At 45.2% G+C, this 57671-nt stretch carries 49 protein-coding genes and 2 pseudogenes (2 of these 51 cut by a window edge); 23 read left to right on the top strand and 28 right to left on the bottom strand.

Annotated features, from left to right (window positions below):
* Both RIE73_RS10265 and RIE73_RS10270 read right to left on the bottom strand, forming a co-directional pair.
* Positions 1-2798, bottom strand: partial view of a WD40 domain-containing protein gene (locus RIE73_RS10265; protein ID WP_446401094.1) — the 5' portion only. Its footprint begins 1087 nt before the window's first position; only the first 2798 of its 3885 coding nucleotides appear in the window; it begins with the start codon at positions 2796-2798; its stop codon lies beyond the left edge, outside the window.
* Positions 2799-3071: 273 nt separating this feature from the next.
* Positions 3072-3650 (bottom strand): HNH endonuclease, encoded by a 579-nt coding sequence (locus RIE73_RS10270; protein ID WP_446401095.1) that lies wholly within the window; start codon positions 3648-3650, stop codon positions 3072-3074.
* A gap of 136 nt (positions 3651-3786) precedes the next feature.
* On the opposite strand from RIE73_RS10270, the gene RIE73_RS10275 reads away from it, so the two are divergent.
* A complete protein-coding gene (locus RIE73_RS10275) occupies positions 3787-4671 on the top strand; it encodes a DNA cytosine methyltransferase (protein WP_446401096.1) in 885 nt (294 codons plus the stop codon).
* Positions 4672-5040: 369 nt separating this feature from the next.
* Here the strand turns inward: RIE73_RS10275 and RIE73_RS10280 are convergent, their stop codons facing one another.
* Both RIE73_RS10280 and RIE73_RS10285 read right to left on the bottom strand, forming a co-directional pair.
* Positions 5041-5346 (bottom strand): AAA-like domain-containing protein, encoded by a 306-nt coding sequence (locus RIE73_RS10280; protein ID WP_446401097.1) that lies wholly within the window; start codon positions 5344-5346, stop codon positions 5041-5043.
* Between the two features lie 444 nt (positions 5347-5790).
* Positions 5791-6924, bottom strand: coding sequence for a glycosyltransferase family 4 protein (locus tag RIE73_RS10285; protein WP_446401098.1), 1134 nt, complete (start codon positions 6922-6924; stop codon positions 5791-5793).
* A 14-nt stretch (positions 6925-6938) separates the two neighbouring features.
* Here RIE73_RS10285 and RIE73_RS10290 point away from each other — a divergent pair, with 14 nt between their 5' ends.
* The gene (locus RIE73_RS10290; RefSeq protein ID WP_446401099.1) at positions 6939-7145 is read left to right on the top strand and encodes a hypothetical protein; all 207 of its coding nucleotides are present in this window, start codon (positions 6939-6941) and stop codon (positions 7143-7145) included.
* Positions 7146-7248: 103 nt separating this feature from the next.
* Here the strand turns inward: RIE73_RS10290 and RIE73_RS10295 are convergent, their stop codons facing one another.
* Positions 7249-7554 (bottom strand): hypothetical protein, encoded by a 306-nt coding sequence (locus tag RIE73_RS10295; protein WP_446401100.1) that lies wholly within the window; start codon positions 7552-7554, stop codon positions 7249-7251.
* A 212-nt stretch (positions 7555-7766) separates the two neighbouring features.
* Positions 7767-8918, bottom strand: coding sequence for a UDP-sulfoquinovose synthase (locus tag RIE73_RS10300; RefSeq protein ID WP_446387134.1), 1152 nt, complete (start codon positions 8916-8918; stop codon positions 7767-7769).
* Between the two features lie 108 nt (positions 8919-9026).
* Between RIE73_RS10300 and RIE73_RS10305 the strand changes: the two genes are divergently transcribed.
* Both RIE73_RS10305 and RIE73_RS10310 read left to right on the top strand, forming a co-directional pair.
* Complete coding sequence (locus tag RIE73_RS10305; RefSeq protein ID WP_446401101.1) at positions 9027-9485, top strand: GNAT family N-acetyltransferase; 459 nt, start codon at positions 9027-9029, stop codon at positions 9483-9485.
* A 288-nt stretch (positions 9486-9773) separates the two neighbouring features.
* A complete protein-coding gene (locus tag RIE73_RS10310) occupies positions 9774-10334 on the top strand; it encodes a PEP-CTERM sorting domain-containing protein (protein WP_446401102.1) in 561 nt (186 codons plus the stop codon).
* A gap of 139 nt (positions 10335-10473) precedes the next feature.
* On the opposite strand, the gene RIE73_RS10315 is transcribed toward RIE73_RS10310, so the two are convergent.
* Genes RIE73_RS10315 through RIE73_RS10325 form a run of 3 tightly spaced genes read right to left on the bottom strand, consistent with a single transcriptional unit; the run spans position 10474 to position 11965 of the window.
* Complete coding sequence (locus RIE73_RS10315) at positions 10474-11352, bottom strand: SDR family oxidoreductase (protein ID WP_446401103.1); 879 nt, start codon at positions 11350-11352, stop codon at positions 10474-10476.
* 59 nt (positions 11353-11411) lie between these two features.
* Positions 11412-11582, bottom strand: coding sequence for a glycine zipper family protein (locus RIE73_RS10320; RefSeq protein WP_446401104.1), 171 nt, complete (start codon positions 11580-11582; stop codon positions 11412-11414).
* A 32-nt stretch (positions 11583-11614) separates the two neighbouring features.
* On the bottom strand, positions 11615-11965 hold the full coding sequence (locus RIE73_RS10325; RefSeq protein WP_446401105.1) for a hypothetical protein: 351 nt from the start codon (positions 11963-11965) through the stop codon (positions 11615-11617).
* 355 nt (positions 11966-12320) lie between these two features.
* Here RIE73_RS10325 and RIE73_RS10330 point away from each other — a divergent pair, with 355 nt between their 5' ends.
* Entirely contained in the window at positions 12321-12836 is a 516-nt protein-coding gene (locus tag RIE73_RS10330) for a GUN4 domain-containing protein (RefSeq protein ID WP_446401106.1), read from the top strand.
* 24 nt (positions 12837-12860) lie between these two features.
* Here RIE73_RS10330 and RIE73_RS10335 read toward each other — a convergent pair whose 3' ends face one another.
* From RIE73_RS10335 to RIE73_RS10345, 3 genes are all read right to left on the bottom strand, one after another.
* The gene (locus tag RIE73_RS10335; protein ID WP_446401107.1) at positions 12861-13130 is read right to left on the bottom strand and encodes a TIGR02450 family Trp-rich protein; all 270 of its coding nucleotides are present in this window, start codon (positions 13128-13130) and stop codon (positions 12861-12863) included.
* Between the two features lie 188 nt (positions 13131-13318).
* Positions 13319-13921, bottom strand: a complete 603-nt coding sequence (locus tag RIE73_RS10340; RefSeq protein ID WP_446401108.1) for a rhomboid family intramembrane serine protease — start codon at positions 13919-13921, stop codon at positions 13319-13321.
* Positions 13922-14098: 177 nt separating this feature from the next.
* Positions 14099-16036 (bottom strand): S9 family peptidase, encoded by a 1938-nt coding sequence (locus RIE73_RS10345; protein WP_446401109.1) that lies wholly within the window; start codon positions 16034-16036, stop codon positions 14099-14101.
* Between the two features lie 671 nt (positions 16037-16707).
* Between RIE73_RS10345 and RIE73_RS10350 the strand changes: the two genes are divergently transcribed.
* The 8 genes from RIE73_RS10350 (at position 16708) to surE (ending at position 27422) form a co-directional block, all read left to right on the top strand.
* Complete coding sequence (locus RIE73_RS10350) at positions 16708-17436, top strand: PEP-CTERM sorting domain-containing protein (protein WP_446401110.1); 729 nt, start codon at positions 16708-16710, stop codon at positions 17434-17436.
* A gap of 462 nt (positions 17437-17898) precedes the next feature.
* Positions 17899-18222: a hypothetical protein gene (locus RIE73_RS10355; RefSeq protein WP_446401111.1), complete on the top strand. Its 324-nt coding sequence runs from the start codon at positions 17899-17901 to the stop codon at positions 18220-18222.
* Between the two features lie 557 nt (positions 18223-18779).
* Positions 18780-20447, top strand: a complete 1668-nt coding sequence (locus tag RIE73_RS10360; protein WP_446401112.1) for an IS1182 family transposase — start codon at positions 18780-18782, stop codon at positions 20445-20447.
* Positions 20448-21413: 966 nt separating this feature from the next.
* The gene (locus RIE73_RS10365; RefSeq protein WP_446401113.1) at positions 21414-22148 is read left to right on the top strand and encodes a PEP-CTERM sorting domain-containing protein; all 735 of its coding nucleotides are present in this window, start codon (positions 21414-21416) and stop codon (positions 22146-22148) included.
* Between the two features lie 794 nt (positions 22149-22942).
* The gene (locus RIE73_RS10370; protein ID WP_446395335.1) at positions 22943-23674 is read left to right on the top strand and encodes a PEP-CTERM sorting domain-containing protein; all 732 of its coding nucleotides are present in this window, start codon (positions 22943-22945) and stop codon (positions 23672-23674) included.
* Between the two features lie 550 nt (positions 23675-24224).
* Complete coding sequence (locus RIE73_RS10375) at positions 24225-25946, top strand: rhomboid family intramembrane serine protease (protein ID WP_446401114.1); 1722 nt, start codon at positions 24225-24227, stop codon at positions 25944-25946.
* A gap of 437 nt (positions 25947-26383) precedes the next feature.
* A complete protein-coding gene (locus tag RIE73_RS10380; protein WP_446381999.1) occupies positions 26384-26608 on the top strand; it encodes a helix-turn-helix domain-containing protein in 225 nt (74 codons plus the stop codon).
* Between the two features lie 25 nt (positions 26609-26633).
* On the top strand, positions 26634-27422 hold the full coding sequence (gene surE / locus RIE73_RS10385) for a 5'/3'-nucleotidase SurE (RefSeq protein WP_446401115.1): 789 nt from the start codon (positions 26634-26636) through the stop codon (positions 27420-27422).
* A gap of 278 nt (positions 27423-27700) precedes the next feature.
* Here surE and RIE73_RS10390 read toward each other — a convergent pair whose 3' ends face one another.
* From RIE73_RS10390 to RIE73_RS10425, 8 genes and pseudogenes are all read right to left on the bottom strand, one after another.
* Positions 27701-27928 carry an indolepyruvate ferredoxin oxidoreductase subunit alpha gene (locus RIE73_RS10390; RefSeq protein WP_446342090.1) on the bottom strand — a complete coding sequence of 76 codons (228 nt, stop codon included), beginning with the start codon at positions 27926-27928 and terminating at the stop codon, positions 27701-27703.
* Between the two features lie 136 nt (positions 27929-28064).
* Positions 28065-28358, bottom strand: coding sequence for a PIN domain-containing protein (locus RIE73_RS10395; RefSeq protein ID WP_446401116.1), 294 nt, complete (start codon positions 28356-28358; stop codon positions 28065-28067).
* Between the two features lie 28 nt (positions 28359-28386).
* Positions 28387-28566, bottom strand: coding sequence for a hypothetical protein (locus RIE73_RS10400; protein WP_446401117.1), 180 nt, complete (start codon positions 28564-28566; stop codon positions 28387-28389).
* A gap of 239 nt (positions 28567-28805) precedes the next feature.
* Positions 28806-30092: an NAD(P)/FAD-dependent oxidoreductase gene (locus RIE73_RS10405; RefSeq protein WP_446401118.1), complete on the bottom strand. Its 1287-nt coding sequence runs from the start codon at positions 30090-30092 to the stop codon at positions 28806-28808.
* A 430-nt stretch (positions 30093-30522) separates the two neighbouring features.
* Positions 30523-31053, bottom strand: coding sequence for a hypothetical protein (locus RIE73_RS10410; protein WP_446401119.1), 531 nt, complete (start codon positions 31051-31053; stop codon positions 30523-30525).
* 403 nt (positions 31054-31456) lie between these two features.
* Positions 31457-33631, bottom strand: a complete 2175-nt coding sequence (locus tag RIE73_RS10415; protein WP_446401120.1) for a right-handed parallel beta-helix repeat-containing protein — start codon at positions 33629-33631, stop codon at positions 31457-31459.
* Between the two features lie 125 nt (positions 33632-33756).
* Positions 33757-35967, bottom strand: a pseudogene (gene glgP, locus RIE73_RS10420) (alpha-glucan family phosphorylase).
* 355 nt (positions 35968-36322) lie between these two features.
* On the bottom strand, positions 36323-37696 hold the full coding sequence (locus RIE73_RS10425) for an aldehyde dehydrogenase (RefSeq protein WP_446401121.1): 1374 nt from the start codon (positions 37694-37696) through the stop codon (positions 36323-36325).
* Between the two features lie 127 nt (positions 37697-37823).
* On the opposite strand from RIE73_RS10425, the gene RIE73_RS10430 reads away from it, so the two are divergent.
* Positions 37824-38219: a hypothetical protein gene (locus RIE73_RS10430; RefSeq protein WP_446401122.1), complete on the top strand. Its 396-nt coding sequence runs from the start codon at positions 37824-37826 to the stop codon at positions 38217-38219.
* A gap of 247 nt (positions 38220-38466) precedes the next feature.
* Here RIE73_RS10430 and RIE73_RS10435 read toward each other — a convergent pair whose 3' ends face one another.
* Positions 38467-41949: a beta strand repeat-containing protein gene (locus RIE73_RS10435; protein ID WP_446401123.1), complete on the bottom strand. Its 3483-nt coding sequence runs from the start codon at positions 41947-41949 to the stop codon at positions 38467-38469.
* A gap of 217 nt (positions 41950-42166) precedes the next feature.
* Between RIE73_RS10435 and RIE73_RS10440 the strand changes: the two genes are divergently transcribed.
* Both RIE73_RS10440 and coaE read left to right on the top strand, forming a co-directional pair.
* The gene (locus RIE73_RS10440; protein ID WP_446401124.1) at positions 42167-43168 is read left to right on the top strand and encodes a transposase; all 1002 of its coding nucleotides are present in this window, start codon (positions 42167-42169) and stop codon (positions 43166-43168) included.
* Between the two features lie 219 nt (positions 43169-43387).
* Positions 43388-43990, top strand: a complete 603-nt coding sequence (gene coaE, locus RIE73_RS10445) for a dephospho-CoA kinase (protein ID WP_446401159.1) — start codon at positions 43388-43390, stop codon at positions 43988-43990.
* Between the two features lie 41 nt (positions 43991-44031).
* On the opposite strand, the gene RIE73_RS10450 is transcribed toward coaE, so the two are convergent.
* The 5 genes from RIE73_RS10450 to def all read right to left on the bottom strand — a co-directional run bounded on the left by RIE73_RS10450 (position 44032) and on the right by def (position 47950).
* Complete coding sequence (locus tag RIE73_RS10450; RefSeq protein WP_446401125.1) at positions 44032-44835, bottom strand: helix-turn-helix domain-containing protein; 804 nt, start codon at positions 44833-44835, stop codon at positions 44032-44034.
* A gap of 127 nt (positions 44836-44962) precedes the next feature.
* The gene (locus RIE73_RS10455) at positions 44963-46357 is read right to left on the bottom strand and encodes a TldD/PmbA family protein (RefSeq protein WP_446401126.1); all 1395 of its coding nucleotides are present in this window, start codon (positions 46355-46357) and stop codon (positions 44963-44965) included.
* A gap of 107 nt (positions 46358-46464) precedes the next feature.
* A complete protein-coding gene (locus RIE73_RS10460; RefSeq protein ID WP_446401160.1) occupies positions 46465-46779 on the bottom strand; it encodes an HNH endonuclease in 315 nt (104 codons plus the stop codon).
* A gap of 105 nt (positions 46780-46884) precedes the next feature.
* The gene (locus tag RIE73_RS10465) at positions 46885-47277 is read right to left on the bottom strand and encodes a hypothetical protein (RefSeq protein WP_446401127.1); all 393 of its coding nucleotides are present in this window, start codon (positions 47275-47277) and stop codon (positions 46885-46887) included.
* 145 nt (positions 47278-47422) lie between these two features.
* Positions 47423-47950, bottom strand: a complete 528-nt coding sequence (gene def, locus RIE73_RS10470; RefSeq protein ID WP_446401128.1) for a peptide deformylase — start codon at positions 47948-47950, stop codon at positions 47423-47425.
* A 157-nt stretch (positions 47951-48107) separates the two neighbouring features.
* Between def and dnaA the strand changes: the two genes are divergently transcribed.
* The gene (gene dnaA / locus RIE73_RS10475) at positions 48108-49493 is read left to right on the top strand and encodes a chromosomal replication initiator protein DnaA (RefSeq protein ID WP_446401161.1); all 1386 of its coding nucleotides are present in this window, start codon (positions 48108-48110) and stop codon (positions 49491-49493) included.
* A 417-nt stretch (positions 49494-49910) separates the two neighbouring features.
* On the opposite strand, the gene RIE73_RS10480 is transcribed toward dnaA, so the two are convergent.
* Complete coding sequence (locus RIE73_RS10480; protein ID WP_446401129.1) at positions 49911-50039, bottom strand: hypothetical protein; 129 nt, start codon at positions 50037-50039, stop codon at positions 49911-49913.
* Positions 50040-50053: 14 nt separating this feature from the next.
* On the opposite strand from RIE73_RS10480, the gene dnaN reads away from it, so the two are divergent.
* The 5 genes and pseudogenes from dnaN to RIE73_RS10505 all read left to right on the top strand — a co-directional run bounded on the left by dnaN (position 50054) and on the right by RIE73_RS10505 (position 56757).
* Positions 50054-51262, top strand: a complete 1209-nt coding sequence (dnaN, locus tag RIE73_RS10485; protein WP_446401130.1) for a DNA polymerase III subunit beta — start codon at positions 50054-50056, stop codon at positions 51260-51262.
* A 790-nt stretch (positions 51263-52052) separates the two neighbouring features.
* Positions 52053-53843, top strand: a complete 1791-nt coding sequence (locus RIE73_RS10490) for a CHASE2 domain-containing protein (RefSeq protein WP_446401131.1) — start codon at positions 52053-52055, stop codon at positions 53841-53843.
* A gap of 70 nt (positions 53844-53913) precedes the next feature.
* Positions 53914-54105, top strand: a pseudogene (locus RIE73_RS10495) (hypothetical protein); the annotation flags it as partial.
* A gap of 262 nt (positions 54106-54367) precedes the next feature.
* A complete protein-coding gene (locus tag RIE73_RS10500) occupies positions 54368-55819 on the top strand; it encodes a BCD family MFS transporter (RefSeq protein WP_446401132.1) in 1452 nt (483 codons plus the stop codon).
* A gap of 131 nt (positions 55820-55950) precedes the next feature.
* Positions 55951-56757, top strand: a complete 807-nt coding sequence (locus tag RIE73_RS10505) for an inositol monophosphatase family protein (RefSeq protein ID WP_446401133.1) — start codon at positions 55951-55953, stop codon at positions 56755-56757.
* Here the strand turns inward: RIE73_RS10505 and RIE73_RS10510 are convergent.
* On the bottom strand, positions 56719-56883 hold the full coding sequence (locus tag RIE73_RS10510; RefSeq protein WP_446401134.1) for a hypothetical protein: 165 nt from the start codon (positions 56881-56883) through the stop codon (positions 56719-56721). The genes RIE73_RS10505 and RIE73_RS10510 overlap by 39 nt on opposite strands.
* Positions 56884-57274: 391 nt before the next feature.
* On the opposite strand from RIE73_RS10510, the gene RIE73_RS10515 reads away from it, so the two are divergent.
* A protein-coding gene (locus RIE73_RS10515; protein WP_446401135.1) for a 3'(2'),5'-bisphosphate nucleotidase crosses the window boundary here: on the top strand, positions 57275-57671 show its beginning. 590 nt of this gene lie beyond the right edge of the window; the window shows 397 of its 987 coding nt (coding positions 1-397); its start codon is at positions 57275-57277; its stop codon lies beyond the right edge, outside the window.

A 57671-nucleotide genomic window follows, 5' to 3' on the forward strand; every position in this document is an offset into this window, starting at 1 on the left:
GCCTGAATGGTTTGCAGCAGAGTATCCTCTGCTGACCAAAGTTTGATCGTGTCATCCCAACTGGCGGAGGCGAGAGTTTGCCCATCGGGACTAAAGGCTAAACTGATCACGGTACTCTCATGTCCTGTGAGAGTTTGTACCAATGTCCCGTCACGCTGCCAAATCTGAATCCTGTTATACCAGGTTCCGGCTGCTAACCGTTGACCATCAGGACTGAAAACCAGACTGACAATGCGATTGAATTCTGAGGACTGATCTCGGTGATTAACACCTTTAAGGGTTTTGAGTCGGGTTCCGTCAAGATTCCACAGCTTGATTGTATTATCGAAACCGCTAGACGCCAACATCTGCCCATCGGGGCTAAACGTCACCGACCATACTGCATCCTCATGCCCGATAAAGGTGTTTAGCAGTGTACCATCTAACCGCCACAGCTTGACAGTGCCATCTTCACTCCCTGAGGCAATATGTTGACCATTTGGACTAATGGCAATCGACCGGACTAAATCCTGATGTGCCTGAATTGTCCGTAATACTGTACCCTCTAAATTCCACAGCTTAATTGTCTGATCCCAACTGGCAGAAACGAGTTGTTGACCATCAGGAGTAAACTCAACAGCAGTGACGATATCTTTATGTCCCCTCCAACTCCTTAGAAGCTTACCATCTCGACGCCAGAGTTTAATCATTTTATCTTGACCCCCAGTGGCAATCAGTTGACCATCTGGACTGATGGCAACAGTTTGGGCAGCATTTTTATGGGCTAACAGTTGATTGGATTGGTCGGCTTGAAAGACACTGCGGCGCAGAATTTGCTCAGTTTGAGAGTGTAACTCTGGAGTCACAACGGCTAGATTTTGCGATCGCCGCCATGCTTTAATTGCGGTGAATAATGCCTCTAAGTGATTATCTGAGGCAAATAAGGCTTCAGCAGAAATTGTTAGCGCTTGCACCTCTCTCACCGCCAGTTGACGCTTCTGAAACCGGGTGAATAATCCCAACCCACTGGCTACCACAAATGCCACAGTCACTGTAGCTAATAAACTCCGTTGCAGTTGGGTGGTTTTATGTTCTTGCAGCAGTCGCGCTTCTACTTCTTTAAGTCGTTTTGCCTCCTCAATGCGCTTAATTTCCTCTAAGTCGGTACTGGTGCCAAACCATTTTACAACTTCCCCATCAGGACTCCGCAGGGGAGTGGCGCGTTGCAAAAACCAACGGTAGTTCCCTTGACCATCTCTCAGGCGAAGTTCCACCTGATAGGGGTCTCCGGTTTGAAAACAGTGTTGCCAAGCGGTTTGCGATCGCGCTATATCTTCGGGATGACAAAAGACAAATCGTTCTTGGCTTGTTGCTTGCGCTAAGGTACAGTTTAAATAATCCAATCCCCGTTGATTAATATAGGATAATTTACCATCGGCTTCAATAATCCACACAATTTGTGGTATGGCATCGGCGATCGTTCTAAAATATTGTTCTCGCTCTTTTTGTACCTGTAAGACTTGTTCAATCTCTTGGCGTTCTGCATCTTGACTCGCTGCCAAAAATTGATAATCTACATCACTTAAACGCTTTCCCTGAGACCACAGTAGGGCATCTTGTAGCGCTTGTCCCCGCAACAGTCGGGAAGTATCCTGTTGATGGCTAGCTATCCACGCCTCAATTGCTTGAGAGTAGGGACGTAATTGACTCAGTTGTGCTTGTACCCAGTTGAGATTAAAGACAGCTTGATAAATAGCATTATTAATCCGTAAATAGCCTTGCTGCTTAACCACCAACCCCGAAAGCAACAGTTCAATCTGTTCCCGACTGTCATCACTGGGAATAGAAATACCTTGAAGTAATTGCTGATAAATCCCCAAAAGTCGGGTCGTTAATTGGGGGTTGACCAGGACGCGATCGCGAATCGTTCGCAGATGTTCCGGTTCATCATTTGCTTCCCAATCCATTAACAGGCGTTCTAACACCAATTTATCGATAATTTCCCCTTCTTCACCCGCCTCAATAATGTTAGAAGATTTAACCACCAACTGACAGAGTTTTTGGGTGAGAAACGGTTGTCCTCCCGTCCAGTCTAAAATTCGCTGGAGTACCTCCATGGGGTGTTTAGCTTTTGGATTCAAGCCTTGAGCTAAAGGCTCCACCTCGGCTATCTTAAATCCGCGCAAATCAATGGCTTTGCCAATATTAAACGGCGTGCGTTTTTTATCCGCAATCAAATCCGAAGGCGTCGCCACCCCAAACAAAGCAAACGTGAGTCGCTGATATTTAGCATTCTCTGACCGTTGATTATAAAAATATCGAATTAAAGCAAAGAAATCATCTGTAGGAAACTTTAAACCCAGAACTGTATCAATTTCATCAATACAGATCAGAATATTTCCTTGGGGAATCCGAGCCAATAAAACCGTATCAATAAATCGACTGAATAGTTGAATTAGGGATAAACCCTCATGCTCATCCCACCAAGTTTTCAGATTAAACTCTTGGATTTGGGAAAACTTATCGATTAATTCATATAAAAGTCCGCGATACCACTCCTTTGGCGTAATCGTCTCACTCCCCAGATTAGTTAAATCAATCGAAGCCGAATGAAACCCTCTAGCTTTAAGGCGATGAAGTGTTCGCAACCGCAAACTGGATTTCCCCATCTGTCGGGTATTAAACACATAGCAAAAGTTTCCCGCCAGCAGCGCTTCATACAATTGGTCATCAGCCGCTCGTTGAACGTAGGTGGGGTGGTTATATTTTAAACCCCCACCCACTTTGTAGTATTTAGTGAAACGAGTTAAATTGGTCATTGGTCATTGGTCATTGGTCATTGGTCATTTGTCATTTGTCATTCGTCGTTGTAGTGGCGTGTCACACCTTATTTGATGAATTAGAATTACGCCCGGAAACTGTAGGGGCGCAAAGACTTGCGCCCGATTCAATGGTCAAATCTATTCCACAATTTTAGTCGTCGTAGGGTGCGTTAGCGCAGCGTAACGCACCTTTACCCTTTACCTCTGGCAGATTGAGTGAAATAGAATAGTTTAGCGTCAGTTATTTTTTTCACATTTAACCTACCTGTTTTAAAAAAATTCATTGACAATCCAATTGAGCAAGTCGTGAGGGTCTGAGTTTGTCATAGCGGCATACTGTCTCAACTTCAAAATATTATCTGAAGATAAACGAAGTGGAGCAAACCGCTCAGGAAATGCCCAACTGCACTGCTCACACTCAAGCTGACATCCACGACATGATGTACTCTTAAAGTTGTTACATTCATCACACAGAGGTTGCCAATTATTCAATTCATTGCCACCCCCTCTAGTCCGGGGAATTTTATGATCCTGTTGAAATCTAACCTCAGGTTCAGAACGACCACAAACGGCACACTTATAATTGCATTGCTCCAGAATTTTCTGCCAATCTAAATTAGACAGCTTGATTCGCGGCACTCTTTTTTCACTTAAGGTTAAACTGACAAGTTGATAGGTTTTGTAATCTTTCACACAGCGCACTTGACGCTCAATTTCTGAAATATCGGATTGCTCTAGCTTGACTCCGTAATCGACATTTAAAGCCGCTGCTAATTCAACCTGATCTAGACCGCGTTGTAATCTGACTTGACGAATTCTCAAGCCGCTGATGTTTTGCTTTTTATCCACAGTTAACCGTTTTAAACCTAATGGTCGAGATATTATCGACTGTTAAACTGATTTGTAGACGAAAATCGTCTACAGTAGATTTTGATCCGTCAATCATCTATGATGGTCGTCACGATTAGGCTTTATCTCTAGTTTCATGCGTGTTGCTTCGTTCTTTGCAGGTATTGGCGGTTTTGATCTCGGCTTTGAAAGAGCAGGGATGCAGGTTGTGTTTCAATGTGAGATAGATCCGTTTTGTCAACAGATATTAAAACGCCATTGGCCCCACGTACCCCTTCATGACGACATCTCGACCCTCAATTCAACAACTATCCCTACCTCTGATTTATGGTGTGCAGGATGGCCCTGCCAAGACCTCAGCCACGCCAACACCGAGCGACAAGGACTCACAGGGGAAAGAAGCGGGTTATTTTTCCGGTTTATGGACTTGGTTAGAGAAGTTCAGCCAACGTGGTTGGTCATGGAAAATGTGCCGGGATTGCTCTCGGCGGAGCAAGGAACCGCTCTTGAGACAGTTACCGACACGTTGGAAGCGAATGGGTATTTGGGGGGATGGATATCGTGTAACGCTCTCCATGCGGGCTTACCCCACAACCGAGACCGAGTATTCTTTATCGCAAGTTTTAGATCAGAATGTGCCTATCACTTCTTTACTAACAGCCGCGAATTGTCTAGGGATACTGCGTCGCGAAAATCGAGCCAAGCGAAAACTCGATCCCATTTTCGTCAAGGCACTGTCACAAACGATCCGCTTGTGGTACAACGTCGCGGTGGCTTCGGGTACACCTTGGCAAAAAGCATCTGCCCCACGCTACGTGCCCAATCTGGACGACATCAAGGAGGTCATTCAGACCGACCCATACTCTGTGGCGAGAAACTTGACGTGGACAGAGTGGGAGCGGCTCATGGGGTTTCCTCCCGGATGGACTCTCGCCGAGGGAGACTCCTTGGCAACGCCGTTGTCCCCCCCATCAGCGAATGGCTCGGAAGACGAATTTTAGAAATTGTTCGTTGTTCGTAGTGAAGGAACCTTAGCCTAGTTTGTAGTAAAGGAACCTTAGCCTTATATTCAGTTAGATGATCAGAATTTCGTGACAGGTAAACTCAACAGAGTCCACCTACTTTTAACCTCAAAAAAATGGCGACCTGATCATCTGTAGGGGCGGGTTTTACGGATAACATACAAGCCCAAACAGGTAACTTATGTAAACCCGCCCTGTTTCTGGAATTGCCTGAAAGAGGAAGGATTGCTTGTTTGATTATAGAGCGACATGATCGAGTTGAGTCGGGGGAGAAATGGTGTGTCACAGCTAATTTTATGAATTAACCATTAGCCCCGAAACCGGGCGCATGGCACACGCCTTGGAAAAGGGCGCACGTCGGTGCGCCCCTACGAGGAACCTCGCCCAGCGCCAAAATACTGACGGTATAATTCACAACTCGGCGTCGCTTTATTATCCTTTAACTTAATCAACCCTAAACTATTTAACTTATAAGCCAAAAACGAATCCTTTAAAACCGTCTCATCCGCACCCATGACTTGCCTCACCGCATCAGCTAACTGAGGTGTTGTAATCAAACTAGCTAACCGTCGCAGATGACCATTATAAATCTCCGATGATGTCAGCGCCTCTTGTAAATCGTTATTAGGGCAAGGTACAGAGTTTGTGATTGAGTTACCTGTGTGATTTGTCATTCGTCATTCGTCTTATGTCTTATGTTTTATGTTTTATGTTTTATGTCATTCTCGTTTCTCTTCAGAAAAAAGCTAGATCATTTGCCATTGTATTTGGTAATTTTTTTGATTAAAGACAGATTATATTGAGTGGCTTTCACACAAAATCCAACATTTTACAACACCAAAATCGGTGATTCCGGGTTATGATATTATTAAGGATAGTTTAGGTGTATTGGCTTCTAAAGGTTTGGTATTTAAATCTTTAGGAGCTAGTTTATTAAAGAATAATAATATTTGGAGAGTAGAGACGTTCCGCCGGAACGTCTCTACCATAAGATGTGTCCTAACCGCTATGGCGATTGCTATATAAGAGGGCACGGCAATGCCGTGCCCCTACCACCCTCTGATTGCAAGTCGAGGTGTTGCCTATTCCCACCACAAGACTTATTCAGCAGCCCCTAATCAAGCCGCAGGTAAGAGCGATCGCGACAACACCACGCCCTGATAATACTGTTGTAACTGTCGGGTGGCGGCTGACCAACTCCAGCGTTCGGCTTCCGCCCTGGCGTTTTGGCGTAAGGTTTCCCGTTCGGTTTGTTCCTGAAACAGACGTTGAGTCGCTGCGATCGCGCCTTGTTCATCCCTGGGATCAAACAGGTAGCCGTTCACCCCATCGGTGACGATATCGGGAATTCCCCCAGAACGCGCCGCCACGACTGGACATCCCGCCGCCATCGCTTCGAGTAACACTAATCCCAAGGTTTCGGTACGGGAAGGGAAAATAAACGCATCCGCTGACGCAAACGCAGAACCTAAGGCTTCACCCGTCAGATACCCGACAAAATGGGTGGGGGTTCCAGCAAAATGTTTTTCCAAGGCGCTGCGATGGGGTCCATCCCCCACTAATGCCAAACGCGCACCGGGAATTGATTCGAGAACGGGTTTAATCCGGTCAATCTCCTTTTCCGCCGATAAACGCCCCACATACAGCAGCAACGGGTTTTCCGGGTGTCCTTGGGACAAGTGCGATCGCATTTCGGTTGACACTAAACTGGGACGGAATGTCTCCGTATCCACTCCCCGTTGCCATAAATCCAATCGTTCAATCCCGTGTTCTCTCAATTCCTCAACCATCGCCGTCGAGGTACATAAATTAAGTTGGGCTTGGTTATGATTTGCCTTAATTAATTCCCACATCACGGGTTCTAACATGCCTAACCCATAATGCTGAAGATACTGGGGTAAATGAGTATGATAGGAGGCAACTAAAGGAATTTGCATCACCTTCGCATAATAGAGTCCCCCTAACCCTAATACTGCCGGATTCACCACATGAATCAAATCCGGTTTAAATTCAGTTAATGCTAGACCAATCGCGGGTCGAGGTAATGCCAGTTTCAGTTCAGGATATAAGGGTAATGGAAACCCGGAAACACCATAAATTTTGGCACCTTTGTGTTCTGTAAGTCCCCCATCAGGACAAATAACGAGAACCTGGTCACCATTGCGTTGTAAATGGTCAACCGTGTGCCGTAGTCGCGTGACAATCCCATCAACTTTAGGCAAAAAGGTTTCAGTAAATAAGGCAATTCGCATAATCCTGTGACTGTGTGCGGAGTAGTATTGCAAACGGTAGAAGGCAGAAGGCAGGAGGCAGAAGGCAGGAGGCAGAAGGCAGGAGGCAGGAGGCAGAAGGCAGAAGGCAGAAGGCAGGAGGCAGAAGGCAGGAGGCAGGAGGCAGAAGGCAGGAAGGTGGTTACTGGTATAGGGTCTTCAGCACCATTTATCCTAACCTGAATGTCGCTGACTTAAGCTAGGTTCGTAGTAGGCACGAAGCGTGCCAGAAGCGCTCGCATCCCTGACTACAAACTCTCAAGTCAGTGCTATTCATCCTCACCTTGATGGCGACAGTTAGAACAACTAAGGATCTTCAGCATTTTTTGGTGGTAACGTACAGAGTCCATGAATCCCTATAGCTGCAATAATTCCCCCTAATAAAACGCCCACACCTTCAGCGAAACAATTGATTCGATGTCTATTTTCTGCGGCTTGGGCAATGGATAAATCCCGCATTGTTGAGGACGGAGATTGAGACAACTTCTGGTAATAAATATGGTGACGCTCTAGTTCTACCCATTCTGGCACAAGATAATAAGCACTGAGGGCAGAGGCAGCGAAACCCGGTAAGACTACAAACACGAGCAGAATTGCCGATTTGATCATCATGACAAGCTATCGGAACATAGCATGAGAGTGCGAAGAACTCTATAGTTTTTAGTTCCTCTGACTGAAACCATCGGTTCAGTGATTATTATGAACGCCTCTAGACTAAGTTGGCTTGGAAAAAACAGGAACATCAATTACCGAAAACCCCATTCTTTTGATGTTTTATGTCTTCCCTACCCTAGTCCTGAATCCTGAACCGATAGTCAAGAGCTTTAGCGCCGCCAAGACACCTTGGGCAAGATTTGTTTTTCATCTACACGGTGCTTGTACTTGCTGGCAAAGTTAAGTAAGGAATCGATCAGGGAATCAGAGAGGTAATGGGGTTGGAGTCCTAAACTTAACAGGCAAGTATTTTTGGCGTAGAAATAATGCTGTTCTAACTCAACCCGTGGGTTATCGAGGTGCTTAATGTCCACATCGATATCCAAATGGGTGCCAGCATTTTTCACCATCACGGCTAAGTCGCCCACGCTGAACATTTCCGTGAACTGGTTAAATACGCGGAATTGACCCGGATCTGCCGGATTCGCGATCGCTAGTTCGACACAGCGCACGGTATCCCGAATATCTAAGAAGCCTCGGGTTTGTCCCCCTTTACCATAGACCGTTAAAGGATGACCCACCGCCGCCTGGATACAGAAACGGTTTAAGGCAGTACCGAAAACGCCATCGTAGTCGAGGCGGTTAATCAGCATCTCATCCATTCCGGTTTCTTCGGTTAAGACACCATAGACGACGCCCTGATTCAAATCCGTTGCCCGCAGTCCCCAAATCTTACAAGCAAAGTGGATATTATGGCTATCGTGGACTTTGCTCAGGTGGTAGAAGCTACCGGGTTGTTTGGGATAGGGTAAGGTATCTTTACGCCCATTATGCTCAATGGTGATGTAGCCTTCTTCGATATCGATATTCGGCGTGCCGTATTCACCCATCGTCCCCAGTTTGACCAAATGGCAATCAGGGAAGTCTTGTCGCATGGCGTAGAGAATATTGAGTGTGCCTACGACATTATTCACCTGAGTCAGTACCGCATGTTCGCGGTCAATCATCGAGAATGGGGCAGACCGTTGTTCGCCAAAGTGAACAATTGCCTCCGGTTCAAACTGATGCAGGGATTTAATCAGGAAATCGTAGTCGGTAATATCCCCGACGAATAAGTCAATGGATTTACCCGTCAGATCCTGCCAACGCTGGATACGCTGTTGAATCGGTGCAATTGGCGTCAGGGTTTCTACACCCAGTTTCATATCCCAGTGACGACGCACCAGGTTATCCATAATCCCGACGTCGTATCCTTTGTTGGATAGATGCAGGGCGGTTGCCCACCCACAATAACCATCGCCACCAATAACCAAGACTTTCATAGTCAATCCATAAATTTTGCTTGCCGATACTCGGTAAATGTATCAGGTTTCGGGTACGCTCGAACCATTAAAATCAGCGATCGCACCCCTAAATTATCCTACAGGCTCATGACTCAACCGTCTTTACCCGCCAACTGTGTCCTCCGATGCGCCTGTTCAGGGGATCGGGGCGCGATTTTCCGATTGGTACTGGGGGCAAAACTTGATCCGACGCAGTTACGATGGCAACAGTTCTGGGTGATTGAATGCGAGGGACAGGTGGTAGCATGTGGACAGTTACGCCAGTTTGCTGACGCCCAGGAGTTAGGCAGTTTAGTTGTCGCCCCCCGATGGCGCGATCGCGGTTTGGGAAGCTTGCTGACGCAGCATCTGATTCACCAAGCCAGTCAACCCCTCTATCTGGAATGCTTAGGAACACGCCTCGCCCAGTTCTACAGGCGCTTTGGCTTTGTGCCAGTTTCCTGGCAAGAGTTGCCGCGATCGCTTAAATTTAAGTTTGGCTTATCTCACTTCGCCAAAATTATCTTCCGAATACCTGTAGAAATTATGACTCTATCCCCTCACTGAATAAATACCTAGACATAAATTGTGTTAGTTAATTGATGTTAAAGATCCTAATCATACATCCTGTTTCTGGCATATAATTGCTAGCTCTAGTTATAGACATCAAATGTGACGTATACTACAAAATTAGGGTGATATTGAATTTTTTTTATATAAATAATAATAGATGAGATTGACTTTACAAATACAAATGAGTACAGTCTTAGCAATACTCCTACAGATAGAGGAAACAGTCCTTTATTAGTCGTTTAATAGTCACAGTTGTTTCATTTCCTACAGGGTTTCCAATTTATGAAATTTAGCTACTCACCGTGGCTGGCTGCCTTAACGGTTGCTACCACCACTGCTGCCGTGAATCTGGTAAATGTATCCCCCGCTACAGCCGCTTTAATCAAATATGATCTACAAATCGATGGTATAAACGTTGACCTGCCAGATTATGGTGGTTCAGCACCAATAGAGGTAAGGACAGGTTTCTTCACAATAGACACTTCAATGGATGTAATTGAGTCAGTTGATCTAAGGCTGGTAAATATTAGATTTGATCAGGGGGAATTTGTAACTGCTGATTCCCAAACCAATATTCTTTTCAGCAATTCTGCACAGCCGAGTCAGAATCTAACTCTATTTGACGTAGCGCCACTTCCGCAGGAGATGGGTGGTATGTTAACCGGAGGAGCAGATTTCATAAATGCAGATGCAGATTTCAGGAACTCTGAATTATCCTACGAAATGACTGCATTTGCGTCTGTTCCTGAACCCTTAACAATCCTGGGTTCAGCCGCCGCATTAGGCTTTGGAGTTGTACTCAAGCAAGAACACTCAAGAAAGAAGAATAAAGTCAACGAATAAGGGCAAAACTCAAGCCAGTTGAGTTCCCTCCCCTTGGCAAGGGGAGGGTTAGGGAGGAGTCTGTCTCAAGGTATTGGAGATTGTTGAGAAGTTGACACAGATGTCAGCTTTGCGTCCCTACAGTATATGGGCATATAAATCAGATAAGGCTCCCCTCTAATGCCTCTAATTCTTCTCGTAAGGATAAAGGATTATATCCTAACGCAAACGCCTTGGAACTATCTAAGGAAACATCTGGAGGTCTTGGCGCTGCCATTTTTACCTCAGCTTGTCTACAAGAGTTTAATCCAGTCTTGGGTAATCGTAACACATCAACCAACAGACACCCAAATTCGTAACGTGATATCCGCTCTTTTCCTCCCAGATGCAAGTAGCCTTGAACGTTATCGAGGGCTAACAATAACCCTTTAGCTGCGGTGGTTCCACTCACAGGTGTGCGAAATTCATCAACAAATAATTTTAACTCCTTTCCCGCTTGTAACGTTTCAATAAATGGCTGAATAAAGCTAGTCGCTGTTGGTGTCGCCTGACCAAACATTAACGGCATTCGACAAATTGCTGTCTGAGGATAACGGCTTAACATCAACGTCTCAGCCCGAACTTTTTGTTCTCCATAATAGCTAATTGGCGAAACCGGATCAGTTTCCCGATAGGGTGGATTTAAACCATTAAATACCAAGTCAGTGGAGGTAAATACACAAGGAATATGATAATCTGCACACAGTCCCGCGATATCCCCAGATGCTGTAACATTTATTACTTCTGTTTCCTGGGGATGCATTTGGCAAAAATTGGGGCTAGATTGAGCCGCCGTATGAATAACCGCGTCGGGTTTAATAGTTTGGAAAATCTGCTTAACTTCCTGAAAATGGGTTAAATCAACTTTTAGTATGTTTATGTCTGGACTATTGACAGATTTAGAAAGGCAAGTTCCATAGACATTCCATTCTCGTTTTGACAACTGGCAAGTATGCCAACCCAAAAATCCACTAACACCTGTAATCAATAACCTTTTCATGTGATTAGATTGACTTATTTATACATCTTAGCCTTGTAAATAAGGGCGGGTTTTGTTGTTCAGCTATTGGTAACAAGCAAGGGCGGGTTTTGTTGTTCAGCTATTGGTAACAAGCAAGCTTTAGTGGCTAAACCCGCCCCGACAATGGCTAAACCCGCCCCGACAATGGCTAAACCCGCCCCGACAGTGGCTAAACCCGCCCCGACAATTGACCCTTCGACTACGCTCATTTTTCCTTTAGATATTCAAATGCAACCTCCCATCACTTTGACTCGCAGGTTAGTACTTCATTAACAGGGGCAAATCCTTCGGGGTCATCATACCCCACTAACTCAGAATAGTAATTTTTGTTTTGCAGGAGAATAACCCGCGCTGTGTCCAAGGGAGTATCATGAAACGTGAGTTCCCGTTTCGTTGTCAGCGTAACATTTTCATCAACAGTTGAGGGAAACTGTTCATAAGTAACAATTGTACTTCCCTCGTCTTCTGTAATGGTAATATATGACCTCATTCCCAAAGGATTAGGTTTTCCTGAATCAGGATTATACTGGCAAACTCTACTACTGCTAGAAGCCGCGCAACTCAACGGAAAAATTACAAAAGCCAGTAGCATGATCAATCGTGACAAATTAATTTTCATAATCAAGCCTTTGAATGAGTTTCGAGAATTTAGAGGTAGGTTTTACCGATAATTTTGCAGCAAGCCTTAACTAAACTTGCCTCGACCCAATCCAAGTGTTTTTACCTTAAGATGAATGCCACTGACTTTAGAGTTTGTAGTAAGCGCTGTCTTCGCTTCTGGCACGCTTCGTGCCTACTACGAACCCAGCTTAAGTCAGTGACATTCACATTAAGATGCCTAACTGGGTCACCAATCACCACTGAGCTAAGTCGATATCGGATACAGTTTGCTTTTTGGCTACTAAACTGATAGTTTAGCATAATAAGTTCCGTCAAATCTCACTATCATGTCCACTGATTTTAGCGACCATGATTTTAGGCGTTCAGATCGGGTGTCTACTTATGCTAAATTGTACAATTTATTACGAAGCAAGCGTTGGAGAGAGGCTGACATTGAAACTCGACGGTTAATGTTAACAATTGTGGGTGCGAATCAAAAACCAGACTGCTTGCTCACTCAATATAATATTCAGCAATTTCCCTGTCATGATCTGGTTCAGATTGACCAACTTTGGCGACACTTCAGTGATGGGCGCTTTGGATTTCATACGATTTATCAAATCTATGTAGAGGTTAATAAAGATTATGCTGCGTTGTCTGAACGGGTTGGTTGGCGTAGGGGGAAAAAATGGATCGGCTATAATGATGTCATTTTTACAGATGATGCACCAATTGGACATTTACCCATTACTTGGTTAGTACCAACCACATTTTGGATGTATTGGCTGGCGCGTTTTGCAAGTGTAGGTTGGCGTTTACTGTTGGAGCGTTGGGAAACTTGTTATTGGACAATTAATAATTGATAATTGATAATTGATAATTGTCCATTATCCATTGTCAATTTGTGAATAACTATCTTGATCACTTGAATTCATTTCTTGTAAAGACTGCCACCCCGGTTGCCAGAGAGAGCGGTCTTTAAGCTGTTTAGCATTCAACCAAAAGCGAACCGTAGGATCACAAGATGCTACCATTTCGGCAAAAACCCATTGACCCTGATTTTTGCGGTTGACTACTTGAAAATGTCGCCAACCCCAGGTTTGTTGAGTCGCTGTCCATTTGGAACCAACTAAATAAGGGAATTTTTGTTTTGCCATTAATAATTGGGAACGTATTGACCTTTCACAACCTTCGAGGGCGGTGTGTAGGGGCGGGTTTCACTATTATCGTTTCTTACTTAACCCAAAGGTAACTAAACCCGCCCCGATCAAGTGTTGAATTAGTTTGCTTATCTCCCCCATCTCCCAGACGCGCCATGGCGCGTCTCTACATGCTTCCCCATTCCTCATCCCTTACGCTGAGACAACAGGCGTGCAGCAATAATTCCACCAATAAACCCAAATAAATGCCCTTCCCAGGATACACCAGGAACCGTTGGTAAAATCCCCCAAATTGCGCCTCCATAGAGAAATCCCACGATCAGGGAAAGTAAAATAGAGGGAATATTGCGTTGAAAATAACCACGCAATAGCAGAAAACCCAGATAGCCAAAAACTAGACCGCTAGCGCCAATGTGAATACCGGGAGAACCAATTAACCAAACCCCTAAACCGCTAACAACCATGGTGATGGCGGTAACAATAAAAAAGTCGCTGGTTTTTTGTAACATGACGAACCAGCCGAGGGTGAGAAAGGGAACCGTATTAGCAATTAGGTGAGGTAAACCCCCATGGAGAAACGGGGCAAATAGGATACCCCTTAACCCAATAATTGTCCGGGGGAAAATACCATAGCCGTCGAGTGCGCCTTGGAAGATAACTAAATCAATGAGTTCCAAACCCCACATCGCCGCGACGAGTCCGCCTAAAATGGTAGCTTGGGTTTTGACTTCACGGGCAAGGGCTTGGGTTTCCTGACGGACAAGTTTTCGGGTTTCCCGGTTACTCATGGCTGGACCCTCTGAGATAGATTGTTGAGTATTAATGGTTCTAGGGTAGCAATTTCCTGTGACATCCTCCGACAGCAATTCTGGGGAAAGGGGGTTTTTGATGACATGGTATTAATTCCCCCCTTAATGAAATCCCTAAACCCGCCCCTACAGTTGAATTTGCCGATAAAATAAGGGTTAAAAATTGTCGATCGCGACGGGTTCGATGGGTTCGGCTAACTCAAACCCGAATATCTGCGAATAAAAGTATAACTCGGCTTCCAAGGTGCGCTTGATGTTCTCCGCCCGTCGGAATCCATGCTGTTCTTCGGGATAGGTGATGTATGCTACGGGTAATCCCTTCGCTTTTAACGCCTCCACCATCGTCTCGGCTTGGTTGGGGGGAACCACTTTATCTTCTAACCCTTGGAAGAAAATTACTGGACAGGACAATTTGTCGGTAAAATGAATGGGCGATCGCGCTTTATACAAATCTTGGCGTTCCGGATAAGCACCAATTAATCCATCCAGATAACGGGATTCAAATTTATGGGTATCGGTGGCTAGGGTTTCCAAGTCACTGACGCCGTAATAACTCGCCCCGGCTTTAAACACATCTCGGAAGGTAAGGGCGGCTAAGGTAGTATACCCCCCAGCGCTACCGCCTGCGATCGCTAACCGTTCTCCATCCACAAATCCTTGTTCCGCCAGGTATTTTGCACCATTGGCGCAGTCATCGACATCGACAATTCCCCACTGATTCTGGAGACGTTGGCGATATTCACGTCCATACCCTGTACTTCCGCCATAATTAACATCGAAAAAGGCAAAACCGCGACTTGTCCAATATTGAATCTTCAGATTAAAGGTACTGGATGTGGATGCAGTCGGTCCACCGTGACTTTTGACAATCAGAGGCGGTTTCTCGGTTTCGGGTGCTTGATAGTCTTTATTTTGGGGGGGATAGAAGAAGCCGTAAGCCGTTTTACCGTTTTCCGTGGGAAATGCGATCGCCTGTGGTGTCGAGAGGTATCCTTTATCTATATCTAATGTTGTCGATTGACGCAGAACCTCTATCTGTTGGTTGGTTAAGTCCATTTGAACAACGGCGGTGGGTTCGGTAGCGGAACCACCAATAAAGACAACGCGATCTGCTGTCACCTGCACCGATGAAATACTGGTATGAGGGGTTTCAATCGGGTTTAATTGTTTCGTCTGCAGATCGATACTCCCCAAGCGCCATCGCCCTTGTACCGTATAGGCACAGATTAGGCGATCGCGGGATGAAATGCCATAAGTAGACATACCAAACACCCATTGAGGAAGACCAAACTCCGCCTCCATTTCACACACAGGTTCTACCCCTTGCTGATTCCAGCGATACAGATTCCACCAGCCAGTCCGATCACAAACGAAGTATAATGTGCCATCAGCAGACCATTCCGGTTGAAAGATTGACTCATCAACCCCACCTGCAATACATTTAGCTTCACCGAGTAATCCATCGCCTTGAATCGGCGCCACCCACAGTTGTGTCCCATCCCATGGCATATTCGGATGATTCCAACTCAACCAGGCTAACTGAGAACCATCCGGACTTAAGCGGGGTGAGGCGTAGAAGTCATGTCCTGAAGCAATAATTTGGATAGCGTCACTATTATTTAAAGGAATACTGACTAAGGTGTTAACGGGTTCTGCACCCTCACTACTGTGATCTTCGCGCACACAAATCAGCCGTTGTCGCTGGGAGTCAATCACTAGATCAGCATAGCGGAGAGACTTCCCTGACTCTGGGGTGATGGGTTGAGGTTCTGCATCCCCTGTCTGCTGGTAAAGGCGCTGATCCTGATCATTGGCAAAATAAATAATCCCATCCTTAACTGTATAAGCACCACCACCATATTCATGAACGCGGGTACGCACATTAAACGGAGAGGGGGTACTATCTGCGATCGCGCCATTCGCCTGACGTCGTACAATCACATTACGTCCGGCTTCCATGGGTCGTGCTTCGATCCAGTAGGTATCCGTACCATCAAGGGCGATACTCCCCAAACCAATCGTACCCGCCACGATGAGTTCGGCGACGATGGGAGAGTTCCAGGAACCGTAGGGAGTAAGTTGTGGTTGAGTCATTGTTAATTGTCTCTGGGTTTTGCCAACCTTTATAAACTAATATATAGTTTTAATATAGATTTTTACATTTGGAATCAAACTGAAATCTCTTTGTTAAAATCTCTTCGTATTTATCCCTAAAATACTTTGGCACAATGACCAACAGGCTTTCCTCCGTACAACAGGCTTATTCCGATACATAATGGCTTGCCGTGCTTTACGTAGTTTTACGGAATCAGCGTCCTGTTTGTCAAGCCCAGGCAAAAAGGCGGTTACAGCCCTGTCAAGATACATCAGCCCCCCATCCCCTGTCATCGCCCTATTCTAAATTAAAGTAAAAAAAGATACGATACTATACACAAATCATTATAAAGCTTTGATGAAGTCAAGAACTTTTTCTATAAAGACTTAGTAAAGATAGGTATAAATACTTTCCAAGCAAATAAATTGGGTATAAACTAAAAAACTAGATAAATGGTTAGTATTTTAGCCAGTCATAAAAACAAGGCGACTCTCTCTGGAAGGTCTTAACCTTCTCTTTATCAATAGCCTGAACCCTTGATTCAGCTTTTCCCGGTTCAGAATCTATTCTTAGCCGCCAGTTCTAAAGATATTTTTCTTAACATCTACTGGCTCATACTAACTCACTTTGTGAACTTTAGTCAAGTTGATGACATAAGGAGAAGTTCAGTATGAACCGTCTAAGTTTAATCGCGATCGCCTGTGCAGCTAGCACGACAGCCTTAGGATTGTTGACCAGTCCGGCTCAAGCCGCATCATTAGGAGAATTAATCGAAAGTAATGGTACTTTCACAGATGAGCATCTGACGTTTAGCAACTTCAACGTCCAATATGCTTGTCTGGATTTCAATAACTCTAATGCGACCTGTGACGAGTTATTTAGCGCAGGTCATGTTCGTCCAATTAGTCCCTTCCAAATTGGAGTTGGTCAAGCAACCACTCCTCACGGTCCAGGAATACGGTTTAATGACTTTTTCAAGGCTGAGGAGGGTTACGGAATTGATTTAGCCATTAGCTATGATGTAACATCCACGAAACCCATTTATAGTTTTCACCTAGGTTTTGATTCCGTTTTAGATTCTGGACGAGTCGAAATTATTGAGACGGCGTCAGATATGGATGGTAATCACATTGGACAACTCTTTGCCGATAATATTACAGGGAATGCTCATCCTGACCTAGCCGACTCGGGTTCCTTCAGTAAACCCGTTACTCAGTTTCATATACTCAAGGATATTAATCTGACCAGTGTAGCGGGTACAGGTGACTCAACGATGTCAACCATTGATCAGGAATATGCTGTTCCCGAACCTCTGACAATCCTGGGTTCTGCTGCGGCTTTAGGGTTTGGCGTCGCCTTTAAGAAAGAGCAGTCGAGGAAGCAGAAAAACCGGAAGTAAAAAGTGACCTCAATCCTGTACGGTCAAGGAGAATAATCCCACTTGATTTAGGCGAAGTTGTGTAGGTAAAATTTGGTGAGATAGCAATTAGCTATTAGCCAAATCCTTGCCCTGATCAGCAAAAAATCAAACCGTTCAGTTCCGAAAATTTTACCGCCCTTAACCCGCCATGGGTCGGGCGGCTTTTTGTCGGATTTTATATAAAGATTTACTAAAAGTAAGTATAAATACTTTCTCAACCAAACAATCAGGTATAAACTGATTATAAATTGGATAAATGGTTAGTATTTAAGCCAGTCATAAAAACAAGGCGGCTGGCTACAGAATGGTTTAACCCTTTAGTCGTTGGACTTTGACCGCCCTTAACCACTCAGTTGCTGGGGCGGTTTTTTGTGAAATGGGCAATTTTAAACGAACCAATTCATTGTAAATCATCAAAACAGAGACAGCATTACGCCAGTAGTGGCATGGCACACCTTATTTGATGAATTAACCATTAGCCCCGAAACCGTAGGGGCGCATGGCGTGCGCCCAATTCAATGGTCAAATCTATTCCATCATTTTAGCTGTGTCAGTCCAGTAGTGGCATGGCACACCTTATTTGATGAATTAACCATTAGCCCCGAAACCGTAGGGGCGCATGGCGTGCGCCCGATTCAATGGTCAAATCTATTCCATCATTTTAGCTGTGTCAGTCCAGTAGTGGCGTGGCACACCTTATTTGATGAATTAACCATTAGCCCCGAAACCGTAGGGGCGCACCGACGTGCATCCGTGTCAACTTAAGACTTTGTATGACTAGCGCTCAAAGTTTAGATCCCCCTAAATCCCCCATGCAAAAAAAGCGAAGCATCCTCTGGCTTCCCCCTGTTTAAGGGAAGAGGGGAATCTGAAGGAGGACTTTGATTAATTTCTGGTTCCCCCCTTTTGAAGGGGAACTTTGATTAATTTCTGGTTCCCCCCTTTTGAAGGGGGATACTGCTGGCGAATCAGGGGTCAGACCCCTCACCCCCATCCCTCCGTTGCTCTATTCCTTCACGTCCATTCATGGTTTACGTTGAGAGGAACCCCATCAGCTTGCGCCCTCTAGGGGGTAATCGATGCATTACCTACATCTTTCTTAAAGATTGTGCGATCGCGTCACGATCTGGCAAACCTTCGCGCAATTGTGTAGTCCAAGTCAGTACAATTGCTGGTTTACATATGCGATCGCGTTTCGGGATGGGATTGCCTCACGCTTGTGTATCAAGAGTCAGAGCCGTAATGGGGGGTCAGACCCCAAAGGGGGCTCAGAGCAAAAAATAAGATAATACAAACAGTTGAAGAGTTGATGAAAGGCGGCGATGACACTACATCCACAAAACTATTGGGAAGTACCAAAAGAAACGGTTAGAGTAGCGCGTGCATCTTTCCCCAAAGGAAACGTATACATGAAAATGTATGATGAATTAGGCACATTATACAAAGACAAAGACTTTGTAGATTTATTTCCCATCCGATGTGGACAATCAGCTATTTCACCAGCTCGATTAGCATTAATCACAATAATGCAGTTTGCGGAAGGTTTAACAGATAGACAAGCGGCTGATGCAGTTAGGAGTCGAATAGATTGGAAATATGCTTTGGGATTAAACCTAACGGATTCAGGATTTGATGCAACAGTGCTAAGTGAATTTAGAGGAAGATTATGCCAAAATGAAGCATCAAATAAGTTGCTGGATGTGATGGTGTCTCACTTTAAAGAACATAAATTAATCAAGTCGAGAGGAAAACAGCGTACAGACTCAACCCAAGTGGTGGCAGCGATACGTCAAGTTAATCGTTTAGAATTAGTTGGCGAAACCCTAAGAGCAACACTGAATCAAATAGCTACCCTTGCCCCGGAATGGTTACAAGAAATTATATCAGAAGATTGGTTTGACCGATACAGTGAACGATTTGAGAATTATCGGTTACCCAAAGAGAAAACCAAACGGGAAGAAATGGCATTGTTAATTGGCAGGGATGGACACCATCTGTTGGAAAAGTTATGGCGTGAAGATGACATACAAGCCGAAAAGTTGCGTCAAATCGAGAGCGTGGACACATTGAGACGTGTGTGGATTCAACAGTATGTATTTATCGAGGGAAGATTGTTATGGAGAAACAAAGAAAAAACGGGATTACCTCCCCACTCAATCTCGATTGAATCGCCCTATGACACGGAGGCAAGAAATGGAAAAAAAAGAGAGAAAAGTTGGACAGGATATAAAGTTCACTTGACGGAAACTTGTGACCCGGACACCCCCAATATAATTACCAATGTAGAGACAACGGTGGCAACAACTCCCGATGGTGTCATGACCTCATTGATTCATCATAAATTAGCCGAAAAAGACGGGCTACCGAGGGAACATTATGTGGATGCTGCTTACGTTGATGCCTATCAATTAGTTGAAAGTCATCAAGTCCATCAAGTTGAGCTTGTTGGTCCGGTGGCAGTGGATGTAAGCTGGCAGTCTAAGTTAAATACAGGATTTGATGTGTCGGCGTTTTTCATTGATTGGGATAAAAAAATTGCTCAATGTCCCCAAGGACGCTTAAGTCGCTCATGGCGGATTGAATATGATAAAAGTAAGCATCCCGTTATTCAAGTGGGATTTGACCGTCAACACTGTACAATTTGTCCAGCAAGAACTCGTTGTACAAAAAGCAAAAAAGCGCCCAGAAAACTGAAATTGCGACCTCGTGACGAGTATGAGTCCCTTAACCTGCGTCGCCAGGAACAAAAAACTAAAGAGTTTAAGAAAAAGTATGGTTGTCGTGCCGGAATTGAAGGGACAATTTCTCAAGGTGTACGGAAATTAGATTTACGACGAACTCGATATTCCGGGCTGGCTAAAACTCATTTACAGCATATTGCTATAGCTTGTGCCATGAATTTATCTCGTTTTTTTTCCCAGTCAAATGGCTTGTTAAAAGCTCAAACTCGCACAAGTTCATTTGCCCGCCTACGCAGGCAGTATGCTTAATCAATATTAGCAGCTTTAAATAGGGCTTGCTGCACTCGTTAGGAAGGTAGAAAAGATTTGGGTTTTAAGCCATTTGTTCCGGGAGCCTCCCAATTTTGCGCGTTAGCTCTTTTTAGATAAATAAATAATATACAAGCTACATATCCTCAAAGCAGTTTGGTGAGCAGCATCCCATTAGAATTGGGACAAATCCGCACGCGATCACACTCTCTGGGAAAACCTCGGCTCCCAATCACGCTCATCCTTTATGTAGTGAGGGTTTGATATCATGTCCTAACGATTACCCATAATTGCAATACTGTAGCAACAAGGGTTTTAGGCGTTTTTATTAGGGGTGTTTGACCGGACATGATATGACACCCTGGTATAGTACAAATATATTAAAACTTCAGTCTCACTCAGGGTTAAGCATGAATGGACGTGAAGGAATAGAGGAGCGGGGTGAGGGGTCTGACCCCTGATTCGCCAGCAGTATCAAGGGGGGCTAGGGGGGATCTCTTCTTAAGTAAGGGTTTCAGCCTTAAGTTGACACCAATGACCGACGTGCGCCCAATTTCACGGTCAAATCTAATCCAAAATTTTAGCTGTGTCAGTCCAGTAGGTCTTGAAAAGCACCCAAGTAAACATAAAACTTCATAAAGCTGTGATAAAGCCAAATTTTTTTCAGATAAAGATTCAGTCAAGATCAGCCTAAATGCTTTCCAGTTAAATAAATAGGATATAAACTTAGAAAGTAGATAAATGGTTAGTAGTTAAGCCAGTCCAAACAAAAAGGCGGCTTCGTTAGGAAGGAATTAACCTTCTGATTTCAAATAGATTGAACGCTTTGAGTAAGCTTTTCTCAGGTTCAAAATCTATTCTTATTCTTAGCCGCCACTTTCAAATAGTTTTTCTTATTTATACTGGCTCATACTAACTTGATTTATGGACTTTCGTCAACTTCGTGATATTAAGGAGAAGTTCAGTATGAACCGTCTAAGTGCAATCGCCATCGCCTGTGCCGCTAGCGCTACCGCTGTTTTGGGATTGGTAACCCGTCCAGCGCAAGCCGTATCATTAGGAGAATTAATCCGAGATAACGGTACTGTCCAAGATGAGTATATGACCTTTAGCAATTTCACCTTTGCGTATACTTGCCAGGATTACAGTGACCCTAATGCGGATTGTGAAGAGCTATTTCAGGCTGGTCATGTGCGTCCCATCAGTCCCTTCCAAATTGGGGTAGGACCAGGAACCTCCTCTCATAGTCCAGGATTACAAATTAATGACTTTTTCCGAGCGGAGGATGGCTACAGAATTGATTTAGATATTAGCTATGATGTAGAGTCCACAAGACCCATTCAGAGTTCTGACTTAAGCTTTGATGCTGTGGTCGGTTCTGGACGAGTTGAAGTGACGGATACGGTGTCAGATATGAATGGTAATGAAGTTGGACGCCTCTTTGCCGATAATATTAGAGACAATGATGTTCCTTTCCTCGCCGATTCGGTTGTCTTTGATAGGTCTGTCACTCAGTTTCAGGTACTCAAGCAGATTAGTATGAACAGTGAACCGGGGACAGGTCTATCGAATATGACCACGATTGACCAAGAATATGCCCCGGTTCCCGAACCCCTGACCATCCTGGGTTCAGCGGCTGCTTTCGGGTTTGGCGTCGCCTTCAAGAAAGAACATTCGCGCAAAAAGAACAACCAAAAGTAAACAGCCGCGTTAACCACGTATCCTCCTGACTTTTCACGGTATATGGCGCAACGTGAGTGTAGAGACGTTACATGCAACGTCTCTACTTTTTGGTTACTTGTGCCGATAGGCAAAAAATCTCACCATATCAAGATAAAAATAAGAGATTCTTGAACGTTAATATATATATGTGTCAATAAGTAAAATTACTCAATCACTCACTCCGATCGCCTCCTCAGTAGGACTTGTTAGAAATGAACGCGATCGCCGGACTATTTTCTCCGTATATTTACGGAATTGCCACGGATTCTGATCAAGCACAGTAATCCTAGGGCGTCACCCAGTCCAGATAAGGATTTGAGCTAGCAAGCATTCTTGATCTGCCATGGCGTGAAGGCAGATGAACTCAATAGTTAGGGATGGAACTACGCCGATACTAAAGGTCGTTAAATTGACAACAGCATACACAAAACTTTATAAAGTTTTGATGAAGTCAAGGGCTTGTTCTATAAAGATTCTGTAAAGATACGAAAAATATCTTGCCAAGAAAATTAGATCGTTATATGTTATGTCTATAACCAAAGACTGAGTATCTATCCAACTAAAGATAGAGATAGCAAAAAGGCGGACGCTGAAACGAGGTTCCACTCGAATCAGCGGAAGTCACTGATACCAAGATATAGCAGTATCAAGGTATTCATAACCTATCTTTAGCCGCCTACTTATTAGGTTTGTGAAATGCAATTTCAGATAAATACTAACTCTCTTTGGTAACTTGTGTCAACTTGACCTAAATTCGGAGATATATATATAGTATGAACCGTCAAAGTGCATTTGCTGTTGCTTGTGCCGCTAGTGCTACCGCCATTTTAGGATTAATGGCGAGTCCGGCTCAAGCCGTATCTTTGGGAGAGTTGATCGACACTAATGACACTTTCACCGATGGAGGTTTAACGTTTAGCAACTTCAGCTTCCAAGTCGCTTGCCTCGATTTCAGCGATCCTGAGGCTACCTGTGAAGAGCTATTGGAGGCTGGTAATGTCCGTCCAATTAGTCCCTTTCAAATTACAGTTGGTCCAGCCACCACTCCTCATGGTCCAGGAATACAGTTTATTGACTTTTTCCGAGCTGAGGATGGCTACGGCATTGATTTAGCCATCAGCTATGATGTAGAATCCACAGTACCCATCAATAAATTTTACCTAAATTTTGATGCTGTCCTAGATTCTGGGCGAGTTGAGATTATTGAGACAGTAACATCGAACGGTAATCCCACTAAACAACTCTTCGCCGATAATATCACAGGAGGTGATTTTCCTGACCTAGCTGACTCTGATACCTTCAGTACACCAGTCACTCAGTTTAGTGTACTCAAAGATATTAATCTGACCAGCGTACCGGGTACGGGTCCATCAATTATGAGCACGATTGACCAAGAATATGCCCCGGTTCCTGAACCCCTGACTATCCTGGGTTCAGCGGCTGCTTTAGGGTTTGGCGTTGCCTTTAAGAAACAGCATTCGCGAAATAAGAAAAACATCAAATAAAAAGCTACGTCAACAAAATTTCTAACGATTTATTCATTGTTGTCAATCTCCCGCCACCAGTCATTGGTTAGGCGGGTTTTTGTGGAATTAGCGATTTTTCGGTTAACCCAACCTGAATCAAGGATATTGGGTCAGAGCAGTTGAACAAGTATATATACTCAGGATAATATGAGGTTTATGAAGCGTTGATGAAGACAAAGGCTTGTTATATTTTTATATAAAGATTATGTGAGGATTGGGAATACATTCAGTAGCTGAAATTTCACCGCCGTTAACCACCCAGTTGGTAGGGCGGATTTTTCTTGGTTATCAATGTTTTGCCAACATCTGTAGGGGCGACCCGCTGCATTAAAATAGGAGAACCCACCTATCAATTTGATCGGGTCGCCCTCCGCGTGATATCAGCAATTAAAGACCAATAATATTGGGGTTGCCCCTGGAAAAAATTCACACAAGCAACCCATTCATCTTATCGAGGAACCCAGCATCAAGTATCAAAAATTATTGAACACCATCTACATTTAGACTGGGGCGAGTCGAGACAGGTTAATTGTCACACCTCAATAGTTGCTCAGCGACTCGCCCCTACAACCCCGAACCCGATAATTCCCACAACCGCGATCGCGTCTTGGATCGGGTTATCGTTGAAAAGGTGGACTTCGCCTACTTCTCCCAACCCGATCGCCAATCACCAGAAATGGATATTAATCAGTTACTCCTCTGGATTGTCTGCACCTCCTGCATTCTGAACATTATCGTCGGCATTCGTCGTGCCAGTATTTCGGATTCAGCCGTGTACATCCGTAGCTGGATGATTGTTTCCGGTTTAGTGTTAGCCACAACAGGTGTCTTGTATGTCCTCACTCCAGAGAATGCAGGCTGGATTGGTGGGGGGTTATGGGGGTTGTTGATCTTAATGCCGATTCTGGGGTTTAGACTCATGAATCAACTGGCATATCAGGAACGCTTTGGTGCAGCTAGCCGACTGGGTAAACTACTCTGTTGGCTACACCCCGCCCAGAATTGGCGTCAATTTTCTGAATTATTGGACACCCTGGAACAATTAAAGCAGGGTTCAACGGTTGAAGCCACGGCAATTATTAACCGCTACGAAACCACCAATCGTCCTCTGGTGCGACATACCATTGCTACCCTCTATAAAATGGAGGCGCGTTGGCAAGAGTTGCGGGAGTGGATTGAAACCAACGTACCACAGACCGCCCTGGAACATGATCCCAGTCTGATCCTGTACTACCTGAGAGCGTTGGCAGAGATGGGGGACTTAAATCGTTTGCTCACCCAACTCGATCAGTTTGAACGTATCTTAGAACGGAGCGATCGCGGCATCAATCAGAGTCAAGCGTATTTATTTGCCTTTGCCTTTTGCGGTCAAAAAGCCCAGGTCGTACAATTGCTCACTGGACCTTTAGCATTTTATCCAAAGTACATTCGCCAATTTTGGCTGGCTACAGCAGATTGGGCGGCGGGAGACGTAGAGGAAGCACGTCAGCAATTGTTGGCTATTTCTAACCGCCATACTGGACTCTACCGCCATGCGATTCAAGCTCGTTTATCCCAGTCACCTGTCAACCCTGATGCTGTTTTGACTCAATATTCTCAGCAGATTTTAGCGCGGCTTACAGTCAATCTCCAACATCAGATGCGATACGGTTCCAGAGAAAGGTTTCTAGGTTCTAGAGCCTATACGACTTGGGCAATTATTGGATTAAACCTGATTGTATTTGGATTGGAAATTCACTTTGGTGGAAGTGAAAATCCGCAAGTTTTATACAAACTTGGCGCATTAGTACCAGAGGAAGTTCTTGACGGGGCTTGGTGGCGGTTATTAACCTCAACATTTTTGCACTTTGGATTTCTGCATCTATTAATGAATATGCTGGGTCTGTATATCCTTGGACCCTTTGTCGAATATGCGCTTTCTGGGTGGCGATATTTACTACTCTATCTCAGTTGTGGTGTTGGTTCAATGTTGGTAGTATCTCTAGCCACTCATTTCGGATACTCTGAGGCTCAGTTTGTAGTTGGCGCATCCGGTTCCGTGATGGGGATTGTGGGCGCAACGGCGGCTGTTTTACTTCAAGGATGGCGGCGCGAAAAATCCCGTTTAGCCTCTCGTCGCTTACGGTTTATTTTATTTATTATTGCCTTTCAAGTTATCTTTGACCTATCAATTCCTCAAGTCAGTGTCACGGGTCACACGTCAGGCTTAATCATCGGTTTTTTGGTGGGGCTTCTGCTGTACCATAAGTAATACTAAATCCGGGTTAATTACCCCCGTTTGGGTAGGGATAAGGTAGAGGGCAGAAAGGGTAGAAGGGATAGAAGGAAAAAGTACCCAAGTTAAGAAGAGAGTGACTTCATCAGATTTGGTGTAATGATCTCCCCCTTCCTTCGTCGGGAAAGGAAGGAGGTTAGGTCTACAGATCTTCCGAGTTCGTAGGTTCTGGCGGCAGATCAAACATGATTTCCAGGGGAACTGTTGGCATCAGTTGCTTGAGAACTCGCAGATGACCCTCGGCGTCTACTCGATTGCCTAGTAAGCGCTTAGCACTCTGGGCAATTGCTTTTTTTGTTTGCCAAAGATAATTATATACTATAGCGTCAAAACTTATTCGTCAACGCTTAAGTGTTTAAGCTGTAGCATTTAACCTCTAGTTCTGGTACATAAATGCTCATAAGCTAAAGGACATGTACCGAGTTAGAGTCAGAGTTAAAGAGCTGTGTCAGGAAAAAGACTGGAGCCTCAACGAATTGAGCTTGCGTTCTGGTGTCACCTATAGCACCGTTAGGCGTTACGCCCTGCAATCCTTGGGCAAGGTCAACATGGATACTGTGTGCAGGATAAAGGAAACGTTTGGTTGTTCTTGGGAAGAATTGCTGGAAGTACAAGGGGATAGTTCGTTCAATGAGTAAGTAGTCAGGAGTCACACGGAATTTGATGAAATTGCTGATCAGCAACGATGATGGAATTTTTGCCTTGGGGATTCGCACCTTGGCTGATACACTGGCACAAGCGGGTCATGATGTTACCGTCGTATGTCCAGATCGAGAGCGATCGGCAACGGGTCACGGTTTAACCCTCCATGATCCCATTCGCGCCGAAGCGGTTGATACGATTTTTCACCCGGCGGTTAAAGCTTGGTCTTGTTCTGGAACTCCCTCAGATTGTGTAAAGTTAGCTTTGGGAGCCTTAATTGATCGTCCCCCCGATTTTGTCCTATCGGGGATTAACCACGGTTCTAACTTAGGCACTGATATCCTTTACTCTGGCACGGTTTCCGCCGCCATGGAAGGGGTGTTAGAAGGAATTCCCAGTATTGCCTTCAGTCTGACTAGCTATACGTCAAAAGAGTTTCACGTTGCAGCCACGTTCGCCAAAAGCCTGATTGAGCGGCTCTCTGGCGCACCCCTAGCCAAAGTCATGTTACTCAATGTTAATGTACCGCCCGTGAGTCAGGCGGAAATCGCTGGGGTTAAAGTTACCCGCCAAGGAATTCGTCGCTATTTTGATACCTTTGAGAAACGAGTTGATCCACGGGGTAAAACCTATTATTGGCTAGCAGGTGAAGTGATTGAGGATATAGAACAACCCCCCCATTCCCATCTTCCCCCCGATTTAGCTACCGATGTTCAAGCAATTAAGGAAAACTATATTGCCATCACCCCCCTGCAATACAACCTGACGGATATTGCTGGCGTCTCTAGTTTGCAAAGTATAGAGTTTTAAGTGGAATGGCACTGACTTTAAAGTTTGTAGTCAGCGATGCGAGCGCTTCTGGCACGCTTCGTGCCTACTACGAAACCAGCTTAAGTCAGCAACATTCGTTTTAAGTGGGTGGACACAATTAATCTGAACGGTGGAGATTGTCATTGGTCATTGGTCATTGGTCATTGGTCATTTAGACAGGGCGGGTTTAGTGACGTTAGGATGGGCAAAAAACGATAGTAGTGAAACCCGCCCCTACACAATTTCCCCATCTTCCCTATCTCCCCCAGCTTCCAGATTTATTGGGGTGTTTTCTGTAACTCCGGTCGCTCTTCCGGAACGATCGCGCCTTCTACAGGACAGACCTGTAAACATATACCACAATCGATGCAGGTATCGAAATCAATCCAATACCAGTCTGTCCCCTTGACATTTTTGCCGGGACCAGGGTGAATGCAAGCAACTGGACAAGCTTCGACGCAATCTGCAACCCCTTCACAGGTTTCCGTAACAATAGTGTGAGACACGCTATTCCCTCTCGTAGTTACATGACATGGCAAACGTCATTTTGGAACGGGTAATTCCCCATACCTTTTATGTTAATACATGAGATACTGTTCCTCACCCCGCACGGGCATAGATTACGTTCAATTCTCCCTGGCGTCATTCGTTGCCTATCATTCCTGATTCTGCTTCAGACAGTTGTGCTTGTAGTTGGGTGATCGATAACACTGGCAAGCTTACCTCTGAAAAGTCGGAAATATCGCGAGTTACGATCGCATCCAGTTGATTTAACACCGCACAAGCCCACTGAATACCATCTTCAAAGTCTTTGAGATTGCTGCTTAATGCTTGCTCAACAGTGGGGCGATCCACCCGGCGAATCTCAACTTCTTGAATTCCCTCTAATAGCTCTTGAGGAATGACTAGCCCTTGCTCAGTGACTTTAACTCTCATAAGTTATCTAAATAATTTCATCCATTGTCTACCTATTATAGCCAATGCAATTAGACTTATTTGATTTGATATGAATGAGACTCGCCTCTGGAGTATCTTTGACTTCTCGACGAGTTTTGATCAGGAAGCCACCGATGACATAAGCCGCAAATAATAGTGCGATTCCGATGACAACCTGAAGCACGATATTACTAGGGCGTTTTTTCATAGCCGATTAAGTTGGAACATCTTTTGCAGGGGTTTCTGTTGATAATAAGTCACTAGAGACGTTCCGGCGGAACGTCTGTATTAAGCATATTCTCTTTCCGCTTTAGAGTTTGTATAGCCTTACCAAGGCAGGTGATACGTCATCCGGTGAGAGACGAACATCAATGATGCTAAAGGTGTTGCTCTCTTGTGCCAGTGCGTCGTATTTCTGTATTTCACTAACTTGCAATCTGCTATAGTTTATGACTGCCCCTTCGCCGCGCCACTACTCACCAAACTGCCAGAACCGCTATGGCGTTGGAAGATTTCATCAATCAGCCACTCAGTCGTTGCCTTACAATTATGAATCGGCGTTGGTAGTAACTTTAGATAGGTTGCCTGACGGATCAAGTGACCCGCTTTTCCGGTCACTTCAAATTGATTGAACAGATTAGCTGCACTCTCATTCAATCCCAGCTTCAGCAGTGATCCGCGCAATTTTACTTGAGCGGGACTGGGTTGCTTCCCTTGGGAAATTGCTTTCAAGTTACTCGCGATCGCAGCGCCTTCCTGATAGGCAACCTGTGCCAGAGGGGGTAGGCAATTCACCATTTCCGCCGCACAATCTCCTCCGGCAAAAACCTCTGGAAAACTGGGCAGTTGCAGGGTTGGCGTCACCTGAATCCGACCCAGGCGATCGCAGTATTCTTCTGGAATCGGTAAGGCTCTAATTAGGGGATGGGTACAGACGCCAGCCGTCCAGATTACGGTTACGGTGGGGATAGCGTCAACTTGATCGTTGTGTTTAAACTCGATACGATCAGGATAAACTCCAGTAACCGTATGCTCAAATCGCAATTCCACACCACCCTGTTCCAGTGATTTGCGGGCAGTATCGCGCACATCGTTGTTAATGTCTCCTCTGAGAAGTTCTGGCATTTTCTCCAACAGCACGATGCGAATGTCTTGGGGATCACCGCCTAATTCCCGATACCAATTGGGTAGTAAATCACCCAGAGTTGCTGCCATTTCCACTCCTGATGGACCGGCTCCCATGAATACCACAGTTAGCAGGCGGCGGCGTTCCTCAGCATCGGTGGTTTGACTAGCGCGTTGTAGGCAGTTTCGCAGGTGTTTTTCCAAGGCGATCACATTCCCTCGAGTGCGGAAGGGATAGGAATTTTCCCGCGCTCCTTCAATGCCAAAGTAGTTGACAACGCTACCCAAGGCTAAAACGAGATAGTTATAGGTGTAGTTTAATCCTGATGCCAAACTGACCTGACGTTGGTGCAAATCAATCCCTTCCACCCGATCCTGAACAAAGGTGACATTGCTACCTTCGAGCAATTTTTCATAGCGAGGGCAAACCTGGTTAGCATCCATTTCCTCACTGAAAAACTCGTAGAGCAATGGCTGAAACGTAAACCGTTCTTTCTGGTCAATGAGGATAATCGGTTGCGAATATTTCTGATGACTTAGATGCATGGCTGTAAATAAGCCAGTAAAGCCACCACCTAGAATTAGGGTAGGATTTGTTTGTTGATTCATAAATAATGTATTAAGTATTTACGCTTGAGTTACAGTTTTTTCTGAGCTATCAGATCTGTCCTAATCACAATTTCTAGAGTAAGTGAATGAAATGGTCTCTCCGATTCGACAGTCTCTAGTATTAATTAATAAGCTAAAACCCGAAATGCCAAATCCAATCGAATATAGATGAGTTCTGGCACTGCATCTGATTTTTACACACCTTTAGCCGCTACCCTCGCAACATTATTGGCGAAGCCAAATTATTTATGACCTAGCCGATTACTTTTTATAGTTTTTTTTGTATCTTTACCTCTATCCCAGGGTAGATAAGCTTATAAATGTTTTTATCAGTGGCACTTGTTTCTTCTACACAGGTGGGCAAGTTCAATAAACGATAATATTGACGCCTACGACTTTGGTCTTCTTGCCCACCCTACATCATATCAGCTTATCGAACAACCTGGATATCAATGGTTTCTAGCGTAGTACCATCTTCAGCTTTGATTACGACATTTTCATAGTCGCCAAAGTAAAATTCGTCTTCATAACGAACAGTGGTGCTATTGATGACTTGAGGATATATCCTGTTTCCAGTTGGTTCCTCAATTCGCAGTACTAAGGTAAGATTGTCATCCAGAGGATTTTGCTCCATTGGTCTAACTAACTCAGCGCTATATCCCGGATTGGGTAGACTCACATCAGCTTCAACATAAAGTGAGGGAATACCCACGGGCATACGATTTTCGTAGGCTTGCCAGTTGGATGTACTCACAGGTAAATCCGCTTCATCCTCACCCATAGAACCTGTAGAAGGTTGATTTTGAGCCAGTTGCCTTTCAGCAGGTACTGCACTCTGCTTATTAGACATAATCTCGATTGGTTTGGCGTAAACACTGGGATTAAAAGCAACGATGACTATAGCCAGAATACCCAAATTTTTTCCTAATCTGAATCCTTGTGTAAGTAGATTGTCGTTCATGTTCAACCTCCAAGTGCAAATTTCAATATTTACGGGTAAACTAAGTAGTCGGACAAAAGAAAACGGTACTGTATTAAGTTTTGTAGATTAACCTCAAACCCTTACTGTTCCCTGTTCCCCGTTCCCTGTTCCCCGTTCCCTGTTCCCTAATCTCAACCGTTAACTTTAATTGTTTCCACCTACTTATATGTTGATGGTCTAGCCTATTAATTTTTATAGGTTTAGTTTTATCTTTGCCTCTACCTCAGGGTGTAATACGAATGGCGTTCAATTAAGGGAATGGCGCTGAATTAAGACTGGTGGGCAATGTCCACCCTACGGTATATCAAGGGTTTCGGTGATCCAGAACGGCTATAATGAGCGTGCCATTGAACTTGATATAGTTGAGTTTATTTCCACTCGCTTACTTAAATTTTACTTGAATATGGCGAGAAAATTCAGATGTATTGCCGCTAGAGTCAGTAGCAGTTGCGGTTATCACTTGTCCCATAACTGTAGCCGGCAAAATGGCACTGAATACAGCTTCTCCACGGTTATCTGTCGTTACAGATAGTGAACCTAAAGGAACTTCCCCTTCACCATAATCAGATGGATCAGCACTTCTATTGGCGAAAAATTCTAAAGTGAATTGGGTATTAGGAGTGCTAATCAGTATTCCTTGAATTTCAGTATGATTATTTTTTCCCTCTGCGCTTAAAAGAGTGGGATAATTTTGCAACTGATTTGAGCCAGAGTCTAAATCTAATACATCGTTCTCAATGGGGACAGAAGCTGATAAATGATTCCCTGTCTCACCATTCAAAAATGCATCATGGGATGTTGAGCGACTTGAGCTTAAACTAATTCCCAAACCTTGATTATTAAATAGACGATTTGTCTGGATTAAATTATTAATTGCCTCGGCTATTCCCCCAGAAACAGTTTCCACTGTCGTAATTTGAATGCCATTGGCTCCATTATCGTGAATGGTGTTATTTGAAATTTGGGTATTAGTAATAGAGGCATTAAACCCGACTTCATCCCCCCTAGCTTCTAACCGAATTCCATTATGATTATTATTCGCGATCGCATTCCCGGTGATCCGCGTTCCCCGAATCAAAACATCCATCAGCGGCAATACACTATCAGGAGTATAAATATTAGAAAATATAGCAATTCCATCACCGCCATTGGCGATAGTGATGCCACTGGGATTAATCCCAATATAATTGTTTTCAATCCGGTTATCCCATGGCTGTGTCCCAAATCCTCGGTAGATATGAATTCCGTGGCGACGATTCCCACCGATAACATTATTGCGAATTTGGTTGGCGGGTTTTTTGATGCCAATACCATCCGTACTTAAGATGGGGCTTAATGCCACTATACCTGTGATATCTGTACCAATTAAATTATTTTCAATCGTATTTTCAATTGCCCCCCATTGCAGCGTCAGGTTGGCTTCTGAATTGCCTTGGCATCGAGCATTTCCAGAAATTAAATTATGGCGTATTTTATTCAGGCGTGACGGTGCATCAGAGCGGGTTCCACCAATCAGCAAACCATCAATACAATTGCCTAAAGCGACGGTTCCGGTATAATCAGTACCAATATAATTACATTCCACTAAATTATTACTGGCATAATTGGAAACCCAGAGATTTGTCGTGTGGCTTCCGGCGATGACATTACCTCTAATCCTATGATTTTGGGCAGGATATCGGGAATCTAAAGCGGCAAAATTGCCATGCCCAATCACTACACCATGACCGCGTTTTTCAGTGGTATTCCCCAATACTTTTTTACCTGTGTAATCTGTGCCAATAAAATTATTAACAATAGTATTCCCTTGCTGATCGGCATTGGCATCGCCGTTGACGAGAACGCCCAAGAATGTATTCCCGGAAATAACATTATTTTTAATGGTAATATTATTGGGATTCGTGGTGTTTCCGGCTTTAATCACAACACCTCGGTTATTACCCAGGGCAACTGTACCCGTGATATCTGTCCCAATATAATTGCTGTCAATAATAACTTGACTGGAGTTATTTAAGATTTCGATACCAGCGCGTTGAAACTGATTAATAACCAGTCCTCGGATCACAACCTGATCCGCATCAATCGTAATACCACTTACTTTACCCGCCGCCGCACCATTTAACTCAATAATAGGACGACTAATTGTTATGGTTTGGGCTGGAAGCGGAACGCCCATTGGGTTGGGACAAGTTAGGGAATGGGTTGCGGTAGTTTTGAAACCAGGCTGGGATGTGCCATCAATAACCACCGCTTCCGTTATAGTTGGTAATGGCGAATTAGGAATAATGCTGGGTTGAGCCGATTGAATATTAAACGCGATCGCATCAATGGTAGGATAGGGAGAACCTGTCCGGCAATCGCCATTTGTGGTATCCCGATTCGTGTTGGCGTTGTTAATCGCTTCGCGCAGGGTACAATTGCCATCACCAGCATTGATATCATCGACGGTGGTATTAACTACAATAGCCGCAGTTTGTGCCGAAGCACTCTCCATGAGTAGCGAGAACCCGCTAGCCCATAAACCGATAGATGCTATAGCTTTTGTGCGCGTATACATAATAAGTTTTTCAGCGTAGCGCTACCTCAAAACTAATTGTTCATGCCGTTGGTACTGTTCGTCAATTATAATACGAAATTACGCCAATTTGGTGGATTGTTCCCTGTTCCCTGTTCCCTAAATTTTCAATCCGCCCCAGATGATACCAACTCAAACTCAACATTGCATTGGGGCAAATACATCTGTTGAATATACTCAGCCAGCATCCGCTCTGTATTGAAAAAGGGTGCTATAGTTTTAATCGAAGCTTTCATCCTTTGAATCCAGCCCTGCTTTAACCCTTGCTCATCTTCGTCGTAGTATAGGGGAATAATCTCGTTTTCTAATAAATCGTAAAGGGCTTCAGCGTCAGGTTGGTTTTGTAACTGGGCAACTTCAGTTTTATCCCCATTCCGAATCGCCCAACCATTGATACCTTTCCCTTCAGGTGAGGCTTGATAGGCTTCGCACCACCAACCATCAAGAATGCTGCAATTAATCCCCCCATTTAAAGCGACTTTTTGCCCACTCGTACCCGAAGCTTCACGAGTACGCAGGGGATTATTCAACCACAGATCTACCCCCTGCACCAACTTTTCCGCGATGTGTAAGTCGTAGTCTTCAAGAAACACAAAGCGATGCTGGATCTCTGGCTGGTTTCCCCACTGGATTAATCGTTGAATGATTTGTTTGCTTTCATAGTCGGCTGGATGGGCTTTACCTGCAAAGACAATTTGCACCGGGCGTTCTGCATGACTAAACATTGCCTTAGCCCGTTCAGGATCGGTAATAATTAAATCGCCTCGTTTATAGGTAGTCATGCGACGGGCAAAACCGATGGTTAAGGCATTTGGATCAAATAGATTGGCTACGGCTGCGATGGATTCGGCTGACTTACCGTTTTCCCGGCTTTTTTTCTGCAAATGGGAACGGATGTGGGCAATCAGTTGTGCTTTAAGACATTGGTGACGCCACCAAATTTCCCAATCCGGAATCTCGTCTATTTTCGCCCACATTTGCTCATTCGTCACCTGGTTTACCCAGTCTTTGTCTAAGTATTGGCTATAGAGATCTGCCATTAACGGGGCTGTCCAGGTACGCAGATGAACACCATTGGTAATATGACCGATGGGAACGTTTTCAATGGGGCGATTAGGATACAAACTTGACCACATCTGGCGGCAAACTTCACCATTCAGTTTGCTGACACCATTGGCAGCTTTGGTTAAGCGTAATGCCAAAATCGTCATGTTGAAGGGTTCCCATGGATCATTAGAACGACGGGTTCCGAGGTCTAAAAATTCCTGGCGGGATAGTCCCAGTTGAGTCCAATACTGATGAAAATAGGAGTCAATTTGTTGGTTAGAAAAGATATCATGACCCGCTGGTACTGGGGTGTGTGTGGTGAAAACGCCCCGCGATCGCACCGCTTTTTTCGCCTCCTGAAAACTTTTCCCTGTGCGTTCGATATCTTGGCGCACGACTTCCAGCATGGCACAGGTAGCATGACCTTCGTTAAGATGATAAATTTGCGGATCAAACCCCAACGTTTGCAACGCCCTAACCCCACCAATTCCTAAGAGAATTTCTTGGGCAAGGCGCGTATCTTGATTCCCGCCATATAGTTGTCCAGTAATCCAACGGTCAACGTTCTGATTATCATCAAAATTAGTATCTAATAAATAAAGATTGACTCGTCCCAATCGCACTTGCCAGATTTAGGCTTTAACCGTGCGATCGCGAATCTCTACGTCAATAGTAAGGACTTGCCCTTGCTGATCCTGACATAATTCTAGAGGCAATTGTTCAACAGTATGATCACGATACTCCTCTTTTTGCCAACCACTCCCATCAAAGTGCTGGCGGAAATAACCTTGACGATACAATAAGCCTACGCCGACTACAGGTACGCCTAAATCAGAAGCGGATTTTAGATGATCAGCAGCCAGAACCCCTAAGCCACCCGCATAAGTGGGAATGCAGGGATGAAAACCATATTCGATTGAGAAATAGGCGATGGGTTGCTGAGGTTGCAACTGGGGGAGTTTCTGATTTGCCCAGGTATTAGTAGTATCCATATAGTGGCGAAACTGGTTTTCCAGTGTTCTAACTCGACTGAGATAATAGGGGTCTATGGCTAACTGGGCTAGCCGTTCATCTGAAACCATTGCTAGTAGCTTGACAGGATTGCGATCGCATTCTTCCCAAAGTTGAGAATTAATCACCCGAAAGATAGATAATCGGTCGGGAGACCAACTCCACCAAAAGTTGAAGGCGAGATCGGCTAGAAAATGAAGCGGATAGGGCAATTTCGTTTTTAACTCAATTGCACTAGCTGATGCCGTTTGTGTTGTCATAGCTGCACCGAATTTATAGGGATTTCAAAACCTGTTACCGTTTTAAAAGGTTAAAGTTATGACGCCTTTGCCATTGATTTAAATCTTTATTAAAATTATATTTTTTTATAAAATAATCAGCAATTTTAAACAATAATCTAATTCTTGACAATCAATCTAAAGAGAGAGATTATCTTGATTCTGATTACAGCGCTTTTGGTGGTAAGTGAGGGATACAGATCCCCGACAACTCCTACGAAGTCGGGGATCTTGCTTGGATATACTAAGGGGAGGGTTAGGGAGGGGTTTTTCTCAAGGTATTGGGGATTTTTCAGTTTAAGTTGATACGGAAAGAGGTTTTCCTCACCTATTCTACCTAACTAATAATTCGCTTAAGCAGGGGCAATTTGCCTTTATAAGGAGGATATCGCAAATTGGCATCAAACCATAGCTTTTTGTTTAATATACTTTTAAAGTGAGAAAAGGTATCAAAACTGGCTTTGCCATGATATCTACCCATTCCACTGTTCCCAACACCGCCGAAGGGCAACTCGGTGTTCTGAAATTGCATCACAGTGTCGTTGATACAAACACCACCAGACGAAGTTTGTTGCAAGACTTGTTGTTGTTTTTGTTGGTTATGGGAAAATAGGTATAAAGCTAAAGGTTTAGGTCGAGCATTAATCTGCGCGATCGCATCATTCAAGTCTTGATACTCTAACACAGGCAAAATCGGACCAAATATTTCCTCTTCCATGACGGGTGAATCCCAGGAAACTGCATCAATCACCGTTGGTGCGATATACTTATCTTCTGGTCGAGTTTGTCCACCAATCACAATTTTCCCATCCTTCAACAGAGGAACCAGCCGCTCAAAATGTCGATGACTTATAATTCGGGCATAATCCGGACTTTTCTCCGGCTCCTGACCATAAAAGTCTTGAACACATTTTTGCACTTCTGTCAATAGATCGGACTTAATTTGCCGATCAACTAACAGGTAGTCTGGGGCGATACAGGTTTGTCCCGCATTCAGGTATTTACCCCAAGTAATCCGTTTAGCTGTATAGTTTAAATTCACATCAGCATCAACAATACAGGGATTTTTACCGCCCAATTCTAACGTCACAGGTGTCAGATGTTTCGCAGCGGCTTCCATGACAATTTTGCCGATCGCAGTTCCCCCAGTAAAAAAGATATGGTCGAATTTTTCGGCTAGAAGTGCTTTACTGGTATCAGCATCTCCTTCAACTACTGCGATATAAGCCGGGTCAAAGGTTTTCTGGATCAGGTTCGCGATCGCGGTTGAGGTATGGGCGGCAATTTCCGAGGGTTTGAGTACCGCACAGTTTCCCGCCGCGATCACGCCAACTAAAGGAGAAATCAATAACTGGAAGGGATAATTCCAAGGGGAGATAATCAGCACCACACCCAAGGGTTCAGGATAAATCTTCGCCGAGGCGGGGAATTGTTCTAATCCCACAGCCACCTTCTTGGGTTTAACCCAGGATTTGAGGTGCTTAATGGCGTAATTAATTTCCCCAATCGCCGCGATTTCAAAATAGGCTTCAAACTCCGGGCGCCCTAAGTCAGCTTGAACCGCCTTGATAATCGCCTCTTGATCATCAACAACAGCTTGTTTGAGGCGTTTTAGCTGTTCCAGGCGCCACTTGACATCCTTGGTTTTGCCTGTGGCGAAAAAATCTCGTTGTTTGCGGATAATATCAGTAACGGGTAGTTGGGTAAGCATTCTGGCGTCCTCTACGGCTGAAACTTATACTTATTGTGATAGCGTATGATTGTATCTACTCCTTGAGATAGAGACAAATTTCCCAGCTTTCCAGAAAACTGATCGGCAGTTAGGACGATAATTGATTATGGATCAGGGTTTATCAAAATTGGAATCCCTCAAAATGCTGAAAGAGTGGAGTATCTGGCTCTTCTCCATTCAGACAGCCATTTGTACTCTCTTGTGGGAGCGACTTGATTTCAAGGGTATAAGGATAATACCTAATGTTTTTTTGCATTTGGGTTGGTTTTCCTTTGGTTTTTCAGTAATAATTGCAACGGTTATTCTTAGCCGGATACCTGTTCTGATTGAGAATCTCGGAAATGACGTATCAGACAGCAGTGTTTTACATCAGCCCCTAAAGATTTTAGGAATTAAACTTAGGTTGAAATTCTTAGTGCGAGCAGAGCATATACTCTTCTTGCTTGGGGTATTCTTTGTATTTATTTTTATTCTAAATAAAGGATTAGGAGTAGTTTCGTAATGCGGGGCAATGGGCTTTCTTGCAATAGGCAATAGGGGAAAGAGATACATGGTTTTTAAGTAATCTAAGAAAAGACCTCCTAGGTTTACAACTCATTTACAAATGCTATATATGGTGGATTAGAACTGTAGGGGCGCATGGCGTGCGCCCGGTTTAACCCTTCGACCCTTCGGTACACTCAGGGCGTCGCTTCGCGGCAATTGAGCCTGTCGAAATTCAGGGTTAACGATAAATCTATTCCACAATTTTAGCCGTGTCTGGTGACAGAAGTATCTTGGGCGGTGGTGGTGCGATCGCGTCCCCCGATTGGGTTATCATTGACTCCAGTCACAGTAATTGTGATATCGGCGGTGACACCATCTAAGCTGCTAACGGTAAAGGTTTCGGTTTTGCTGTCTCCTTCTCCCAGATATTGCACGGCATTATTATCCACACTGTAGGTGAATGTACCCGTATCGGTGATGGTTAAACTGCCTAAATTACTGGGTGCTGAAATTACCGTGGTACTGAATTTATCTTCGCCCGTGTCGGTATCCGTTACCGTTAATGCCCCCGTTGCCACTAATGTGGGTGTGCTACTATCTTCTATAACCGAGGCTTCAGCTATACCCGTAATTACCGCTGGGTTATTTACCCCAGTGACGGTAATCGTGGCGGTGGCGCTGCTGGTTTCCCCTTTCTCATCACTAATCGTATACGTGAAGCTATCGGTGGCTGTTTGATTGACGCCGAGGGCGGCAAATTGACCATTAGGATTATAGGTATAACTGCCATCACTCTTTAAGGTTAATAATGCGCCACTAGCTAGGGTAATTTCGTTACCGATATCCGTCTGATTACCATTAATGTCTACAACTGTCAAGCTGGCAGTAGCATCAGCATCACTATCATTGGTTAACACATTGCCAGTTAGGGCAGTATTTTCATCGGTGGTGGGATTGTCATCTGTGGCGGTAGGTGTATCGTTGACGCCAGTAATCGTAATTGTGATATCTTGAGTCGCGGTGCCATCCAGGGAAGTAACGGTAAAGGTTTCGGTTTTGGTTTCCGCTTCACCCAGATATTGTACGGCGCTATTCTCCACAGTATAGTTAAACGTACCTGTATCGGTAATCGTTAAACTGCCTAAATTACTGGGTGCGGAAATTACCGTGGTACTGAATTTGTCTTCATCGCTATCCGTATCGGTGATACTGAGGGAACCGATTGCAGTTAACGTGGGAGTATCGCTATCTTCGGTAACGGCGGCTGCGGCGATACCTGTAATTGTGGCAGGATTGTTAATGCCAGTAATCGTAATTGTGGCGATGGCGTTACTGATACCGCCATTCCCGTCACTAACTGTATAAGCAAAGCCGTCTATCTCGGTTTGATTTGCACCCAGGAATTCAAACTGATTGTTGGGATTGTAGGTAAAGGTGCCATCGCTGTTGAGGGTGAGTAATGCACCGGAAAATAGTGTTACGGGTTTGCCGACTGCCCTGGGTGTACCATTAAGTCTGGCGATGGTTAAGATGTCGCTATTGTCGATATCGCTATCATTGGTGAGAACATTCCCGGTGATAGCAGTATCTTCGTCTGTGGTGGGAGTATCATCGGTGGCGGTGGGATTATCGTTGGCGCCAGTAATTGTAATGGTGATATCTTCACTAGCGGTGCCATCCAGGGAAGTAACGGTAAAGGTTTCGGTTTGGGTTTCGTTGGCACTCAGATATTGGATGGCGCTATTGTCCACAGTATAGTTGAATGTTCCGGTATCTGTTAGGGTGAGACTGCCTAGATTACCGGGTGTAGAGGTTACTGTGGTGTTGAATAAATTTTCTCCGGCATCGATATCATCCACAGTGAGGGAACCTGTGGTAGTCAGTGTGAGATTGCTGCTATCTTCGTTGACAGATGCAGTGGTGGTGCCGGAAATGGTGGCGGGATTGTTGACGCCTGTATTTATCCCGGTAATCGTGACAATGATATCTTGAGAGGCTGTACCGTCGAGGGAGGTGACGGTAAAGGTTTCGGTTTTGGTTTGTTGGGTGCCGAGATAGGCAATGTCACTATTAGCAACAGTATAGGTGAAGGTGCCGGTATCGGTGATGGTTAAGTTTCCCAGATTCCCCGTTTGGGAAGTGACGGTGGTGTTAAATTTAGTCTCTCCGGTATCGGCATCGCTAACAGCGAGGGAACCGGTGGCGGTAAGGGTGGATAAGGTTTCACTTTCGGTGAGGGCGGCGGTGTTTGTTCCGGTAATAGTGGCGGTATCGTTAATTCCGTTAATTGTGACGACAATGGTTTGGCTAGCGCTACCATCAAAGGATTCAACGGTGAAGCGATCCAGTTGGGTTTGCCCTGCACCGAGATATTGTACGCTGCTATTGGCGACAGTGTACGTAAAGCTGCCCGTTTCGGTAATGGTTAAGGTGCCGAGATTCCCGACTGTGGGTGTGACAGTGGTGTTAAATTTGTCTTCACCGCTATCCGGATCAGTAATCGTTAAAGCACCAGTGGCGGTGAGATTGGGAGTATTGGTATCTTCAGTAACTGAGGCGGTAGGATCGCCACTGATAATAGTGGTTGTATCCCTGGCACTGCCGATTAATTGGTAAAGTTCCAGAGTGCCATTTGTGCCGATGTTGGTATGACCAAATACAACATAACTTTGTCCTGATTCGCTACCATTGATGTCAGCATCGGGGGCGCCAATGACTAAATCATCGATACCATCAGCGTTAATGTCTCCTGCACCACTGACAGAAAAGCCAGAGTTATCACCGGCGGCGATACCGTTAATTTTAAATCCGTTTGTACCATCAAGGCTGGAGAGATTAAGCGTGGCACTGAAAGTGCTGGTTTTGCCAAATACGACATAGCTTTGTCCGGAATCGCTTCCCTGAGAATTGGCAGACCGTTCGCCGATAATTAAATCATCGACACCATCTCCATTAACATCCCCCGCACCATTAACAGAAAAGCCAGATTCATCACCGACGGCGGTACCATTAATTTGAAACCCGTTACTACCATTAAGACTGGAGAGATCTAAGTTAGGATCAAAACCGCTAGTTTTGCCAAAGACTACGTATGTTTGTCCGGAACTGCTGACCCCATTGGGATCAGCATTGGGGGCGCCAATAACTACATCATCAATCCCATCTCCGTTGATATCCCCGGCGTGGTTGACAGACCAACCTGAATTATCAAAGGTGGCGATACCATTAATCTTAAAGCCATTGCTACCGTTGAGGCTTCTGAGACTAAGGTTAGTACCAAAGCCACTCAAGCTACTGTTCTTGCCGAATACGACATAGCTTTCCCCTGAACCGCTACCATGAGGATTAGCCCATCTAGCACCGATGATTACGTCATCAAAACCATCGTTATTAATATCCCCAGCAGCGCTGACAGAGTAGCCGGAATTATCACCAGAGTCGATCCCTGTAATTGTAAAACCATTGCTGCCATTGAGGGTAGAGAGGTTGAGAGTGTCACTAAAAAAGCTGGTTTTACCAAAGACCACATAGCTTTGCCCATAATTGTTGCTGCGAGACGCAGAACCAACACCCCATGCCCCAATAATTAAATCGTCAATGCCATCACCATTAACATCCCCAGCAGCACTGACAGAAAAGCCAGATGCATCACCTGCGCTAACACCATTAATTTTAAACCCATTGCTGCCGTTAAGCGTGGAGAGGTCAAAGCTAGGAACCAAGACACTACTTCTGACAAACACCACATAACTCTGCCCGGAATTGGTACTGTTAGGATCAGCATTGGGGGCGCCAATAATCAGGTCATTAATCCCATATTTTGAGAGCTGAACCTAAGACATGATAAATTTAAACCAGCCCTAATCATAGATAATCTTTATCCTAAGTGGAAAAGATAAGTATCAGTTACCCTAGTGTAGGGGCGCAGGTTGTGCGCTCTTTTAGAATTGAGGAGTGACTAAGATGAGTGAGTATGATTCGCCATGGAAGGAAAGCATTTCGCTATATTTTCGGGAGTTTTTGAGTTTTTTCTATCCACGCATAGAAGAGGACATTGATTGGGAACCAGGATTTGAATTTTTAGACACTGAGTTACAACAAATTAAGCGAGAAACTCAAACGGGTAGGAGAGACGCGGATAAGTTAGTGAAAGTCTGGCGTCGTAGCGGAGAGGAGCAATGGGTTCTTGTCCATGTAGAGGTGCAATCACAGCGTCAAAGCGAGTTTAGTGAACGGATGTACTTGTATCACAGCCGGATTTTTGATAGGTATCGTCGCAGTGTGGTGAGTTTGGGGATACTCGGCGACGAGCAACCAGGTTGGCGCCCCAGTCGGTATGAGCGTCAACTGTGGGGGTGTCGGGCAATACTGGAATTTCCAGTGGTGAAACTGCTAGATTACAGTATGGAAGAGCTTGGGAGTAGTCAAAACCCATTGGCGGCGATAGTACAGGCGCACCTTTCTGCCCAAGTTGCCGGAAAAGATATTGGTGTTGGATATGAAAGCAAGCTGTCTCTGATTAAGAGTTTATACGAGCGTGGGTATGGGCGAGAGGATATCGTTCAATTATTTCGATTAATCGATTGGTTTATTGCCCTACCGAAAACAGAAGAGGATCGATTGTGGCAAGAGATACAAACGTTAGAACAGGAGAGAAAAATGCCTTATATTACCAGTGTTGAACGAATCGGAATCAGGAAGGGCTTGGAGAAAGGCTTACAACAAGGACAACAAAGATCTATTATTCGTATACTTGAAGTTCGGTTTCAAGATATTCCGTTAAAATTGAGGGAAATAATTGGGAGGATAAAGGATTCTGAGGTGCTAGGTACTCTTCTGGTTCAGGCGGTGACAACTCAATCCTTAGAAGCATTTGAAGCTGTGGCGAATCAATTGGTTACGGAGGCGGGATTGGAATTGGAGAACACAGAGCCGAGTTCGGGTGAAGGGGCGAATGGAACGTAAACAAAGAGTTTATAAATCCTGTCTTATTTTCTTGCACTTGATCAGCCGAAAAAACAACTCAAAGCATTGAATTCTAAGAATTTCCGACTTGTGTAGCAAGCCCTAATTGGGTGTGCAATGCCACGACAATTTGTTCTCTTACTGGTATTTGGGTCAACATTCTGGTGTCCTTGCCTCTATACTTTTATGTGATAGCGTACTCTAACCTTGAGTAAATCAATCTTGAAACGGATAATCGGCTTAACTGGAGGGATTGGCACAGGTAAAACCACGGTTTCTAATTATCTCGCCAATACCTATCAGCTTCCGATTTTAGATGCGGATATCTACGCCAGAGACGCCGTAGAACCGGGTTCCCCAGTTTTGAATCGGATTATTACCCGCTACGGTGCGGAAGTGCAATTAGCCGATCGCACACTCAACCGCAAACGCTTAGGAGAGATCATTTTCCCCAATCCAGAGGAACGCCAGTGGTTAGAACAACAGATCCATCCCTACGTGCGCGATCGCATTGAGTCTCAACTCAATACAAGCGAGTCTCCGACTGTGGTTTTAGTGATACCCTTATTATTTGAAGCCAATATGACAGACTTAGTGACCGAAATCTGGGTTGTCAGTTGTCCCCAAGACCAACAAATCCAGCGAATTCAAGAACGCGATCGCCTTTCTCTTGAACAAACTCAATCTCGTCTCCACAGTCAGCTTCCCCTCGCCGAAAAAGCGGCGCGTGCTGATGTGGTTTTAGATAATTCCTCCACTCGCGACTCTTTACTTCAACAAGTTGATCGGGCTTTGATGAGAACTAGAACTAATGACAAATGACGTAGCTTGCTTCTCGCGAAGCGAGTATGACGAATGACAAACTAATTACCAATCCAATCTTGTGTGGGAGTAAAGGTAACATCTTGGACTTCACCCATCTCTCCCAATGGTTTCGCGGTTTTTTGATTCAACGATACCCATACCGCCCCTGCATTTCCGGATCGGATCGTTAATTCATTTTTAGCGTTCCAACTTTTGGGAGAATCGTTCTCCGTTAAAATTCCCTCAAACTCCGTTTTACCATCAACGCTAACCCGCACCCAGGATTCCCCTTTCATTTCTACAGTAATTTGAACCGGGAAATTGGGATCAGAAACAGTCGGCGCAGGCGTTGAGGTGACAGTGGGTTCGTTTGGATTAAGCTGTTGCTCAATTGTCGGAGACTCTTGAGCAGGTGTAGAGGGTTGGGGTTTGAGGACTTGAGTAAGCAGATACACCAATCCGCCGATCGCGACGATTCCACCAATACCAATGTAGAGGAGAAATGGTTGACGGTAGAACCGATCCGATTGACGCGATCGCGAAACCGGGGTGGACTCAGAACCTTCGGCTTGAGAGTCAGCCGAATCAGCGGGTTCTGGTACCACCTCGGTGGCAAAGCTTTGGAGCAACTTTGTGCTGTCTAAATTCAGCGTTTCGGCATACCGCCGAATAAACCCTTGCACAAAGACAGGTTCAGGTAACTCCTCACACCGTCCCGCTTCTAGCGCTTTCAACGAACGTAAGGAAATAAAGGTTTTGAGAGCAATTTCCTCAATCGATCTCTCCTGCTCTTCTCTACAGTTTCGTAAATAGGTTCCTATATTTTTAAGTTGCTCTTCTTGAGCCGTAGTTAAATGGTTCACCTGATCCGCCTATCAAGGATTACACATTTATCGCGAATAGCGCTCCCAGTATATCACCTGTCCGTTGCCCATTGTGTATTGCTCAGGACAAAGAACAACGGACAACAGGCAAAGGATCGAAAAAACGCTACTGACTACCCCCTACCACAACATTGCGAATCCGTAAAGAAGGACCACCACACCCTACAGGTAAACCACTCTGTCCGCCTTTTCCACAACCGCCTGATTCATCCCAGTAGAAGTCATCCCCGATCGCTTCGATGTCGCCTAAGGTTTTAAACACATTACCGGATAGAGTAACATCCCGCACGGGTTCGGCAATCTGTCCCTCGCGAATCATCCAGGCTTCACCCGCGCTAAAGGTGAACATCTCCCCATTAGTCATTCCCCCTAACCAGTTGCGGGCATAAACTCCTTCGCGAATCCCTCGGACTAAATCCTTAACCGGGGTTTTGCCCGGTTCAATCCAAGTATTGGTCATGCGGACAATAGGTGGATAGTGGTAGTTTAGACAACGGGCATTGCCAGTGGGAGATTCGCCTAACTTGCCAGCCGTTTCACGAGAATGCAGACGCCCCACTAAAATGCCATCTTTAATCAGTTGAGTTGTGGTTGCTGGTGTTCCTTCATCATCGTAGCAATAGCTACCGCGATGTCCCTCTGGGGCAGCACCGTCGAAGATTTGCAAATCTGGTGGACCAAAGCGACGCCCTTTGCTCATCACTTCCAACAGATCTGGGTTTTCATACGCCATATCCGCTTCGGAAAGATGTCCGAAGGCTTCATGAACAAATAAACCGGAGAGAATGGGATCAATAACCACCGTGTACACCCCTCCCCGCACCGATGACAGAGACAAAGCATTAACCGCCCGTTGCGCCGCACCCTGCACTTGCATGTCCAGATCAGTAAGATCTTCGTAGCCCTTGCGAGATCCGGTGGTTTCCCGTCCCGTCTGCACAATCTCATCCTTACGGGCGGTAGCCGAGAAACGCATTTCTAGATCTGCCCAAGATTGTTCAATCAGCGTACCTTCGGATGTGGCAATAATGATCCGTTGATGGCTGTCCCCGTAGCGCACAGAGGTGGTGGTAATCCGGGGATCAAAACGTTTGAGCAATTGGTTGTAGCGATCGCACAGCGCTTTCTTCTCGGTTAGAGGAATCATCCGGGGATCAGTCCCAGTTAGGGGGAGTTGGCAAGTATCTTGCACGATCGAAATCGGCGCAAGTAGGGTTTCTCCATCCCCGACAATTCGGGCGGCGCTGATTGCTTCTTCCAGTCGATCCTTCAGGCTAGAGAGTTGATTGAAACTGGCAAAGCCCCAACCGCCCTTATAACAGGCTCGCACCTGTCCACCAATAGCAAGCCCCTCACTCAAGGTTTCTACCTTATTACCCCGCACGATAATGCTGGTTCCTTCAGATTCTTCTAAGCGAATCGCTAAGTAATCCACGCGAGAGCGATAGCGAGCGATCAGGTCTGCAATTAAATTTTGAGTATCCGCGAGTACAGTAGGCATGATCTAGGGAACAAGCACGATAGAACTGCTTCTATTTTGCAACGACTCAAGCCTTGGCTGCTATGGGGGGCTACCCTTGTTGAAGATTTCAGTCCTGCTTGAATTTGTTAATTGGGTGGATGCCAACCGGCTGTCACCCAATTTTTCCGGACAGTAACAGCTAAATTATTATTTAATTTTAGGGCAGAGATGGTCGCCCGACCACAAGGGGTGAGACCGATAATTTCTGTCCCCTCTGTACTCCAAGTAAAATGATTTATCCACTCCTGTTGACGAGGATTAAATAAGGAAACAGTTTCCCCTGATTCAGGATCGACACCGACTGTTTGTATCCACTTATATTGATTACATAATTCACAGGCTAAACAGAGATTATCTTCTGTGTTACTTCCTCCTTTGGCTAGAGGCTGTATATGATCAATTTGTCATCTCCCCATCATATAATTAATCTTGATGACTGAGGCAATATTCACAGCGATTACCGGCTCTTGTGCGAATCTTTTGGCGGAGAGTTTCAGAGATAAAACTCATGGAGATAAAGGGGGTCTTAAGCCTCGACGAACGGCTTCAGCCAATCCGGCTGATTTGCGGAATTGCCCAATTTGATAAATTGATAGTAAGATTAATAGTTCATAACGTTCTGATTCGGTCAAACCCATAGTTTTCCCTTTAGCTTGGAGTTCACCGAGACGTTGATTTTGTCCTGCCTCCATTTTTAAATTAGCTAATTCAATGACATCTTCATTGGCAAGCTGAGAAATTTCCGAATCCGTGATTTCCGATAAATTATTAAATGTTGGTAAAATAATTTCGAGGGTATCGACTAAAACCTCAGATAGATTTCGCGCTGTAGCGGCTCCCAGATATTGAGCCGATTCAACTAAACCTTCGGGTACGTTAATAGTTATTCTCACAGTCATGATCAAGCAATTAGGGGTTGCCTCTATTCTCATTATAGAGCAGTAGCTTGAACCGAAAACCTTGTATCTGATGGATTGTTTATCGGGCGAAAAGCAAGTGGATACAATTTTGTATTCCATAAACGTGAAAAGTGCTGTCAGCCGTTCATGAACTAATCCGCCGTTGATATTCCTGCTCTGTGATTAAGTCTTGGGTACTCTCCACCCGGTCTAGAAACACAAAACCATTCAGATGATCATATTCATGCTGAACGATTCTTGCCACAAAATCGGTTAACTGGTGTCGCTGCGGCTTACCCTGTTGATTGGTGTACTCTACCTCAATCGCCTGATACCTCGGCACTAAAGAGCGAATACCGGGAATACTTAAGCAGCCTTCCCAACCTTTGACCATCTCATCTGAGTGAGCCACAATCTGCGGATTGATCATCGCTGTTGGTTCCATCGTCGGGGCATTCGGATACCGGGGATTGGGACGAGACGCTACGATAAACAAACGGCAGGATTGAGACACTTGAGGTGCAGCAATTCCTACACCGTTGGCAGCTAACGCCTTTGCCTTGAGAGCCTGAATCAGCCGTTGAATATGTTCGTCGTGAACATTATCAATGGGTTGAGCGAGCTGGCGTAAGATAGGATTGCCTAACTGAGCGATTTCTAGGGATTGGGTCATAATGGGGTGAAATTAACCTGGACAGTTGCTATTTATTGTTGTACTTCACTCACTGCTAAATCGCTATATATATAGAAGATAGACCTGTGCCGGAATATCTCGCCAATCGCTCGAATGAGGAGAACAAGCAACAATTACCGACAATAGAGGAATGCCCGTGGAAATGTCCCCCGAACAGCTCTGGATACAGGTATTGGAGCGTTTACAACTCCAACTCAGCCGACCCACCTTTGAAACCTGGCTCAAGGGAACAACCGCCCAGCAGCTCGACCAGAATTGCTTAGTGGTTTGTACCCCCAATCCCTTTGCCAGGAATTGGTTGCAAAAGTATTACATCAAAACAATTACTGATGTGGTGCAGGAGATCCTGGGACAACAGGTGGACATTTATCTTACCGTGATCACTGACAACGACAACACTACAATCAGCGATACAGGTATTTCCTGGTCGCCTCCGGTTGCCACCAACCCCGATACCGAACGTCCATCTCATCAACTCCCTAAACCCACAGAGTTAAATCAGAAGTACGTGTTTTCTCGCTTCGTGGTTGGTTCAAATAATCGGATGGCTCATGCGGCGGCGTTGGCTGTCGCCGAATCACCGGGACGGGAGTTTAATCCCCTGTTTTTGTGTGGGGGCGTTGGTTTGGGGAAAACTCACTTAATGCAAGCGATCGCGCATTTCCGGTGGGAAAACTCTCCCAATTCTAAAATATTTTATGTGTCTACTGAACATTTTACCAATGATCTGATTGCCGCCATCCGCAAAGATAGTATGCAAAGTTTTCGGGAACACTATCGAGCGGCTGAGGTGCTGTTGATTGATGATATTCAGTTTATCGAAGGAAAAGAATATACTCAGGAAGAATTTTTTCATACGTTCAATACCTTACACGAAGCCGGGAAACAAATCGTCTTGGCATCCGATCGCCCGCCGCATCAGATTAGCCGCTTGCAGGAACGGCTGTGTTCTCGCTTTTCCATGGGATTAATCGCCGATATTCAGCCGCCAGACTTGGAAACCCGGATGGCAATTTTGCAAAAAAAGGCAGAGTATGAAAACATCCGGTTGCCGCGATCGGTGGTTGAGTATATTGCCACTCAATATAAATCCAACATTCGCGAACTCGAGGGGGCATTAATTCGCGTCGTCGCCTACATCTCGATTTCGGGAGTACCAATGACAGTCGAGAACATTGCCCCAATTTTGAATCCGCGAACCCCAACCGCACAAGCGGCACCGGAGATTATTTTAACCACCGTCGCCGATGCCTTTAATGTCTCGCTGGACGACTTAAAAGGAAATTCACGTCGCCGAGAAATTAGTTGGTCTCGGCAAATTGCTATGTATCTGATGCGGCAGCATACGGATTTGAGCTTACCCCGAATCGGTGAAGAATTTGGCGGCAAAGATCATACCACGGTGATGTATAGCTGCGATAAGATTAACCAATTACGAGAACGCGATCCCAGCGTGGCACAGAAACTGAGTCAATTGAGCGATCGGATTAATCTAGCCAGTCAAACTCAAAGCCAAGCGTGAAATCCTTCTTGACACTTACCGGGCTAGAAGCTGTCCTAACGCATCCCCCTAGTGCTATAGAATGACTGACCCACGCTAAGTATAAATACCTTGTGAAAAAAATTCCCGCAATTTTCCACAACTTTTTCCACAAGGACTCCATTCCTAAAACACGAAGAATTCAGGAATTGACAATCATCTGAGTTCAGTTTTTCCACAGTTTCCCCACAGTCTGAATTCCATGCTAGAGTTGCCTCTGGGTAGATGAGAGAGCAACAATTGTTCTGGTTTTAGAGCCCAGATCCAATCGTCCCGGTTCTCCTTGACGAACCCTCGGATAGAATGGGTTCAACTCAGCCTATTCGAGTGGAGGAGAGAGTAAGTAATTACTCTTCACAATCCCCCGCATTCTATGCGCGGGGAGTCGTCAACAGAACTCTAGTGCAGCGCGGCTTCAAATACTAACCAGTTAACAAGCTGCTTAAAAGCAGCTACATTATGTTCCTTATAGCCTTCTGCCATGGAGCCTTCGGACTTCTGCCTTCTTGTACTAGCTGTGCCAAACATTGACAAGTCCTGCGATGAAACTAGCGTGTAAACAAAGCGAACTGAATACCAATCTTTCTCTCGTGAGTCGGGCGGTTCCCTCACGTCCCACCCATCCGGTGCTGGGTAATGTGTTACTTCAAGCCGATGCCAAAAATCAGCGAGTGAGTTTAACCGCCTTCGACTTGAGCCTGGGTCTGCAAACCAGTTTCAACGCCAACGTCGAAGCGGATGGCGCGATCACGATTCCCGCTAAACTGTTTAGTGATATTGTTTCCCGTTTGCCAGAGGGCGACATTACTTTGGAAGATTCTCTCGCTGAAGCGGAGAGTGATGCAGACAGCGAAAGCCTATCGATCACCTTAACCTCGACATCGGGACAATACACAATGCGAGGAATGAACTCAGACGACTTTCCCGAACTTCCCCAAATTGAAGATGGGATGGTGGTGAAACTCCCAGTCGAAGCCTTAATTGAAGGATTGCGCGGATCATTATTTGCCACCAGTGCGGATGAAACCAAACAGGTGCTGACTGGGGTGCATCTGATGGTTCAAGCAGATAGCCTGGAATTTGCCGCGACTGATGGTCACCGACTAGCGGTTGTGGAAACTCTTAACGCCAAACCGACGAGTGAGGAGGATGAAGACCAACCGTCTGACGAAACCCAATCTGGAGAAGAGACTACCTCGTCCTTTGAGTTAACCGTACCCGCTAGAACCTTACGGGAACTTGAACGGATGTTAGGACTCTCTGACTCAAGCGATACCGTCGCCTTGCAGTTTGAGGTGGGTCAAATTATCTTCCAAGGGGGTAATCATCGCTTGACCAGTCGGACGTTAGAAGGACAATATCCCGCTTACCGCCAACTCATCCCTGGTCAGTTTCAACGCCAAGTAGCTATTCCTCGGCGTCAATTACTGAGTGCGGTTGAGCGAATTGCAGTATTGGCGGATCAGAAGAATAATATTGTCAAGTTTGATATTGACGCCCAAGGGCAAACCATTGATCTGACCGTGGAAACTCAAGATGTGGGTAGTGCGAGAGAGTCCCTACCAGCACAAGTTACAGGTGACAGTATCGAGATTGCCTTTAATGTGAAGTACTTAATCGATGGCTTGAAGGCGCTGTCTACGTCAGATATTCAGCTCCAAATGAATGCAGCGAATACTCCCGTGATTCTCACTCCTCTGGGTGGCTTAAAAATGACCTACCTGATTATGCCTGTGCAAATCCGGGATTGAGAGGTTTTGTCCATGGTTCATGGTTCATAGTTCATTGGCGCTTACCTCTGTGGTTGCCATGAACGATGAACAATGAGCCGAGGATGGCAATTTTTTCTCATTTTAGTCATAAAACTATACATCATTAATTTATATTTTCCTACCCCAAAAAAATATTTTAGTCTACTAGGATAAACTCAAATACGACGTTACTTAGAAATCATCGATTAATTTTTTTAACGCAGTTTTATTACTTTTATTTATATTTTTGAAACTCTTCTTGATATCTGCTATTATCTATAAGCGGATTTTAGCTTTAAAACTGCGCCATGGAATATTGGAGTCAGCGAATGCTAAAAACCAAAGCCCTTCTTTTACTGTAGTCCATTATACACTTATCTAGCCAACCGCAAGGATGAATAAAAAACAATGCTGAAAACTATACCCAGCAAAATTATTATTTCAAAACTGATTTAGACCCCCTAGATCTTTTTTAGCGACTTGAATTTGTCTTCTGGGTGCAATAGACGGACTATTATCAGCCAGACAAGCGGCAATCAGGGTTCATCTTAAACACTTGCCGGACATTTATATAAAGTTTACAAAGTCTTCACAGTCCGTTTACAAAGTCTTCATCATTACTTAACTTAATACTCCTGTCTCATTTTCAAAGTGTTGATAACTGTAATGTAAACAGTAGGTTAAGCCAACCAGGGTTCCTCTCGTGCTTACCTTGCCAACAGCGAATCATTGATCTGTGATGCAACCCGTAATCGATAAACACGTTATCGTATCAGACCATGTAGTAACCATGGTGTTCACAGACCTGGTTAATTCCACAGCGGTCAAAAAATATTTAAAGGGAAATGACATCACGACCCGCAATCGTCTCTACTTTGACACGATTCTCAAACCCCATCGCCAGCGTGTCGAAGCAAATTTAGTGGCTTATGGGGGACGTGTGGTTAAGACTGAAGGTGACGCTTACTTTGTAGTTTTTGCCAATGCGTCTCAAGCGGCTCAGTGGGCGGTGGCGCTGCAAATTAGTCACACCTGTGAACCCATTGACACCCCCCTTGGTCCGTTACAAGTCAGAATTGGCATGCACACCGGGAGTCCCTTACCCGACGGTGATGATTTTATTGGCGAGGAAGTTGACTACGCGGCGCGGGTGTCCTCACTCGCCCATGGGGGACAAATTCTGCTGTCGGAAGTGACAACAGACTTGATTGACGGTGCTGAACTGACAAACTTAACCATTGTCTCCCGTGGCAATCACTACTTAAAGGGTATTGGCAAAGCACCAATTTTTGAACTGCAATACCTCAACAAGCAGCAACGACCGCGTCAAAAACCCAAATCGTGGAAATCCCGGGGACTGCAACTCTTGGCAAGTCTGACGGGTGCAGGCATAGCAATGGGTCTTGGTGTGACTGGTATGCTACAGCCTTTGGAACTGAAGGCATTTGACCACTTTATGCAAATCCGCCCTCAACCGGAACGTCCTGACCCACGCCTGCTGATGATTACGATTACAGGGGATGATGTTCAATCTCAATCCTCTGCCCAACGGCAAGGGTTATCCTTGTCGAATGCTAAACTGGCTCAACTCCTGGATAAATTAGCCCAATACCAACCACGAGTCATTGGTTTAGACCTCTATCGAGATTTTCCGGTAGACCCTCAATATTCTGAGTTAGCAAAACGTTTACGCCAAGACAAGCGTTTAATAACCGTCTGTAAAGTAGGAGATACCACCGATAATCCCGGAATTCCACCTCCTCCGGATATTTCTCCAGACACCTTACCTGAACGAGTTGGGTTTAGTGATGTAATGTTAGATCCAGATGGCGTTGTGCGTCGTCATCTTTTGGGTTTAGAGCCTCCTAAGCAATCCGAATGCCAAATCAGTAACTCTCTGAGTCTAGTGCTAGCGTTGCGTTACTTAGAAGATGAGGGCATTACGGCTCAATTGACTCAAAACAATGACTTGCAGATTGGTCAGGTTGTTTTCCCGATTCTAAAAAGCAATAGTGGCGGATATCAGAATATCGATGCCGGGGGGTATCAAATGTTACTGAATTATCGGGTTAGGGGTTCAGTAGAATCGATTGCGCCGACCTATACGTTAAAAGAGGTACTTGAAGAGAATAAATTAACCTCTGAGTTGGTTAAAGACCGTATCGTTTTCATTGGCACCGTTGATAAAACCTTTCACGATATTCATGCCACCCCTTACAATCACAGCAACCGACCTGAAGCGGCTGGGGTATTTCTGCAAGCCCAAATGACCAGTCAAATTATCAGCGCAGTTAAGGATGAGCGACCTCTGTTGGTATGGTGGTCTCAGTGGGCTGAATATCTTTGGCTTGGGGCTTGGTCTCTTGTGGCTGGTTGGGTCAGTTGGCGTTTCCGTTCCCCTCTATTACTGGGTGTGGCAGTAGCCGGAATGCTGAGTGTTCTCTATGGCTGCTCTTATGTGATCTTGATCCAAGGAGTCTGGGTGCCTATGATGCCATCAGCTATAGCGATCGTTGTTACCAGTGGTATGGTTCGTGTGTATTCGTCCTATCCTGGTCTAAAGTATTGGATGCTCTATTAAAAAAATTTACGAAGGACTCTTACAAAAAAACGCCGAAGATACCAAAAGCGGCGCAGGTCAATACTTTACCTTCAGCTATGAGGAGTTAATGCAGCGAGATAAAGCCAGTCTCGATATCTTCTGGCTTCGGGATGAGAGCCTAGAGGATTCCGATAACCTCCCCGCACCCGAGGTGTTAGCCACTGAGATTGCTGAGGATTTAGAAGCGGCTCAAATAGTCTCTATCTGTAGGGGCGTGGCACATCTTAGCAAGATGAATTAGAATTACGCCCGGAAACTGTAGGGGCGCAAAGACTTGCGCCCGATTCAATGATAAAATCTAATCCACAATTTTAGCTGGGTCACGCCAGTAGGTTGGGTTTCCTGGCGTCAACCCAACAGTATCTAGGGCTAAAGCCCTTACTACAAGCTCGTTACATTTGTTCATATTTCTTTGATTTTATCGGGTTTATTGGTTACAGACTCTCAGGAAACGTATAGTTTTATATGGGTCATCCAAAAAAAGCGATCGCGTCTTAACGGCTATGGAAACCAGAGATTTTACTCAGTCCTCGTCCACTCCCTCATCCCCAGACAAACCCCTGCCCAGAATCCGGATATTGACCATGTTCCGCCTGGGTTTATTCCAGATGGGGTTAGGCATTCTCACTGTTTTAACCGTGGGAGTCCTGAATCGCGTCATGATTACGGAGTTACTGATTCCAGCCGGAGTCACTGCTATTGTTCTGGCAATTTCGCAATTTGTCGCCCCAGCACGCATCTGGTTTGGGCAGATGTCTGATACGAAACCCTTATTTGGTTACCACCGTACAGGTTATGTTTGGATAGGGGCGGTACTATTTACGCTGATCCTTCCCTTAAATATGCAAGTCGTCTGGCAATTGGGGAATCTAGTTGAGGCAACAGGGAGTTGGCAGTGGACAACTCAAACTTGGGGTTGGACAGCACTGCTAGGGCTGTTGTGGGCGTTTTATGGCTTGAGTATCTGTGCAAGCTCGACACCTTTCTTTACTTTGCTAGTTGATATTTCCGATGAAGACAACCGGGGTCAGTTAACTGGCATTGTCTGGTCGATGATGACCGTGGGATTAGCCGTGGGAGGGATTAGTAGTAAAGTTCTGCTTGAGCCATTAGATAATGTTAATGCCTCTAGTGACCTAATGCGTTCCGCCCTCACGGGGCTATTTATTGTCGTGCCATTGATTGTTTTTGGACTGGCGCTGTTGGCAACCTTTGGGGTAGAGAAAAAATATTCTCGCTATACCTCGCGTTCAAGGTTGGTTGATCATGAAGATGAAATTACCTTAGGCAGAGCCTGGAAAATCTTAACTGCAAGTCGGCAAACTGGACTCTTCTTCAGCTTTTTGGTGGTGATGAGCTTAAGCCTATTCTTGCAAGAGGCAGTGTTAGAACCCTACGGCGGTGAAGTGTTTAATCTGTCCATCCCAGAAACCTCTATGCTCAATACCTATTGGGCATTAGGGATGTTATTCAGCTTAAGTGCCACAGGCTTTTTCATTATTCCCCGCTTGGGTAAACGCCAAACCACTCGATTGGGTTGTATTGCTGTGGGAATCTGCTTTATCTTAATTATCCTGGCAGGATTTACGGGTAATGTGGGGTTATTTAAGGCAACCTTAGTCTTATTTGGTTTATTTACCGGAATCTTGACTACAGGTGCTCTGAGTTTAATGCTCGATTTAACTGCGGCAGAAACAGCCGGAACCTTTGTCGGAGCTTGGGGATTAGCGCAAGCTATGGCAAGAGGACTTGCTGTTGCAGGTGGCGGAGTTGTCTTGAGTGTGGGGAAAGCCTGGTTCGAGACACCAGTTTTATCTTATAGTTTAGTCTTTGGCTTACAAGCTTTAGGCTTTCTGCTTGCCTTAGGGTTGCTCAACCAGGTTAACGTGCAAGAATTCCGGGATAATGCCAAACAAGCGATCGCGACGGTTATGGAAAATGATTTAGACGGATAATATGGTAGGGGCGGGTTTGACGATTATCGGTTTGGGTTGACCCAGATGTCACTAAACCCCCCCAACCTAGTGTTGAGGTAACCATTTCTATCCAGAGACTCTAGATAAGGGATTATATGGATGTTTAACCAATGAAGGAATTTTGGGCGTCTGTACTCGACTTTGCTAAAGAGATTACCAACCATGTCGGTAGCCAACTCCTGCCTGATTTTCGCTCCTGTCAGGCGTCGCAGAAAGCGGATGGGAGTTTGGTGACCAAAGCGGATCATTGGGCGGATGAGACACTTCGTCGGGCGATCGCCTCTCGGTTTCCTAGTCACGGAGTCATCAGTGAGGAAGGGGAACATCGGTTTCCGGATACCGAGTGGTGTTGGATTATCGATCCCTTAGATGGTACGACTAACTTTACCCGAGGTATTCCGATTTGGGGAATTTCTCTGGGGTTGCTGTATCATGGCACACCTGTGTTCGGATATGTCCATTTTCCCCCCATCGGACAATCCTTTCATGGCTTTTGGGCGGGGGAATCGGGATTACCGGATATTATCCCTAGCGCGTTTATGAATGAGTTTTCCATCCACAGTAGCCCTGATCAACTCAGTAGTAATCACTTTTTCAACCTTTGCTCTCGCAGTACCTTCCTCTTACAGCAACCCTTCCCCTGTAAAATTCGCATGTTAGGGGTTGCCAGTTATAACTTCATTACCGTTGCTACAGGAGCGGTTCTCGGCGGGATGGAAGCAACGCCGAAGATTTGGGATATTGCTGGGGCGTGGGTGATTGTGAAAGCGGCGGGTGCGGTTTGGGTGTCGTTGGAGTCAGACCCAATTTTCCCGTTGAAAGTCGGTCAAGATTACGGTGGGCGATCGTTTCCCACGCTGATTGTCAGCCGTGCTGAATTAGTGGATGTGTTTAAATCTTATATCCAACAGAATTAACCGACTGTCAGCCCCCTCATCTTCCCCATCTCCCCCATCTCCCCCATCTCCCCCATCTCCCCCATCTCCCCCATCTCCCCCATCTTCCCCATCTCCCCTAATCTTGGCTTGAACCTTGATGATCACTCTGCTGAGAGGTCATTATGGAAGCGGCAATACGTTACACATAGCGATCGCTCCTAGTCTTATGTCACTGTACAGATTAATCCAGGTACAGATTTGGGCAGATCGTGATCAGTGGTGACATCGGGAAAGTTAAACCTAACCCAAGGGTGCGACCAAACAGTACTCAAGGTCAACGGGAAGCGGCTTCTCGACCAGTAGCAGGGTATCAACATTGAAAGGCTGATTAAGAGGAGTGTTGTAAGCAAGCCCCCACGATGGCAATTGCCCTCGTTACCAGAATAAAAAATATCTGTCTGGGGGTAAGGATGGGCTAAAGCCGCTGAATGGGGTGTTTTCCCACCCGTTCTTAGCCCGGTTGTTTGAGAGTATTATGGAGCAATAGAGATTTATCATGTCTTACGAGCAAGAAAAACAGGTAGCTATTGAGGCGGCACTGACAGCAGCAAAACTCTGTGAGCAAGTTCGCCAAGAACAGGTGACTGAAGCCATGGAAAAGAGCGATAAAAGTCCGGTCACAGTGGCGGATTTGGGTTCCCAGGCGGTTATCTGTCGAGCGTTAGCGATGGCGTTTCCTGATGACCTCGTGGTGGGTGAAGAAGATGCGTCCCAGTTGCGTCAACCGGAAATGGCTGATCAACTGAATCGGGTAAGTCACTACGTCAAGTCTGTCGTTGGTGATGCCACACCGGATCAGGTATTGGACTGGATTGATCGCGGTAATAGTCAGATTGGTGGACGCTATTGGACATTAGATCCCATCGATGGCACAAAAGGGTTTCTGCGTCAAG

Source organism: Coleofasciculus sp. C1-SOL-03 (assembly GCF_040220555.1).
In the GTDB taxonomy this organism is placed as follows: domain Bacteria; phylum Cyanobacteriota; class Cyanobacteriia; order Cyanobacteriales; family Coleofasciculaceae; genus Coleofasciculus.

What these genes read in the sequence shown, in the direction of transcription:
- RIE73_RS10345 (WP_446401109.1), bottom strand. Translation starts at nt 16,036, where the DNA reads ATGACTCAACCACAACTTACTCCCTACGGTTCCTGGAACTCTCCCATC.
- RIE73_RS10430 (WP_446401122.1), top strand. Translation starts at nt 37,824, where the DNA reads ATGGATCAGGGTTTATCAAAATTGGAATCCCTCAAAATGCTGAAAGAG.
- RIE73_RS10340 (WP_446401108.1), bottom strand. Translation starts at nt 13,921, where the DNA reads ATGAGTAACCGGGAAACCCGAAAACTTGTCCGTCAGGAAACCCAAGCC.
- RIE73_RS10280 (WP_446401097.1), bottom strand. Translation starts at nt 5,346, where the DNA reads ATGACAAATCACACAGGTAACTCAATCACAAACTCTGTACCTTGCCCT.
- RIE73_RS10370 (WP_446395335.1), top strand. Translation starts at nt 22,943, where the DNA reads ATGAACCGTCAAAGTGCATTTGCTGTTGCTTGTGCCGCTAGTGCTACC.
- RIE73_RS10500 (WP_446401132.1), top strand. Translation starts at nt 54,368, where the DNA reads ATGGAAACCAGAGATTTTACTCAGTCCTCGTCCACTCCCTCATCCCCA.
- RIE73_RS10335 (WP_446401107.1), bottom strand. Translation starts at nt 13,130, where the DNA reads ATGGCAAAACAAAAATTCCCTTATTTAGTTGGTTCCAAATGGACAGCG.
- RIE73_RS10365 (WP_446401113.1), top strand. Translation starts at nt 21,414, where the DNA reads ATGAACCGTCTAAGTGCAATCGCCATCGCCTGTGCCGCTAGCGCTACC.
- RIE73_RS10505 (WP_446401133.1), top strand. Translation starts at nt 55,951, where the DNA reads ATGAAGGAATTTTGGGCGTCTGTACTCGACTTTGCTAAAGAGATTACC.
- RIE73_RS10305 (WP_446401101.1), top strand. Translation starts at nt 9,027, where the DNA reads ATGACTCAACCGTCTTTACCCGCCAACTGTGTCCTCCGATGCGCCTGT.
- RIE73_RS10400 (WP_446401117.1), bottom strand. Translation starts at nt 28,566, where the DNA reads ATGAAAAAACGCCCTAGTAATATCGTGCTTCAGGTTGTCATCGGAATC.
- RIE73_RS10295 (WP_446401100.1), bottom strand. Translation starts at nt 7,554, where the DNA reads ATGATGATCAAATCGGCAATTCTGCTCGTGTTTGTAGTCTTACCGGGT.
- RIE73_RS10440 (WP_446401124.1), top strand. Translation starts at nt 42,167, where the DNA reads ATGAGTGAGTATGATTCGCCATGGAAGGAAAGCATTTCGCTATATTTT.
- RIE73_RS10380 (WP_446381999.1), top strand. Translation starts at nt 26,384, where the DNA reads ATGTACCGAGTTAGAGTCAGAGTTAAAGAGCTGTGTCAGGAAAAAGAC.
- dnaN (WP_446401130.1), top strand. Translation starts at nt 50,054, where the DNA reads ATGAAACTAGCGTGTAAACAAAGCGAACTGAATACCAATCTTTCTCTC.
- RIE73_RS10360 (WP_446401112.1), top strand. Translation starts at nt 18,780, where the DNA reads ATGACACTACATCCACAAAACTATTGGGAAGTACCAAAAGAAACGGTT.
- RIE73_RS10350 (WP_446401110.1), top strand. Translation starts at nt 16,708, where the DNA reads ATGAACCGTCTAAGTTTAATCGCGATCGCCTGTGCAGCTAGCACGACA.
- RIE73_RS10310 (WP_446401102.1), top strand. Translation starts at nt 9,774, where the DNA reads ATGAAATTTAGCTACTCACCGTGGCTGGCTGCCTTAACGGTTGCTACC.
- RIE73_RS10395 (WP_446401116.1), bottom strand. Translation starts at nt 28,358, where the DNA reads ATGAGAGTTAAAGTCACTGAGCAAGGGCTAGTCATTCCTCAAGAGCTA.
- def (WP_446401128.1), bottom strand. Translation starts at nt 47,950, where the DNA reads ATGACCCAATCCCTAGAAATCGCTCAGTTAGGCAATCCTATCTTACGC.
- RIE73_RS10285 (WP_446401098.1), bottom strand. Translation starts at nt 6,924, where the DNA reads ATGCGAATTGCCTTATTTACTGAAACCTTTTTGCCTAAAGTTGATGGG.
- RIE73_RS10410 (WP_446401119.1), bottom strand. Translation starts at nt 31,053, where the DNA reads ATGAACGACAATCTACTTACACAAGGATTCAGATTAGGAAAAAATTTG.
- surE (WP_446401115.1), top strand. Translation starts at nt 26,634, where the DNA reads ATGAAATTGCTGATCAGCAACGATGATGGAATTTTTGCCTTGGGGATT.
- RIE73_RS10325 (WP_446401105.1), bottom strand. Translation starts at nt 11,965, where the DNA reads ATGCTACTGGCTTTTGTAATTTTTCCGTTGAGTTGCGCGGCTTCTAGC.
- RIE73_RS10405 (WP_446401118.1), bottom strand. Translation starts at nt 30,092, where the DNA reads ATGAATCAACAAACAAATCCTACCCTAATTCTAGGTGGTGGCTTTACT.
- RIE73_RS10315 (WP_446401103.1), bottom strand. Translation starts at nt 11,352, where the DNA reads ATGAAAAGGTTATTGATTACAGGTGTTAGTGGATTTTTGGGTTGGCAT.
- RIE73_RS10275 (WP_446401096.1), top strand. Translation starts at nt 3,787, where the DNA reads ATGCGTGTTGCTTCGTTCTTTGCAGGTATTGGCGGTTTTGATCTCGGC.
- RIE73_RS10455 (WP_446401126.1), bottom strand. Translation starts at nt 46,357, where the DNA reads ATGCCTACTGTACTCGCGGATACTCAAAATTTAATTGCAGACCTGATC.
- RIE73_RS10300 (WP_446387134.1), bottom strand. Translation starts at nt 8,918, where the DNA reads ATGAAAGTCTTGGTTATTGGTGGCGATGGTTATTGTGGGTGGGCAACC.
- RIE73_RS10480 (WP_446401129.1), bottom strand. Translation starts at nt 50,039, where the DNA reads ATGTTTGGCACAGCTAGTACAAGAAGGCAGAAGTCCGAAGGCTCCATG.
- RIE73_RS10465 (WP_446401127.1), bottom strand. Translation starts at nt 47,277, where the DNA reads ATGACTGTGAGAATAACTATTAACGTACCCGAAGGTTTAGTTGAATCG.
- RIE73_RS10320 (WP_446401104.1), bottom strand. Translation starts at nt 11,582, where the DNA reads ATGAGCGTAGTCGAAGGGTCAATTGTCGGGGCGGGTTTAGCCACTGTC.
- RIE73_RS10425 (WP_446401121.1), bottom strand. Translation starts at nt 37,696, where the DNA reads ATGCTTACCCAACTACCCGTTACTGATATTATCCGCAAACAACGAGAT.
- RIE73_RS10490 (WP_446401131.1), top strand. Translation starts at nt 52,053, where the DNA reads ATGGTGTTCACAGACCTGGTTAATTCCACAGCGGTCAAAAAATATTTA.
- RIE73_RS10330 (WP_446401106.1), top strand. Translation starts at nt 12,321, where the DNA reads ATGTCCACTGATTTTAGCGACCATGATTTTAGGCGTTCAGATCGGGTG.
- RIE73_RS10415 (WP_446401120.1), bottom strand. Translation starts at nt 33,631, where the DNA reads ATGTATACGCGCACAAAAGCTATAGCATCTATCGGTTTATGGGCTAGC.